Below are 57,671 nucleotides of genomic sequence, written 5' to 3' on the forward strand. Positions count from 1 at the left end.
GGATAGCTTATTTTTATTTTGCATTTTTTTATATATTTTTATTTATGTAGGTTTGAATATTCTGGAATCTAAGTATACCAATTGTTGGAACATTATAGAAATAAAATTTAAAAATAAATATAATGAACATACAAATTAAAAATTGGCATTGTTTTACATGGAAGGAAAGGTATTTAAGTGTTTTTATTGATAAGAAAATCAATGGTAATTTAAGTGGGCTACCAATTAACGTAAGTGAAGAATTCACATATGACATTAAAACGACACTACCAGGTGATATTCATACGTACAAGAAATACGTTGTAACAGATAAAGTTGATCCAAAATTAACGATTATCGGTACACCGGTTGTTACAATTGATGGTAAAGAAGTATCTTCGGATGTAGTAAAAGTAACATTAGGTGAAAAAACTGCTGAAGGTCAATTAGTGACAGTTACTGTAGAGAAATTTGAGGCTTTAAAAGATAAAAAAGAACTACACTTGCAAATTAAGGCGAAAGTAAATGCAGATATTAAAGGCGGAGAAAAAATAGAGAATATCGCGAATATTGATTATGAAACTGGTGATAAAGTACCACCAGAGCCAGAGGATAAAACAACAACGCCTCCTGTAACGGTTGTAGTAACTGCTGGTAAGGTTTCATTGAAAAAAATTGACGGTGAAAGTAAAGAAGCATTAAAAGGTGCAAAATTTAAACTTCAAGATAAAGATGGTAACGTTATAAAAGTAAATGGTGTGGAACAAGTGGGCGAATCTAATGCAGATGGTATGATTAATTGGGCAGAAATTCCTTATGGTGAATACGAAATCGTCGAAATTGAAGCACCGACTTATAAGAATGATAAAGGTGAAGTGAAATCTTATCAAAAATTAAGAGAGCCAATTAAAGTAACAATTAATAAAGATAACCAAACAGTAAATTTAACTGTAGAAAATAATAAGAGTGGCTGGATCCTTCCAGCAACAGGTGGAATCGGGACAATCTTATTTACAGTAGTTGGCCTTGTATTAATGGGGGCGGCGTTTATGTTCTTAAGAAGGAAAGCTCAATAAGCGCACTGACATAGGTTGAAAAGAGGAAGAAAGAATATCTTCCTCTTTTCTCTATTTCTACATAATAGAAGGGGTATATTATGAAACGTAATATTATTTTTGGGTGTATTTTTTTAGTGGGACTTAGTATCTTTTTATACCCGACAGTGAGTAATTGGTTAGCGACACGAGCGCATTATTCTGAAGTGAGTACATATGACGAAAAAGTGAAAGAGTTGCAAAGAGAAGAGATTGAACGTAGAGAAAAAGAAGCGAAAGCGTACAATGAAAAATTACAAAATGAGAAACGGACAGTTACAGATCCATTTAGTTCAGATGGCAGTGGAAATTCAAGTTCTTATGTAGATATGTTAAATGTCGGAGAGGTAATGGGATATGTAGAAATACCGAAAGTTAACGTGAAATTGCCTATATATCATGGAACTTCAGAAAGTGTTTTAAATAGAGGAGTAGGTCATATAGAAAATTCATCCTTACCAGTTGGTGGGGAAGGAACACATTCTATCTTGACTGGGCATAGAGGTTTGCCTTCTGCTGTACTATTTACAGACTTGGATAAATTAGAGAAATCAGATGTTTTTTATATTCATTCTTTAGATAAAGTACTGGCGTATAAGGTGGATCAAATTAAAGTGGTGCTACCAGAAGAGACAGATGATTTAGCAGTTGTTGAAAATCAAGATTATGTGACGTTAATTACGTGTACGCCATATGGTGTAAACACTCATAGGTTACTAGTTCGTGGTCATCGTGTTCCGTATGATCAAAAGGAAAAAGAGGAGATTAAGGAAGTTGTTGGAGTAGATAAACGGATGATCGGAGCAGGTGCAATTGTTGTCGGTGCAGTTCTATTCGCTTTATATAGAAGAAAGAAGCGTAAAACTATAGAGAAAATATAAAAAGAAGCCATTCCAAAAGGTATTTGGATGGCTTCTTTTTATTAAGTAAGTAGGTTATTATTTTCTCTCCATTACTGCAAAATAATTATTTTCATTATCAGCAAAGTTGAATGCTCTACCAGTAGGTAAATCTACAACTTGTCCAACTGTGACATTTTTCTCAGAAAGATCTTTATATAGACGGTCTAAGTCATTTGAGAAGAACATAAGTGAAGGTGTATTAAGATTTAGTTCAGGTTGCATCTTTGCGATTAACGCTTTATCGTGAAGGACGATGCTTGTTCCTGCTTCTTTCGCTGGTGCAATTTCAATCCAGCGGAATCCATTTCCGTTATTTTCTTCCGCAATGATTTGGAACCCTACTTTTTCTGTCCAAAATTGTACTGTTTCGTCTTGGTTATTTACATATAGCATAATTTGTCCAACTTGATTAATCATAGGTGTCTCTCGCTTTCTTTTTTATATGAGTATTATTATATCAAACATATGGTTTGAATAGTTTTTTATGATTTTTTCGAAATACAATCTTCGTCCATTTCATCTTTGTTGTAGGAGAAGGCCCTGTAATCCAAGTATGAAATGGTAGTGTGCTACAAATGACCATTGTTGAAATAGAGATGATGGCCGTTAATACAAAGAGTAATAGAGTATATAATATAGTATTTTCTTGCAGCGTGAATAAGGAAAGAAGTTTTGTGCATAGTTGCAAGAAGAATAAATGAGCTAAATAAGCACCATACGTGTAATTTCCAATGAAACGTAACGTTTTATATAAGAAACCACGACGCTGTACTATCGTAATAGACAACACATACAGTATGATAATTTCGCATACGATATATAAAAACATAGATGGTTTTAAATAGGTAGAAACAGTTAAATGAATAGAGTTTGCTCCGTAAAAACTAAACAACTCATAATTGATGAATAAAAATAAAATGAAAAATATTATTGTTATAAGCGGGATATGTTTCATGACGAATAGACGCCAAGTTTTTAGTGCTACAGCGGCAATGCCTCCCATAACGAAATAGAATGAGTAGAATAGAAATGAACGATCTGTATAATGTAAAATGGTCGAACTCGTTAATTTTTCTCCATTAAAAATATAGTGAGAAGAGAACCACATTAATAGGAAATATAGGCACGCGAAGAAGGTCATATATGTATATATGTCTTTTTTATTTTCTGTTCGTTTTTGAAACCAATAAAAAAGTGTACATAGTAAAGGGAACAATAAGTGAATTTGGAACATCATAATAACATACCAAAGATGAGGAGCGGCTGTTCCGAGTAATAAACTTTTTATTCCGCTTTGTAATGTAATAAGATCGTTTGTTGTTAATAGGTAAAGAATAGACCAAAAGAAATAAGGAATGAGTAAGTGTGTCGCTTTTTCAGAAATATATTCTTTATATACTAATTGCTTTGTATAGTGCCGAATTAAGTGAAATCCAACGATAAATATGAATGCTGGTGCTGAAAATTTTGCAAGATTAAATAGCATGCCCATAATGAGGGATTGCTCAAGTAAGACATTTCCTTGATTCATTGTATATAATAAGGAACTTTGCAAAACGACAGCGAGAAATGCAATGCTTTGCAAAACTTTAAATTCTGGTGCGCTTTGAGTCATCGTGTCCATCTCCTTTTCCATACATGATTATAGTACGGAGAATGGATGAGAGGTGTGGAATGTTTGTGAAGATTGTAACAAATTTGTGGCGGAATGGATTATTTCGAAATATATATTACAACAAAAAAGAGGATGCTCGTTTGGAGCATCCTCTTTCTATCTATTAAGCAAATTTGTTTTTGATCCAATTCTTACCTTCTACAAGGCGAGCTGTCATTACAGCACAAGCATTATCTGCTGTTACGTTTAACATTGTTGCAGGTGGATCAATGATTGTACTAATTGCAGCGATAATAGGCAGTGCTTCTGGTGGGAATCCGTATAGAGAAACGATTAACATTTCACCAATCATACCTCCACCCGGAATAGCACCCATTACTGTTCCTACTAATAAAGAAACGACAAGTGCAATTGCTAATGTTTTCGGTCCTTCGAATTCCATGTTGAAAATACCGAATAAGAAAGCAATTTTTAATACGCCGCCTAAAACAGAGCCGTCTTTATGAAGTGTAGAACCAAGAAGGACAACTGTTTCACGAACGTCTGAAGAAATACCCATTTTCTTCGTTGCTTCTAAGTTCGCTGGAATACTTGCGGCACTACTACAAGTTGCAAGTGATGTAACTGTAGGAGAGACCATGTTCTTCCAAAATACTTGTACACCTTGCTTGCGACCTGCAAGGTATGCATAGAACGTGAAGAATACAAAGAAATAAATTAGAGAAGCTGGATAGTATACCATTGCTGCTCGGAAGTAAGTTCCAAGAAGTTGTGGTCCAAATTCACCAACTAATGCTGCAAAGTAAGCAGCAAGTCCGATTGGAGCGTAGTACATAATGAAAGATACAACCTTCATTGAAATCTCTGCACCAGCTTGTAGGAATGTAGCGAATGGCTTTCCTTTTTCGCCAACTGCTGAAGTTGCAACCCCCATTAAAATAGAGAAGAAAATAAGAGCTAACATATTTTCACGAGATAGTAACTTCGAGAAGTCAGATACTGTTAAAATACCGACGATTTGATCTGCAACACTAACAGCTTTATCAGCTTTGTCAGGTTGTGTTAGTTCTAGTACAACACCTTGTGCTGGCGGGAATACTTTCACGACAATAATCATAAAAATAGCAGCTAAAATACTTGTAAATAAGAAAGTCCCAGCCATACTAGACATAATTTTACCGAAACGTTTTAATCCATCCATATTAGCAATAGACGATGCGATACTAAAGAACACTAAAGGTACAACAATCGTAAACATTAAGTTCAAGAAAATGTCACCAAGCGGCTTTAAAGCAACTGCATCGGCACCCATGAAATAACCAATGAAACCACCAATTAGGATAGAAGATAATAAAATAAGCGGAAAGCGATATGCCTTCATAAATATATCCTCCTATCAATTAAAAAAATCATACTGAATCATTATAGCGAGTTAGAGTCCTCTTTACTAGGAGAATACGGATAGATGGAATAGCGCGAAAACGAAGAAATTTTTGTTTTTAAGCTCGGCATACAGCAGGAAATCTAGACATATATATTTGTAACCTAGTGGTGGCAAGGGGTGCACCGTAAGTTAGGTTTAGAAAAAGGGGGAGGGAAGCGGGATGAATATTTTACTTTGCTGTGCAGCGGGAATGTCTTCCAGTTTGATTGTTACAAAGATGGAGAAAGCAGCAGAGGCAAGAGGGATAGAGGTAAAAATCTGGGCAGTATCAGGTTCTGAAGTAAATAGTCACATTGATAAAGCTGATGTCCTTTTCCTTGGACCGCAAGTACGTTATTTATTACCGAAAATGAAAGAATTATGTAAAGAGAAAGGGATACCTGTTGATGTCATTCAATCCGTTCATTACGGACTTTGTAATGGAGAAGCTATCTTGCAAGCAGCTTTGTCAATGAAACCATGAGGAGAGTGGGATAGATGATACGGTTTTTAGAGAAGTACGTGATGCCGGTAGCAGGGAAGGTTGCAGAACAGAGGCATTTGTTGGCAATTCGTGACGGACTTGTTCTGACGATGCCATTCTTAATTATCGGATCAATTTTTCTTATTATTAGTACATTACCAATCCCGGGCTACAATGAATTTATGGCGAGTTTATTTGGGGGAAAATGGAACGTAGCATTAGGGTATCCAGTTAGTGCAACTTTTAATATAATGGCTTTAATAGCTGTTTTTGGAATCGCTTACAGACTTGGGGAATATTATAAAGTTGATGCTTTAGCATCCGGAGCATTGTCACTTGTGACGTTTTTACTTGCAACTCCATTTCAAGTTGCATATATCATGCCGGGTACGAAAGAAAGTATACTGGTAGATGGAGTAATCCCAGCGGCATTAATGGGAAGCCAAGGTTTATTTGTAGCGATGATTATTGCAATTATATCTACTGAAATATACCGATATCTTGTGCAGAAAAAAATGATTATAAAGATGCCTGAGACAGTTCCGCCGGCAGTAACGCGTTCATTTGCAGCGCTTATTCCAGGATTTATTGTTGTGACAGTTGTTTGGATTATTAGATTAATTTTTGAACACACAACTTTCGGCAGCATTCATAATGTTGTAGGGAAGCTACTGCAAGAACCACTTAGTATACTTGGTGCGAGTCTTTGGGGAGCAGTCATAGCGGTTATTCTTGTTCATGTCCTTTGGGCATGTGGAATTCATGGGGCTACAATTGTGGGCGGCGTAATGAGTCCAATTTGGTTATCGTTAATGGATCAGAACCGGATTGCTTTTCAGGCTGGTCAAGATGTACCGAATACAATTACCGCACAGTTTTTTGATTTATGGATTTATATGGGTGGTTCCGGGGCAACACTAGCTTTAGTTGTCGGAATGTTATTGTTTGCAAGAAGTCAGCAATTAAAAAGTTTAGGACGATTGTCAATTGCACCCGGTATTTTTAATATTAACGAAATGGTGACTTTCGGTATGCCAATTGTCATGAACCCACTGTTACTGATTCCATTTATATTGGTTCCAGTTGTGTTAACGATTGTTTCTTATTTCGCAATGGAATGGGGATTGGTAGCTCGCCCAAGTGGTGCTGCTGTAACATGGACTACACCTATTCTATTTAGTGGATATTTAGGATCGGGCGGAAAAATTTCAGGTGTTATTTTGCAACTTGTGAACTTTGCGCTGGCATTCTTTATTTATTTACCATTCTTAAAAATATGGGATAAACAAAAATTAGCGGAAGAAAAGGGGGCGTAAAGAACTAAAATGGATACGATAGAAACGAAAGCTTTTCATTTAATCTTGCATGGAGGAAATGCGAGAAGTTGTTCAATGGAAGCAATTGATTGTGCGAAGCGTGGGGATTTTACAGAGGCAGAAGCTAAATTACAAGAAGCGCTAGATGAATTAAAAGAGGCGCACCGTGTACAAACCGACCTCATCCAGAAAGAAGCTGGTGGTGAAAAAACTGAAGTTACACTCTTGATGGTGCACGCGCAAGATCATTTAATGAATGCAATTACAGTAAAAGAATTAGCGAGTGAGTTCGTAGAGTTATATAGGAAGATGTCGGTGGATGAATGAACCTTGCGCATGCAAGGTTTTTTATTTCGCATTAACGGGCAGTAAGACCTCCACCTCAAAATTCAATGAAAGCAAAGAAGTTAGGTAGGGGATCAACTGCCCGTAAAAGCTCGATTGGTTTAACTAAATAGTGGGTTAAAATAATGAGTTATTTTTCACTGAAAAAGTTTTTTTCAGTGTTTTTTTATGTTAAACATAACTAGACAACTAAACACTAATCTATTTTCATACAGTTATGTGTTAAAAGCGTGTTGTTTTATAACACACTGTGTGTTTTTTGAGTGACACACTAATTGAAAGCGTTAACACACAAAGAAAATGCTCGAAAAAGCACTGATTTTAGTGGTTTTAAAAAGTTGGCACGCTAATTGCATTAATAAATAGCGTAAAGAAAAATAAATAAAACATAAATTTTTTATACTACACAAGGGGGATTTTCAAATGAATATTTTATTATGTTGCTCAGCAGGGATGTCTACAAGTTTACTAGTTACAAAAATGGAAGCGGCTGCAAAAGCTCGCGGTCTAGAAGGAAAGATTTGGGCTGTATCTGGGGATGCAGTAAAAACAAATATCGATCAAGCAGATGTATTATTACTAGGACCACAAGTTCGTTACATGCTTTCTTCAATGAAAACGCTCGCTGACGAGAGAAACGTTGGAATCGACGTTATCAATCCAATGCATTACGGCATGATGAATGGAGAAGCAGTTTTAGATCACGCATTAACACTTAAAAAATAATTAGGGGGGAAGCGAAATGCAAAAGTTTATTGCATTTATGGAGAAATATTTAGTTCCAGTCGCAGGAAGAATCGGATCGCAGCGTCATTTAGTTGCAATCCGTGATGGTTTTATCGCAGTTATGCCTCTTATTTTAGTTGGATCGTTTGCAGTACTTATAAATAATCTACCAGTTGATGCATTCCAAAAACTTATGAAGGGTGCATTTGGGGATGTTTGGAAAGATATCGGCGGTGGTATGTGGACAGGGTCCTTTGCAATATTAGCTCTCATAGCCGCAGTTGGGATAAGTTATAATTTAGCGAAATCTTACGGTGTAGACGCGTTGTCAGCAGCAATTATTACATTCGGTGCATTAATTATTATATCTCCGACAACGCCAAAAGAAGGCGGTATTGATTTAGCTTGGACAGGATCACAAGGTTTATTCGTTTCTATCATTGTAGCTCTTCTTGTAACCGAGGTATTCAGGTTCTTTGTTCAAAGGGATATTACAATTAAGATGCCAGATGGTGTTCCACCGGCAGTAATGAAATCATTCGCAGCATTAGTTCCAGCATTCGTTATTTTAATCGTAACAGCAAGTATTCAGTTAGCTGTGAAATTAGCGGGAACAAGTATTCATAAAATCGTATTTGAAACAATTCAATTACCATTACAAGGTTTAGCAGGTACGTTACCAAGTGCAATTATTATCGCATTACTTATTCACGTATTATGGTTCTTCGGATTACATGGTCCTAATATTATCGGTGGTATTATCGACCCAATTTATTTACCAGCACTAGAAAAGAACATTAAATTATTTAACGATGGTATGTCTGCATATGATGTACCGCACATTTTCACAAAGCCATTCTTTGATGTATACGTATACATCGGCGGATCAGGTGCAACATTAGCATTCTTAGTAGCGGTAATGCTTGTTGCAAAAAGTGCGCAACTTCGTGGTGTAGGTCGCGTATCTATCGGTCCTGGTTTCTTCAATATTAACGAACCAGTTATTTTCGGTACACCAATCGTATTAAATCCAGCGTTAATCATTCCATTCGTACTTACACCGGTTGTATTAGTAATTACTTCTTATACAGCGATTTCTTTAGGGTGGGTACCAAAAACAGTTGCTTTAGTTCCTTGGACAATGCCACCAATCTTTAGTGGTTATCTTGTAGCGGGCGGAAGCATCGCTGGTGCAGCACTACAAGTGGTAAACTTTGCAATCGCGGTAGTAATTTACTATCCATTCGTATTAATGTGTGATCGTACTTATGTGCAAGCTGCAAAAGCTGAAACAAAAGGAAGCGACAATACAGTATCACTTTAAAAATATTATTCTGACGAGTTCCTATAGCTCGTCAGAATAATTACCTTTATATCATGTTCAGAAAGATGAGACCCATCCTCAAGAACACCAAACTATCATTCATAAATTAATAATTTAATAGAAATGTTCAAACTGAAGGGGTATTTAAATCGGTTGAACCATAATAGAGAGGGCGGTAATTATGATGACTACAGCAGAACAAATTCCATTCCAATTAATTTTAAATAGTGGTAATGCACGAAGCTTTGCAATGGAGGCACTTCAATTTGCCAAACAGGGGAAAATGGCAGAGGCTGATGAAGCGATGGTAAAGGCGAAAGAAGCGATTAATGAAGCGCATCATTTCCAAACAGAGCTCATACAATCAGAAGCAAGAGGAGAAAAAACAGAAATTAGTGTTCTTTTAATTCACGCACAAGATCATTTAATGAATGCGATTACAGTAAAAGAATTAGCAGCAGAATTTATTGACCTTTATAAAAAGTTAGAAGCGAAAGGGGAATAAAGCATGACTGGAATTAAAATTGCTACAATCGGCGGTGGATCTAGTTATACACCAGAATTAATTGAAGGATTTATTAAGCGTTATGATGAGCTTCCTGTTCGTGAAATTTGGTTAGTAGATATTGAGGCAGGAAAAGAAAAGTTGGAAATTGTTGGTAACTTAGCGAAACGTATGGTGAAAAAATCTGGTTTACCAATCGAGGTACATTTAACACTCGATCGCCGCGAGGCATTAAAGGATGCTGATTTCGTAACAACGCAGCTTCGCGTAGGTTTATTAGAAGCACGTGCAAAAGATGAAGCAATCCCGTTAAAATATGATGTAATCGGTCAGGAAACAAATGGTCCTGGTGGTTTATTCAAAGCGTTGAGAACGATTCCTGTTATTTTAGATATTTGTAAAGATATGGAGGAGCTCTGTCCAAATGCATGGTTAATTAACTTTGCAAATCCAGCTGGTATGGTAACAGAAGCTGTCCTTCGTTATACAAATATTCAAAGAGTAGTTGGTCTATGTAACGTTCCAATCGGAATTCGTATGGGTCTGGCAAGATTACTTGAAGTAGATGCGAGTCGTGTCCACGTTGATTTCGCAGGTTTAAATCATATGGTATACGGACTAGATGTATACTTAGATGGCGTAAGTGTAATGGATCGTGTGTTAGAGCTTGTAACAGATCCAGAAAAGCAAATTACGATGGAAAATATCGCAGCGCTTAATTGGGAGCCAGACTTTATTCGTGGTCTTCGCGCGATTCCATGTCCATACCATCGTTACTACTACAAAACACGTGAAATGTTAGAAGAAGAGAAAGAAGCTTCTGTTGAAAAAGGTACACGTGCAGAAGTAGTAAAACAATTAGAAAATGATTTATTTGAGTTATATAAAGACCCGAATTTAGATATTAAGCCACCACAATTAGAAAAACGTGGAGGAGCTTATTATAGTGATGCAGCATGTAGCTTAATTACGTCTATTTACAATAATAAAGGTGATATCCAGCCTGTTAATACACGAAACAACGGAACAATTGCAAGCTTACCACATGATTCAGCTGTTGAAGTGAACTGTATTATTACGAAAGAAGGTCCAAAACCAATTGCGGTTGGAGATCTTCCAGTACCAGTTCGCGGTTTAGTACAACAAATTAAATCATTCGAGCGCACGACAATTGAAGCTGCTGTTACAGGGGATTATCATAAAGCGCTGCTTGCTATGACAATCAATCCACTTGTACCATCAGATAAAGTTGCAAAACAAATTTTAGATGAAATGTTGGAAGCACATAAAGAATATCTTCCGCAGTTCTTTAAAAAGGTAGAGAAGTAAAAGCGGCGCTATTTAGCCCGCTTTTTTTATTCTATTAGGAGGTATTACGATGATTCAGTTAATTGTAAATGCAGATGATTTCGGTCTTACAGAGGGTACAAATTACGGCATTATTGATGGACATATAAATGGACTTGTAAATTCAACGACGATGATGATGAATATGCCAGGAACAGAGCATGCGGTACGTTTAGCAAAGGAGCATAAAACATTAGGAGTAGGAGTGCATCTCGTATTAACGGCAGGAGAACCACTGTTAAAGGATGTACCATCACTCGTAGGGGCAAACGGATCGTTTCATAAGCAAAGTGTTGTAAGGGAAGGGAATATAAATCCAGAAGAAGTTGAGAGAGAATGGACTGCTCAAATTGAGAAGTTTTTATCTTACGGATTAACACTAACTCATTTAGATAGTCATCATCATGTGCATGGTTTACCGATTTTACATGATGTCCTTGAGAGATTAGCGGCTACATATAATGTTCCGATTCGTCGTTGTGAAGAAGATAGAGCGGTGCGCCCATTTTCTGATGTGTTTTACAGTGACTTTTATGCGGATGGTGTGACGGAAGATTACTTTGTGAAGTTAAAAGAAAGAGTACAAGGTGAACAAACGGTAGAAATTATGGTTCATCCAGCTTATATTGATCCAGAGCTTGTGAAGCGTTCTTCTTACGTAATGGATCGTGTGAAGGAATTGCGTATTTTAACAGAGAGCGAATTACCAGAAGGAATAGAGCTTGTGAAGTTTTAATAGAAAAACGACGGCTACATCATGCCGTCGTTTTTTATTTATAAAATGGATAGAGCATATCCGCCAAAGGCTCCCAGTATAACGATAACCCAAGGTGGTGTTTTCCAAAAAGCGAGCAAGCAAAATAGAAGAGATGCAAAAACAAAATCTACAGCGTTCATAATTGTGCTTGTCCAAATAGGATCATAAAAAGCTGCTAGTAAAATACCGACAACTGCTGCATTAACACCGAGTAGTGCGCCTTGTATGAATGATATTTTTCTCACGCTGTTCCAAAATGGTAAAACACCAATAACGAGTAAGAAAGCAGGGAAGAAAATCGCAATTGTTGCGAGTAATGCCCCAAGCGTCCCGTTTAACACTGCTCCTATATAAGAGGCGAATGTAAATAGTGGTCCTGGTACTGCTTGTGTTAATCCGTATCCAGCTAGGAACTGTTCTTTCGTCATCATGCCGTTTTGTACGAACTCACCTTCAAGAAGGGGCAGCACGACGTGTCCTCCTCCAAATACAAGTGCGCCAGAGCGATAGAAACTATCAAATAAAGCGATGTAATAAGAGAACGGTCTTAATATTGGTAGCAGTAGTAATAGTCCAAAGAATAAGACGAGACAAGAAACTGCTATCTTTTTTGAAATAGGTACTTTTATATTTTGAGATTGGCTAATTGGTTGGTTGCGATATAAAAACCAGCCGATAAAGCCAGATATTGTAATGAGAATGACTTGTGTCCAGCTACTTGGCCATAACAGGGCAATCGAAGCTGTTACGATAGCGATTGTTGCGCGGTTTCGATCTGGCGTTAATTTTTGCGCCATTCCCCATATTGCATGAGCGACAATTGCGACTGCTACAAGTTTGAGTCCATGAATCCATCCTGTACTTCCCATTTCAACTTGATTAAGGAATGAAGCAAAAAAGACTAAAACGAGAACAGATGGGAGGGTGAAACCAATCCAAGAGATAATTGCCCCTAATAATCCGCCCCTTAATAATCCAACACCCATACCGACTTGACTGCTAGCGGGTCCAGGAAGGAATTGACACAGTGCTACTAAGTCTCCGTAACTTTTGTCATCCATCCATTTTCGTTTTTGTACGTATTCGTGGTGGAAATAACCAAGATGAGCGACAGGACCGCCGAATGAAGTAAGTCCTAATTTAAATGAGACGAGAAAAATCTCTAATAATGTGTGAAAGGTGTGTTTGTTTTTTTTCAAAATAACCTCCTAGAATGTTTTTCTATGTGCATTATACAAGAGGTGGTAAAGCAAAAGGAACGATTCTAATGTAAAGATTGTGTGAATCTTTTCTTCGTAATTAAAATTGAAAAAGTCATAAATGATTATGTCTAAACCATAAAGTAGTAGAAGTAGTGCTGGGAAATTTATATAAGGAGAATGCCTTATGACAACACATTTCTTTGCCAGGTTAACAGGTAAGAGGGAAATGCCTCCTGTAAATACAGAAGCTTATGGGGTAGCAGAGTTTATTTTCAGTGATGATTTAACGAAATTGCATTACAGAGTCATACTAAAAAATATAGAAAAGGTCACGTCATGCCAAATTCATTTAGGGAAATCTACTCAAATTGGTCCTGTTGTTTTCTATTTGTATGGACCATTGGAGCAAGGGATTAGCTTGAATGAGGGGAGCGTTACTGGTGTAGTGAATGTGGAGGATTTTGAGGGACCTTTACAAGGGAAATCATTTGTACATTTGCTTCAAGAAATTATTCAAGCAAATGTATATGTTAATGTCCATACGAAATCACACAAAGGAGGGGAAATAAGAGGGCGAGTTAGAAAAGTAAAGAAGTAGAAGAAAAGGCTGTCCATATGTTGGAACAGCCTTTTCTTCTTAATATAAGGTGCTAGTTGTAACGAGTATTGTCAGTAAATCGATATATTTTGAAAATCGCTAATATAATTTTACTTCTCACGCACGATATCATATCGCCTAGTTTAATTTTTAACAGGCTGATTTTTAATAAAGAAATCCATAACGTAAAATACTTCGTCATCTGGTATTTGTATTTCAAATGTGTTTTCAATTGGTTGCAATGCTTTTTTCACTTTCATATACATCCAATACTCATCTTGTCTTCTTTTCTCTTTATCAGGATGAGGAAGAAGGCTTTCTCCTTTTTGAAGACGGTCAACCATACAGCTCATATGCAGAATAACACCCATTAAGCTATCAGGAGTTAGCTGTAAGGAAATTAATTCTTGAATTGTATTCAATGCGTAACGAATAGTTTTGATAAGTAGTGCCCCATCGTTACGCTGCATTTGTTGTTCAAGAATATCTGCCATTTTTGCATATGTTTCTTCATACGTAATTAATTCTTGAATGGGCTGAATCGCTGTGTAGTTTACGATGTCTTGGAAATGATATGTTAAGCATGGTACTTGCACATCAAAATTCGTAACGATACAAATGATGTTACGCTCTTTTTTTATGTTCTCGATCATTTTCGTTAAATCTTTTTCATGGACGATACTAATCGGAATAATTTCAATTAAGTCTTTATCAAATCGTAAATAGTTCTCTAACATTTTTTGAATAGCTAAAGCACTTCCTTCACCAGTTAAACAAGCTGTTAAAATAACAGATTTCATTGGAGAGAGAGGCTTTTTCTTTTCTTCTTGTACGTTTAAGTAAAATGGTGTTAAATTTTTTACTGTTTCATATAGTGCATCTAATGAATAACCGAGCTGAGCTTTTCGAGCTGCTTCTAGTGCATGTGGCGTGCTTGTCATAGAGAGAACACGTACAGGAATTTTGAACTCCGTTTCTAATATGTCACCGATATAAGAAAGTGACCCCATATCAACAAGTAAAAGAAGCCCATTTACATTTTGGAGTGTTTTCATATAAACTTTCACACGCTCTAAGAAATCTTTCGGTGATTCGTGTAACGGCATATCAATACCGGTTACTTCCTCAATGCCGAGAAGTTCGTTTGCAACGTTTGCCATTTCAGTTGCGATGCCATTACCGTGTGCTAATATTAATACTTTTACTTCTGTTTGTGAGGCAGGAATTGGATCAACAACGAAGAACATTGTTAAAAAGCCAGCTTCATCAATAGGCATTGTTATTTGTAATTCTTCCTCCAGAAGTTGAATGCACTGCATAGCTACGGAAAAGGCTTCTTTATATTTCGTACGAATTTGATTTAATTGTGGGTGATGTATTTGTTTTCCGCTTTGTAAACGTTGTAGAGTTGTCTGTACATGTAAGCTTAAAGCGAGAAATACTTTTTCATCAAACGTCTTAGATAAATGCTTTTCAGCAAGTTCCGCTATTTTTTCACATACAGAAACGATATTACGATCCACAATTTTAAAAACATTTTCATGGCTTGTTTTTTTTGATATTTGGTTAAAATATTGTACGAAAAAGCTTTGAACATCATTTTCTATTAGTAATTCTAATTCTTCCTCTTCAATACCGCGTGCTTGAAGTTCTTCGTATTTATAATCAATATAATCGTAAATAGAAGAACGTTTTTCATCTTCTGTTTTATGATTACTCCAACCCTCATCACCTGTAAATACAAATGTTTCATTTGGTATTTGGTATAAGTGACGGCTCTTTCTTTCAATGAACAGCCCTTCTTTCATATACCAAGGTAAATCTGTACTTGAAACATAGACAGAATCACGTTTCTTTGTCACCAAATCAGAATAGGCTTTCGCACAGGCGATTTGTACATCTGTTTTTAATTGACCAATGTTATTAGGACAATTATAAAAGACGAAAGCACGCATTGCATTCGGGCTAACATGAATTTCTTTCCTTAGACGAATTGCTTCATTTGTGAAAAATCGCTGTAGTAAAGCAAAACGCTCTTTATGTGTACGCTCACGAAGTGGTGGAAGCGTAACAGTCATCGGTATACGTCTTGTAAATGTTTTTAATAAAAATGAATTTGGTTCTTCTGTTGTTGCAGTAATGATTAATACTTGTGCTTTACGCTCGTTCTCTGTTTCTCCAAGGCGGCGGTATACTCCGCGGTCAATAAAGGTGAAAAGCATTTCTTGTCCCTCTGGAGGAAGACGATGTACTTCATCTAAGAAGAGAATTCCTTCATGAGCTTTTTCAATTAACCCTTTTTGATCACTCGCACCTGTGTAAGCACCTTTTTTAATCCCAAATAACTGTCCAAGTAGTAGTTGTGGATTGTTTGCGTAATCAGCACAGTTAAATACGATAAATGGTGCGTTTTTTGGAAGCTGTTCAACTTCAATTGCATATTCGTGCATTAAAGAAGCAAACATAGACTTCCCGACCCCTGTTTCTCCTAGTAGTAAAGTATGCATACCGTTTGGAGGGTAGAGAATAGAAGCTTTCGCTTTTTCAATTGCGATTTTAAGGCTCGTATTTTCAATTGCAAATGTATCTAATGAAGTTATGTCTTTTGAATGCGTTTCCAACGAAGTGTTCGTTTCTATGTAAAAACGAACAGGTCGCGTATTTGTTTTTAATAACCGTTTATCTTTTACAAGTTTGTTTAAGTCGCTACTTACATTGGCGCGATCTAGTTGTAGAAATGTAGCGAGTTCTGATGCGGTTACACCTTCTGTATAATTTCCTTCTTGTATTGCATTAAAAATGAGATCTATTCGTTTCATTTCCATTCACCTCGAAACTTCATCACTATTTAAAATTTTACACAAAAATGGGAAGGGTGGGAAGAGAAAAATAAAACAGCTTTAGTCTAGAAGTACTAAAGCTGTTACAATCTTGTGTCTTTCCAAAAATTTACCTCGAGATGAGAAGATGGATTATAGGGAAGAAGTTTGTATCCTTGTGACTGTAAATAATCAATTACTTTTGGCAGTATTTGTACGGTCACACTCGAATCATGCATTAAAATAACTTCGACTTGTTCATCACTTTGATTACGCACTCTTTCGAGTATGGCAGAAGGATTATCATAGCTTTTCCAGTCATAAGTATCGATCGTCCAATCCCACATTTTATACTGGGCTGATACAAGTGCGTCACGGTAATTCTTTTTTAAGTAAGGCATACTACCATATGGAACGCGAACGAGATGTGTATTTAATTTCGTAACTTGCTGGACAATGCTTTGTGTTTGTTCCATTTCTGAAATTAAAGTGGAAGGGTCACCAGTGTAAAGGCGTTTTACATCATGTGACATGCTATGGAGCCCGATATAATGTCCTTCTTTAATTAATCGTTGCATCGTTTTTCTGTAATGCGGCACTTTTCCGCCAATAACAAAGAAAGTTGCTTTTCCGTTCTTTTCTTTTAAGATGTTTAAAATTTGTGTAGTATATTTGTTTGGCCCGTCATCAAATGTTAAGTACGCAATTTTTTGTGTAGGAGAGGTCGTTTCAGTATTTGGATGATGTTCAGCAGGAATAACGGTTGTTGCTTCAGTATTAGATGATGCGTACATAGTAATTGTTAAGAATAAAATAATACATTGAAATATTCGCTTGATCATAACATTCACCCTCAGTTTGACAATCAAGATGTAAAAAAACTTGATACTTTTCTTATTATGTATATCTTTCTCCAATAGAGGAACTCTCAAACAATCTATATTTTGGAAATATAAAATAAGGAATAAAAATAGCATCCTAAAGGATGCTATTTGAATATTTCATAATTGAAAAGGCTATACTACAATTAGTCTTCGCGTTTTTTCACTTTTTTATAAAAGGAAATAAGTGGTTTGTAACGTTCGTGTACAAGCCCGATTATTTCGGCAATGATTTCTGTGAAGAAAATCAAAGCGAAAAGAAGAATAATGGATAACCATAATGTTGCACTAGTGAAAATAATGGCATTTACACTAAAGAAAATACCGAATGCGTATATAATTAGTACCGTTTTACGATGAGAGAATCCCATTGCAAGTAAGCGGTGATGTAAATGCGATTTATCTGGTGCTGAAATAGGTTTTTTATTTACGATACGACGGATGATTGCAAATATCGTATCAAATATAGGTACACCTAAAATGATAATTGGAACGATAAAACTGAATAACGTTACACTTTTGTATAATCCAAGTAACGATATAACAGAAATACAGTATCCTAAAAATAGTGCTCCTGTATCTCCCATGAAAATTTTTGCTGGATGGAAGTTGTAGAATAAAAATCCAATTGTACTTGCTAATATAATTAATGCGAGTGGCAAGATAATAGCTGTTCCAGTACCCCATGGGCTAGTGAAGGCCATATATGCTAGCGTTGCAAGTACGATAGATGATATCCCAGCAGATAATCCATCTAAGCCGTCAATTAAGTTGATTGCATTCGTAATACCTACAAGCCAAAATACTGTAATTGGATAAGCAAGCCATCCAAGTTCAGTATCCCCAAGGATTGGGATATATAATACTTGCACTAATAATCCACTTTTTACAATCATAATGGCAACTAACAGTTGTCCACCGAATTTTACTCTCGCAGATAACTCGTACATATCATCTAAAATTCCGATGATTACAATGATAATCGCACCTAGCGTTATCGATAACATTCTTTGTTCGTATAAGCCGCCGACAACAAATCCTACAGCTACACCGATAAAGATTGCTAACCCGCCAAGACGAGGCATAATCTTTTGGTGCACTTTACGTGCGTTTGGCTTATCTGTTGCTCCTATTTTAAAAGCTAATTTAATAACTAAAGGAGTAACGACGAGTACAGTGATGAAAGATGCCAAAATGGCATAAATCACTTGTGAGTCCATTAATACCCCACCCTTTATATTCTAACGTAATTTTTTAATGTATTTATCTGAAAATTATGATGTTTATTTACAGGCTCATAACATATGGTATCACAAAAAGATTAGAATTCAATCTTTTTTTCTCTTTACGGTTACTGGAAGCAGATAGAATATATGACAATCGTATAAAGAATGTTGAATCATTTGAGAAGGTTAATCGCATTAGACTTTTGAATGTGACATTTTCTCTTTTTCTTCGATAGTGAATACTTTTATTTCAGTATTATAAGTGTTGCACGTAGAAATGAGTAAGTACCGTGTTAAAATGTGGGAATTTATCTCGCGTGAACTAGCAGCCTGATTCTCACTGATTAAATTTCACCTTATCCGGCTATTTGCCGGGCAGTAAAACCCCCACTTCAAAATTCAGCGAAAGCAAAGAAGTTAGGTTGGGGTCGGGTTGCCCGTACAAGCCCGATTGGTGAGGGCTAATTAAAGTTTCACTTTATATTATAGTGCATTTAATTTTACAAAAACTTTAAAAAAAATGAGGAAAGTAATTCATATACTGAAGAAGGAAAGGGATTTTCTCATTTTTAATGTGAGAGGGGGGAAGCACAGGGAGAGTTCTATGTGTTCGTATCTTTTCTATTGTAAATTCCTGTGCGAAAGGGAAATGAAAATTACGATAATAGGTACTGGATATGTTGGATTGATTACAGGAGTAGGGTTGGCAAAATTGGGACATTCAGTTACATGTTTTGATATAGATGATGAAAAAATTGAACGGATAAAACAAGGGGATTTACCTATTTATGAGGCTAGATTACATGAATTAATAAATCATGCATATGAGAATAATGCTTTAACTTTTACATCAAATAAAAAAGAGGCATTTGATGATGTAGAGTTTATATTTATTGCAGTTGGAACACCACCTTTATTAGATGGGACGGCGGATTTAACGTATATTCAGAGTGCTTGTAATGATATTGGATTATATGCGACGAATGATATTATTGTTGTTACGAAAAGCACAGTTCCGGTAGGTACAAATGATGTAATGAAGGGATGGATTGAGGAGAAGTTACAAGGGAGGTATACATTACATATCGTATCTAATCCGGAGTTTTTGCGTGAAGGTTCAGGTATTTATGATTTCTTTCATGGAGATCGTATTGTAATTGGAGCGGATAGTGAGGAAGTAGCGAGAAGAGTAGAAAGTTTGTATAGCCAATTATGCTTAGAAACGTATGTTACAGATATTAAAAGTGCAGAGATGATTAAATACGCGTCGAACGCTTTTTTAGCTACAAAGATTAGTTTCATTAATGAAATTTCAAATATATGTGAGAAGGTAGGCGCAAATGTATTGGATGTTGCCAAAGGGATGGGAATGGATAAAAGAATTGGTGCATCTTTTTTAAATGCGGGCATTGGATACGGAGGTTCGTGTTTTCCAAAAGATATGAAAGCACTGGTGCAAATTGCAGGAAATGTTGCTCATGATTTTCGTTTGTTAAAAGCGGTTATTGAAGTAAATAATAAGCAACAATTGCTATTGATTGAAAAAGCGAAAAAAGTCATGAACATGAAGAAAAAGCGGATTGCAGTTCTTGGCGCATCATTTAAACCGAATACGGACGATATTAGAGAGGCATCATCTCTCATTATAATAGAAGAATTACTTAATATAGGTGCGGATGTCATTTTATATGACCCAAAAGCGATTCAACATGTGAAAAATATATTTGGAGAGGCTATACAATATAGTAGATGTATAGATGAATCGATTAGAGAGGCGAGTGCGGTTTTTATCGTAACAGAATGGGAAACTATTCGAGTTTATCCGTTAGAAAGGTACGTACAACTGATGAGGGAGCCTATTTTATTTGATGGGAGAAATTGTTATACTGATGAAGATGTTAAGAAACAAAAGATAGATTATTACTCGGTTGGAAGAAAAAGTATTTGTAATAGAAATGTTTCTGTTGTGCGTTAAAAAGGGATGTACTCATGCCTATTTTTATATGTCATAATAGAAGCTGTAACTAGTGAAAGAAAAGAGGCAATCACATGACTGAACGTTTAAAAGTAATGACAATTTTCGGGACACGTCCAGAAGCAATTAAAATGGCACCTCTTGTATTAGAGTTGCAAAAACATCCAGAAAAAATCGAATCGATTGTGACTGTAACAGCACAACATCGTCAAATGTTAGATCAAGTATTAAGTATCTTTGGAATTACGCCAGATTTCGATTTAAATATTATGAAAGACCGCCAAACTTTAATTGATGTTACAACGCGTGGTTTAGAAGGTTTGGATAAAGTAATGAAAGAAGCGAAGCCGGATATTGTACTTGTACATGGTGATACAACAACAACATTTATTGCAAGCTTAGCTGCTTTTTATAATCAAATTCCAGTAGGCCATGTTGAGGCAGGTCTTCGTACGTGGGATAAGTATTCTCCATATCCAGAAGAGATGAATCGTCAATTAACAGGCGTAATGGCGGATCTTCATTTCTCACCGACAGCAAAATCAGCAACGAACTTACAGAAGGAAAATAAAGATGAGTCACGTATTTTCATCACAGGAAATACAGCGATTGACGCACTACAAACGACTGTAAAAGAAACATATAGTCATCCTGTACTAGAGAAACTTGGAAATGACCGTCTTGTACTTATGACAGCTCACCGTCGTGAAAACTTAGGTGAACCGATGCGTAATATGTTCCGTGCAATTAAGCGTCTTGTTGATAAGCATGAAGATGTACAAGTTGTATACCCTGTTCATATGAACCCTGTTGTTCGTGAAATAGCAAATGAGATTTTAGGTGAACATAACCGTATTCATTTAATTGAGCCGCTAGATGTAATTGATTTCCATAATGTTGCAGCTCGTTCATACTTAATGTTAACGGATTCTGGTGGTGTACAAGAAGAAGCTCCATCACTTGGTGTACCAGTTCTTGTTCTTCGTGATACAACAGAACGCCCTGAAGGTATTGAAGCAGGTACGCTGAAATTAGCAGGAACAGACGAAGAGACAATCTTTGGTCTTGCTGATGAGTTGTTATCAAATAAAGAAGCTCATGATAAGATGGCGAAAGCATCTAACCCTTACGGTGATGGTCGTGCATCAGAGCGCATTGTAGAAGCGATCGTACAACACTTTAATAAGTAAAGAAAAAAGACCCAATCGGATAGATTGGGTCTTTTTGTTACTGCTGATTGCGCATAATCCACTCTGCATGAGCATTTGTAGAAGGTGGCGGCTCAGCAGGTGTTTTATTTTGGTTTATTTCTTTTTTTATTTTTTCGTTAGAGTTTGCATTAGGATTTGAGTCGTTTTTTGTAGTTGGATTTTTTGGAGCTTTTGCTTTTTCTCCTAATTCTTTTTCAATTTCGTTACGTACTGTCTCTACACTTATTGGATCCGGAAGGAAGTAATAAATACCGCCTATTTTTTTGTCCTCTCCTTCAAGCTTGATTGTTTGTATTGTAGAAGGGTCAAACCCAGAAAGTTTATTGTAAAGAGCAAGTCCGTCTGAAATAGGAATGTCGGTTTTTATATATTTTCCAACGACCGTCGTTAAATCTTTAATTTTAAATACAGTAGAGGTGGAATTTAGCTTTTGGGCAACAGCGGCTAGTAATTGTCTTTGTCTAGCAGCTCGACCATAATCGCCATTTGGATCCTGCTTTCGCATACGGACATAAGCGAGTGCGTCTTCACCGTTTAAGTTTTGTTGACCTTGCTTAAATTGGATTTTTTTGTAGTAATCCACGTCAGAACGTTCCCAAAAATCGAAGGGGACATCAACGGTAACACCGCCAACAGCATCAACGATACCTTTAAAGCCTTGGAAATCAATTTTAATATAATGGTCTACAGGAACTTTTAGAAAACCTTCTACAGTTTTGATTGCCATTTCCTCTCCACCGTAAGCGTGGGCAGCGTTAATTTTGTCTTCTTTTCCCTTTCCAACAATCGGAACGCGGCTATCACGAGGAATACTCATAAGTGAAACCTTTTTAGTTTTCGGATTGACTGTGGCAAACATTAATGAGTCTGTACGACCATTTTGACCGTCTGTCGCATAATCTTCTATACCCATAATGAGAATTGTAAAAGGTTCCTTTGTAATTTCTACATCTTCGTTTCTCAAATCCGATTTTTCACGAGTAAAACCACTATACATCCCCATAAGAGAAGAGTAGGAATTTAACATATAAACTCCTATACTGCCAAATAAAAATGCGAAAATAAGGAAGAAGAAAAGTTTCCTTCTTCGTTTCTTTTTTATTCTGCTATTTTGGAGATGATAATAACGTTCTTCCATATATAATCTCCTTAGTTCATTTGTAGGGAAGTAATTCACTACATTAATCTTTAAAGGTGATAAATGAGTTATGCTTAGATAACATCTTGTTCTAAGTACAACATATCTCCTTCTGTAATTTTACATTTCCCGTTTGTTAATTCAATCATCCAATCTGTGAATGCTTGTTTACCGTCTTCTTCTACATACGTATCGAATGTGACATTTTCGAGATAATGTATATCTTTAATGGCATATTTTGAATTGCGTAATTCGTTTTCAACTTTGCCAAGTAATGTGTAATCAATCTCGGTTTGCATCACACGCATTAGTCTTCGCTCGACAACACCGACATGATTAATGCCTTCGCTTGTACACTTTCCATATGCACGAATTAATCCACCTGCGCCGAGTTTAATGCCGCCAAAATAGCGTGTTACAACAACAACGGTATCTTTTAGTCCACGTTTTTTAAGTACCTCTAGCATTGGTACGCCAGCTGTACCGCTAGGCTCGCCGTCATCATTTGCTTTTTGGATATGATCTTGCTCGCCAATTAAATAAGCGGAACAATTATGTGTTGCATTCCAATTTTGTTTTTTTATTTTTTGTATAAATTCTTGAGCCTCTTCCTCAGTCGTTGCTCGGCTAATATAACAAATAAATCTTGATTTTTGAATGACGATTTCGTGTTCGCCGTAGTCTTTGATTGTTAAATATTGTAATAGCACTTGTATACGCCCCTATCTATCAAAATGACTAGTACTTTCCATTTTAAAAGCGAGTCTTTTTATATTCAAACATTTTTTATAAATACGCTGAATTTTTTGGTGAGTATTTTATCTTTTTGTTGTAATTTGTCGAGGTGGTGAGTATAATTTCAACCGGCATTTTCATGTATGGATGCACCATTTGTAGTTTTCGTGTAAAATTAGGAAATAAAACTTTTTATAAGGCAGGTACGAAAATGAAAATAGCTATTGTTACTGATAGTACAGCATACATACCGAAGCAAATTCGTGATGAACTCAATATATATATGATTCCATTAAACGTTGTGTTTGGAACAGAATCTTATCAAGAAGAAGCTGAAATTTCAGCAGATGATTTTTATGTGAAAGTACGTGAACAAGAGGAACTTCCGAAAACTTCTCAACCAGCAATTGGAAAGTTTGTTGAGCTATATGAAGAACTAGCTAAAGATTATGATGCAGTTATTAGTATTCACCTATCAAGTGGAATTAGTGGTACATATCAAACGGCAACGGCAGCTGGACAGATGGTAGAGGGGATTGATGTATACACGTATGACTCTGAAATTAGTTGTGAAGTACAAGGGTTTTATGTGCGTGAAGGTGCAAAGCTAGCAAGTGAAGGAAAGAATCCAAAAGAGATTATCGCTCGTTTTGATGAAATGAAAAAAACGATGGACGCCTATTTTGTAGTGGATGATTTACATCATTTACAACGTGGTGGTCGATTAAATAGTGCGCAAGCTTTCATCGGCAGTCTGTTACAAGTGAAGCCAGTTTTATATTTTAGAGATAAAATCATTATTCCGTTTGAAAAGATTCGTACACGTAAAAAAGCATTAAAACGTATCATTGAAATTTTTGATGAGCAAGCAAGTAAAGGTGTACCTATGGAAGCAGTTATCATTCATGCGCAACGTGAAGAGGAAGCGAATGAATGGAAGAAAGAATTAGAAGCAAAATATCCTCACGTCACAATTCGTACAGGTTATTTTGGAGCTGTAATTGGTACGCACTTAGGTGAAGGTGCATTAGGTCTTGGATGGTATACGAAGTAATAAAGATATACAAAGCTCTCTTTTAAAAGAGGGTTTTTTTACGGGTAGTTTACGTCCAGTTGACAAGTTAATATTTGGAAATGGTAAAATGTACGTAAAATAAAATAATGAGGAAAGTTTTATAACTTACTTTTTACAAGAAACTATATTATAATAGAAGAGAGGTGAAACATATGGAGCATAATTCTTGTTTATGTCCAAAGTTTGAGTCAGCCTTTACTTTGCTTAGTAAGAAATGGACTGGCTTAATTATTAAATCTTTGCTTGAAGAGTCGAAACGTTTTAGAGAAATCGCAGATATTATTCCAAATATGAGCGATCGTATGTTGTCAGAGCGTTTGAAGGAATTGGAAAGCGAAGGCATTGTAGTTCGTAATGTCTATCCAGAAGTGCCAGTTCGAATCGAATATGGTTTAACTGACAAGGGAAAAGCGCTAGAAAGTGTTATGGATGAAGTCCAAACTTGGGCTGAGAAATGGATGAAATAGTATTTCATTTGTATTCGTATATTTAATAAAACGTAAGGGATACCTTACGTTTTTTCTTTGTTTGTAGAAGTGAAAAAAGCTTATAAATTTCTACACATATATACAAAAATATACGCATTTTGCGCTAGGGCCACATATAATATTACATTTGTTTTACAAAAACGTAACATTAACAAAAAAAATCCCGAATTATGGTATAAATTTTAATAGGTTATATACGGAAAAAGAAAAAAAGAAAGCGGTGTAAAAAATAAAATGAAAAAGCTAAAAATGGCATCTTGCGCATTGGTTGCAGGGTTAATGTTTTCAGGACTAACACCAAATGTATTTGCAGAAGATAAAATTTCTGACGTGAAATCACAAATTAATACACAAAATGACACTTTACATAAACAACAACAAGAACGTGATGAATTACAAAAACAAATGAATGACTTAAACAAAACAATTCAAGGTTTAGATAAGTCTGTTCAAGAGAATGCTTCAAAACTTGATGAAACAACGAAAAAAGTTTCTGATACTGAGCAATTAATTGAAAAGAAAAATAAAGATATTGCAGAATTACAAACGAAGATTGCAAAACGTGAAGAATTATTAAGAAAGCGTTTAGTTGCACTTCAAGAACAACCAAATACGAACGTTGTAACAGAAGTTCTTGTAAACTCTAAAAACGTTGCAGATTTAGTTGATCGTTTAACTTCTGTTTCTAAAATTCTTGAGTCTGATGAAGATATCATGAAAACACAACAAGAAGATCAAGCTAGTGTGAAAAAAGATGTTGCAACGGTAAAAGAGAAACAAAAAGAATTAAAAGAAGCACAAGTTCAAATTGAAACTGCTAAGAAAGAACTTGACGCTGAAAAAGAGAAAAAAGCAACAGCAGTAAACGATTTAAGCGGTAAAATGGATACAGTTGTAACTACAATGACAAGTACGGAAGGTCAATTGAAAGAGCTTGAAAAACAAGCGTTACAATTACAACGCATTGCCGAAGAAGAAGCGCAAGCAAAAGCTGCACAAGAAGCTGCTGCTCAAAAACAGGCAGAGCAAGCTGCTAAAGCAGCACAAGCACCTGCAGAGCAAGCTGCACCAGCAAACAATGGTGGACAAGCTCAAAAAGAAGAGCCTAAAAAAGAAGAACCTAAAAAAGAGGAACCAAAAAAAGAAGAGCCTAAGAAAGAAGCGCCTAAACAAGAAGAGAAAAAGCCAGATTCAAATGTGGGTGGCGTAATTGGTAAAGCTCAAGGATACTTAGGTTTACCATATGTTTGGGGAAGTGCGTCTCCATCAAACGGTGGTTTTGACTGTAGTGGATTCATTTCTTACATCTTTGGTGTAGGTCGTCAAGACGTTAATGGTTACTGGAATTCAGTTTCAAAAGTAAGTAGCCCACAACCAGGAGACTTAGTATTCTTCCAAGGTACTTATAAAGCAGGTCCATCTCACATCGGTATTTACGTTGGTAATGGCCAAATGATTCATGCTAGTGATAAAGGGATTGCATACGGTGATATTAACAGTTCGTATAACCAAAAACATTTCTTAGGATACGGTCGATTCTAGGATTTATAAAAGAATAAAAAACGTGTATAAAGTCGATAGCTTACTATTTTATAAGTAGGTTATCGGCTTTTTTGAGTTTTTACGAGATGATAAGAAAGGTTTATAGTAGTGCTGGAGGTGATTGTTGATGCTAGCGGGAAAACAGTTACTCTTAGAGGAACTCCCTTCAGATTTAAGGAGGAATTTAAATGATTTGAAACAGAAGGGAGAAGTCGTATGTGTACAAGGCGTAAAAAAGAGGGATTCTAAATATATGTGTCAGCGCTGTGGAAATATAGAGAAGCGGCTATTTGCGTCATTTTTATGTAAAAGGTGTAGTAAGGTGTGCACATATTGCAGGAAGTGTATAACGATGGGAAGGGTAAGTGAATGTTCTGTACTTGTTCGCGGGATTGGTGAAAGAAAGAGAGAAAAGAATTTAAACTCGTTACTGTGGAACGGGACGTTGTCTACTGGCCAAGAGTTGGCGGCGCAAGGTGTTATGGAAGCTATGGAGCAGAAAGAATCGTTTTTTATATGGGCTGTATGCGGGGCTGGGAAAACAGAGATGTTGTTTTACGGTATTAACGAAGCGCTTCAAAAAGGAGAAAGAGTTTGTATCGCAACGCCGAGAACGGATGTTGTTCTGGAATTAGCACCGAGATTGCAAGAAGTATTTCCGTATATAAAGGTAGCGGCTTTATATGGAGGGAGTGTGGATAAAGAAAAAGATGCAGTACTAGTCGTTGCGACTACTCATCAATTATTACGTTATTATAGGGCGTTTCATGTCATGATTGTAGATGAGATAGATGCTTTTCCATATTGTGTAGATCAAATGTTACAGTACGCGATAAAACAAGCGATGAAAGAAAAAGCGGCGCGTATTTATTTAACCGCGACTCCAGATGAAACATGGAAGCGGAATTTGAGAAAAGGTAAACAAAGAGGAGTTATTGTTTCTGGACGATATCACCGTCATCCTTTGCCGGTTCCTTTATTTTGTTGGTGCGGAAATTGGAAAAAAAGCCTCATTCATAAAAGAATTCCTCGAGTTTTACTGCAGTGGTTACAAACATACTTAAATAAAAAACATCCTATTTTTTTATTCGTCCCCCATGTGCGATATGTAGAAGAAATAAGCCTACTGTTAAAATCATTAAACAATCGAATTGAAGGTGTACATGCAGAAGATCCGGAGAGAAAAGAGAAAGTAGCGGCTTTCAGAAAGGGAGAAATCCCATTATTAGTTACAACGACAATTTTAGAGCGAGGCGTAACGGTAAAGAATTTACAAGTCGCAGTTTTAGGAGCGGAGGAAGAAATATTCTCAGAAAGTGCGCTCGTGCAAATTGCAGGCCGAGCAGGTCGTAGTTTTGAAGAACCTTATGGTGAAGTTATTTATTTTCATTACGGTAAGACAGAATCGATGGTACGCGCGAAAAAACATATTCAAAGTATGAACAAAAATGCGAAAGAACAAGGATGGATCGATTAATGCATTGTCTACTTTGTGATGAGTATATTTTGGAAACAGTTAGTTGGTACACCTTTTTTGTGAAATTTCATAGAAAATATATATGTAATAAATGTGAGCAAAAACTTTCCTACATAATAGGTGAAATTTGCATGGAGTGTGGGCGGCCTCTAGAATTTGTTCCTGCCTCATTTCAAGAAGACGGTATTTGCATAGATTGTATAAGGTGGATGAATGAGGAGAAGTATCGTTCTTTTAAAAACCGTTCGTTATACATGTACGATAATGAGATGAAAGAAATAGTAGCGCAGTTTAAGTTTCGGGGTGATGCAGAGTTAGCTCGTATTTTTCATCGTCCTTTTCGAAGTTTATTTCAAAAGTATTTTGCCGATGTTTCAACCGTTATCGCTGTTCCGCTTAGTAAGGAAAGGGAAGTTGAACGTGGCTTTAATCAAGCTGAGTTATTAGCAACTTGTTTGCCTGTTCGTATTTCTGATTTTTCCTTAAGACGGCGAGAAACAGAAAAGCAAAGTAAGAAGACACGTAAAGAAAGGCTTTCGGGAAGCAATCCTTTTTATTTTCAGGGAGAAGAGATGTTTCATGGCCAACATATCTTACTCGTTGATGATGTATATACGACAGGAATTACAGTTAGACAAATTGGAAGTCTTTTATACGATAGAGGAGCAAGGGAAGTTTCTAGTTTGACGCTCTGTAGAAGTTGATCTGTAACTGTCGAAAGGGATAATAAAAAGACGATAAGTCTTCTTTGACTTCGTAAGTTGTCATTCGTTATAGTCAAATTATGGGGCGAATGCCCTGATTTTTAGAGTGAAGGGAATGGAATGAACATGCAAGGAAGAGTGAAATGGTTCAATGCAGAAAAGGGATTTGGGTTTATTGAGCGTGAAGATGGTGATGATGTGTTTGTTCATTTTTCTGCTATTCAACAAGATGGATATAAGTCATTAGAAGAAGGGCAACAAGTTGAGTTTGACATTGTAGATGGAGCACGTGGACCACAAGCAGCTAATGTTGTAAAACTGTAGGAATATTGTTTTTGGGAAGAGAAAGCTGCGTTTGTGGCAACGTTATATATATGGTAGAACCTCTTGTTTTTTACAAGGGGTTTTTGTTATGAATCAAGTTGTCAAAAAGTTGTTTCTTTTCTGTAACGAATTGTCCACAGGTACATTCGTTATTCACGATGTTAATAGGATAAAATAAAGATAGAAACGATGCATCTTTTCATTTCAACAAAAAACGATAAAAAAATCGCAATTCCACTAATTTTTTTAAAAAAGTTAGAAGGGATTTTTAAGCCAATGTCGAAATTATAGTACATAGGCTTGAAAGGAGGAATTCATCTATGAAATTCAACATTCGTGGTGAAAATATTGAAGTAACTCCAGCATTAAAGGAATATGTAGAGAAAAAACTAAGTAAATTAGAGCGTTATTTTGATACATTCCCAGAGATTAAAGTTAATTTAAAAGTATACTCTGACAAGCAACGTGTCGAGGTAACAATTCCATTTACTGATTTATTACTTCGTGCAGAAGAAACTAATAGCGATATGTACGCGGCTATCGATTTAGTAGTTGATAAACTTGAGCGACAAATTCGTAAACATAAAACAAAGGTAAATCGTAAGTTACGTGAGAAAGGTTCTGTGAAAACGAACTTTATCCTTCCAGAAGCAGTAGCTGTTCTGGATGCGGTAGAAGAGGATGAATTAGAACTTGTACGTACAAAACGATTTGATTTAAAACCGATGGACGTTGAAGAAGCAATCCTACAAATGGATATGCTAGGACATAATTTCTTCGTCTTCACAAATGCTGATACAAATGAAACTAATGTTGTATATGGCCGTAAAGATGGGAAATATGGTTTAATCGAAACTAAATAATAATTCAAAAGCGCAGCCGAATGAGGCTGCGCTTTTTTTGTATTTTTCGTAGCAAGGTTAAAAAAGTTTTATAAGTAGTCAATTTCATTAAGAATTGATTTTTAGGCGGTGTTTCCTCAAAAAAACAGGAGAAAATTCGAAACTTAGAGAGGTGAGTTATTCTTTATTATTTGGAACAAGCATAGGAATGTAGTTATCTCTACAAGTAATTCTTTGCTAGGAGTATATTATTGTTTTTAAAAATTTAACAAAATGTTCGCAAGTGTAAAAGTAATATTAAATGTTCTGAAATATATTTGAGGTGTATCGAGGGGGTGTTATTATAATATTGTGTTATATAGATTTTATATTGTTCCTTCAGTGAAAAAATAAAATCAATATAATGCTACAAATTATCGGAGGTGTTTGTATTGAGTATTAAGAAGAAAAGTCGTTTTATCTTTGGATCTATTTTATCTTTAGGTATTTTAGCTAGTACTTTTGCTTTAACCGAACCGGCTAAGGCAGATACGATGGCTAATACAAGGGATGAACATGTGAACTTTACCTTTAGACTTTGGAGTCCATATGATTATACTAATGCACGTCTGAAAGAGACGCCTACCTCTATGTATATGCGTGTGAAGAGCAGTGAGAAGGGAGGAGGTTCTTTTAACGTTTGGGCAGAAGCGGATAAAAATAAAGGTAAAGGTGATAGAGATTGGGTAAATGTTTCAGGTGAGTCAGGTAAGCATGAAGGAACAGTGGTACCAGGTAGAACGTATCTTTTCCAAAATTATGCATATGAAAACCATGGGAAAAATGTGCCTGTAAGATTTGGTGGTTATTCTAGAGAAAATAATGCTTATCCTACTGCTTGGAGTCCTGATAGTGTAAGACCTAGTGGATCTTACACTGAATATTGATTTAGAAATTATAAATTGAAATTATTTATTTTGTAGTGCTAGAAAAAGTCGTATAGTTCCGAATCTGGATTATACGACTTTTTCTGCTATTTCATTTTAAAAATAGGAGGAGCTGTAATGAAACTTATTTTAAAATATATTGTATTCTGTTGTTTTATATTGAGTATTAGTTTCTTAGTTTCTTGTCAAAAGAAAGTAGATGAACCTATTGTAAATATTGAAGATACTTTAACGGAAAAATATAATTTGAAAAGTATTCAGTTGCAAGAAATTAAGAAAAATACTATTTATGAACAAGTATTTTCGGGGAATAAAAATGGTAATGATTTCTTTCAAGGTCAAATAGATAGAAATGATATTGCAATAGAAGATAGGCTTTCAGATAAAAATTTAAAGTCAGGAGTTATACCAGAAAATTATTATGTGTTTTTATCGGGTGTTACGAATGAGAAAAAACCAACGTATCTTTTGGGGCGGATTGAACAAACTGATGGCAAAGTAATACAGTGGAAACAAGAAGTTAAGAGTGTACAAAGAAAAGATGCAAGTGATGTTTATCAGTATGAAGTTATGTTTCCTAAGTTTGAGGGGGAGAAAGCACATGTTTCTTTTCGTTACATCTGGTTAAATAAAGAAAAGAAATGTTATGGTGTTGCGGATCAATTATTCATATTAAAAAAGATTTAAATTTAATTAATGGTTTATGGAGGAGCTGTAGATGAGTTACTTTTTAGGAAGGATTTTAAAAGGTAGGATGTTTTGGTTGTCTTTATTTATTATGTTAGTAATTGTTACTGCTCAATATATTGCTATGTTTGTAACAACGAAAGGATTTAACGATGATGGGATTATAAAGGTATCTCCATATTTATCTAATATTTTACATTTTAATAGATTACCATTTTATAGTGAGTTTTATCTACTTATATTTCCTATGATCTCTGCAATGGCTGTAGCAGGGATTTATAGAATTGATAAAAATTATGGATTTATTTATCCTGTTATTTCTAAGATGGGAACAAAGCATTATTTTACGCTACTTTATTTTATGAATTTTATTGTATCTTTTTTTATTATAAGTTTCTCTTTGCTATTTAATTTTTATTTATATGCGATGACTTATCCGACAGTTGCTCCGCATCCAATATTAAATTATATGGCTGCTACTGTTTCGCCAACAGCTCAATTTAATACAGTTTATTATGAGTACCCTACTTTATATTTTCTTATGTATGTATTTTTAAATGGTTTATACGGTGCGGTTTTTTCGAGTTTGGCTTTATCAGTTTCGTTTTTTATAAAACGAGCGTATTTTATTTATTTAGTTCCATTTGTTTTACATATTTTTTGGCTTGGTATTGGAAAAGGGATTCTCAATCCTAAAGATTATTTAATTAAAGATTTGGGCTTTTTTGAATTACAAATTTTTCTTAGTGTCCTGTTATGTATTTGGTTTTGTTCTATAGTTCTTTATTTACGGGGGAGTAGGAAGCATGTTCTTTTATAATGTAATGAAAGAAACTATAAGGATGAAATATGTGTGGTTAAGTATTCTCTTTGTACTTAATGTTAGTATCATTGGTTGCTTGTTCAATTATTTTGAACACGGCATTGTAAAAGAGAAAATGAACGAATTGGAAGCTTTGTATAAGGTTATGTCGTTTTATAATTTGTCGACTATATTTATTCCTTTAACAATTGTTTTTTCTGTATATTCTATGTCGAACTTTTTTAGTATTTATGTTGTTTACAGAGTGAATAATGCATTGAAATTAGTTTCTATATATTATTTAAAATTATTCGTTTTTGTTTACTTTTTTGCTGGGATTATGATTTTCCAGTTATTTTTGATGTCAAATAGGATGGCTGTAACTAGTGTTGATGTAAATTATCCATTATTATTTTGTATTCAATTATTTGCGAATGTTTTTATATGTATGATAAGTGCTTTATTGCAATTATTTTTACCTAGTTTACTTGTAATAATATGTATGATTACTGCTGTTTTACTAGATAGATTTATATTACATGGATTTTTATTTGCAAATGCTTTTTATATAAATGTCTTTGAAGATGCTACTGGTTTATTTATACGTTTATTTGGATGTTTTTCTATCTTTTTTATAAGTGTATGGATTTTAGCTAAAAAAAGTTATATTGCTATGAATGATGAGACAGAGGTGATCTAGTTTACATTATGATTTTATATTATTTGTTAAAAAGAGATTTACATGTAAGGTTTAGAGATTCCATCAAGATAATGGCTTTTTTATTCTTAATTTACGCTATGATTGTAGTTACTTTTTTATGCAATCAACCTCTTAGTGATGGTAAAGTACCTGTATTGGTAGATGTTACCTTTTATCGGTTTTTTCATGGAGTAGACTTTGTGGATTTATCTTATTTTTATAAGGAGGGGCGATTCTCTATCCCTTTTTATTGGGTATTCTTTCAAATCACTCCTTTGTTGCTTGTAGGGAATTTTGCTTTTTCAGATATTCAACAGAATGGTGTTTATTTATTTTCTCGTGTTACGAAAAAGCATTTTCTTTGGTTAACGAAAATACTATCTTTGTTTTTTATATCATTAGTATTTGGATTGTTATGTATTTTCTTTGGTTTAGTGCTTACTATTTGCTTTCTTTAGGCGAGCATTCCTTTTTAAATTTATATAGTCAGTTTTCTTATAAGATAGTAGGTACTATGCTAGTTCAAATCATTATCAGCTTTTTATTAGCTTTGATTTTTGAGTTTTTAACGTTTTATATACCAATAACTATTGTTTTTATACTGATGTTGATGTACCTATTTTTTTCTATTTTCTTTCATAGTATTTATTTGTTAGGCTCTTTTGTTATGCCAAATCGTTGGTATTTTGTTGATCATAGTTCAATTCAATTGACTTTAGGTAATAATCAATCTATTCAATGGAATGATTTACTTTTAATAGGAGTAGTAATTGTTGTTGTAATGATTTTATTAGGTAGTTTTTGTTTTAAAAAACTAGATGTGATAGGTGAATAATTTATGGACAATTATATTAAATGTGAATGTATGACGAAAAGATTAAAAGGGAATATTGTGTTAGATAATATTAGTTTGTCAGTGAAAAAAGGCGAATTTTTAGTTTTGAAGGGGCATAATGGCTCTGGTAAAACGATGATTTTACGCGCTATATCAGGGTTGATGCGTTTGAATTCTGGAGTTGTTTATGTAGATAATGAAATGATTGGAAAACAAAAGCAATTTCCTGATTCTATGGGAATATTGATTGAATATCCAAGTTTTATTCCGGGGTATACTGGTTTTCAGAACTTGAAGTTTTTATCATCGATTAACAATAAAATCTCTGATGAGGAAATTTATAATATTATTCAAAGGGTTGGACTTGATAAAACAGATAAGAGAAAGTATAAAAGATACTCTTTAGGTATGAAGCAACGTTTAGGGATAGCGCAAGCTTTAATGGAACAACCAAAATTATTGTTATTAGACGAGCCAACGAATGCTTTAGATAGTGATGGAATAAAAGATGTTTTGGATATTTTGAAAGTAGAAAAATCTAAAGGAACGACTATTATAGTAGCTAGTCATGATGTGCATGTTCTAGATAATGAAATAGTAGATCGCATTGTACATGTTAATAATGGAAAGTTGGTAGATTAAGAGTGACAAGAAATCATGTCTTAATAATCATTGGATTGTGTCTGTTGCTATGTATATTTGCTAGTTTCTTTAGATTTAAAACATTAAATCAAAATAATGAATCTTATAAAGTGGTAAAAGATGAGTTTTTATCTAATAGAACTTTTGAAGATGGACAAGGAGTTACGTTTCATGCACTTGATTCTCTTGATCCTACAAAAGTTTATGATTCTTATGAAGACCGTGAAGTAGTGACGTATGTGTTACCTTTAGATATTACAAATACAACGAATCGGGATATTGACTTGTTTAGTAATGAGTCTATTTCCGATACATTGTTTTATTCTAAAATAGGCGAGTATTATAATTTAATTCCGTATGCAATGGAGTTACCTAAAAAATATCAGTTTGATCCTGTAATACCTGCTGGTAAAACAGTACGAGGATATATAGGGGCAAATTATTTTATAGGAGATGACCCTTATAAAAATTATAAAAACTTTTCAAATGAATCAACTAAAGTGAAATTCATTTCTTTTGTGAAGGATCAGAAAGGGAAATATCATGAATTAGAAATACCAATAAATTAAGAAGATTTATGATTGATACAGATGTACTTTAAGGGTGTTTTTTGTGCTGTGGTTGAGTAGATCTTGCAACATAATAGTATCTTTTAAAGTCGGAGATTTTGCACAGGTGTATCTATGGATGCTGCACCGGCAAAATCTTTGGCTTTTTGTAATTATCGATTTAGATTTAATACGAAATTTGTAACGTGAACTTGAAATAACGAGACAGAGAAAAGAAACGTAACAAATGAAATAAAAACTTTTTCTGAATATAAGGCCTGACATTCGGCCGATTGTTGTCATAGTTATAAGACAAGTGTTACAATTATCATTAGGTATATACATTTTAGTTTTTTAATTAGGAGAAAAATTGGCATAACATACATTTGATGTTTACAACGACTGATTGTAATAGAGAAAAAGAAAAACAATCGGAAGTTTTATTTTAATAAAAGAGGAGCGTATTTCCTATGATCGGTATTTTAAAAAAGGTGTTTGATGTAAACCAACGCCAAATTAAACGTATGCAGAAAACAGTTGAGCAAATTGATGCATTAGAGTCATCTATTAAGCCCCTAACTGATGAACAATTAAAAGGAAAGACGCTTGAATTTAAAGAACGTCTAACAAAAGGTGAAACAGTAGATGATCTATTACCTGAAGCTTTTGCGGTTGTTCGCGAAGCGGCAACTCGTGTTCTTGGAATGCGTCCATATGGCGTACAGTTAATGGGTGGTATTGCCTTACATGAAGGGAATATTTCTGAGATGAAAACGGGTGAAGGTAAAACGTTGACATCTACATTACCTGTATATTTAAATGCTTTAACAGGAAAAGGTGTTCACGTTGTTACAGTCAATGAATACTTAGCACAACGTGATGCTAGCGAAATGGGACAACTTCATGAGTTCCTAGGCTTAACGGTAGGAATTAACTTAAACAGTATGTCACGTGAAGAAAAACAAGAGGCTTATGCTGCTGATATTACGTATAGCACAAATAATGAGCTTGGATTCGATTACTTACGTGACAACATGGTTTTATATAAAGAGCAGTGCGTTCAACGTCCACTTCACTTTGCTATTATCGATGAAGTCGATTCTATTTTAGTCGATGAAGCACGTACGCCGCTTATTATTTCGGGACAAGCTCAAAAATCAACAGAGCTATACATGTTTGCAAATGCATTCGTTCGTACATTAGAAAATGAAAAAGAGTATTCATTTGATGTGAAAACGAAAAATGTAATGTTAACTGAAGATGGTATTACGAAAGCAGAGAAAGCTTTCCATATTGAAAACTTATTTGACTTGAAACATGTCGCACTTCTTCACCATATTAATCAGGCGCTTCGTGCACACGTTGTTATGCACCTTGATACAGATTATGTTGTACAAGAGGGCGAAATCGTAATTGTAGACCAATTCACTGGTCGTCTTATGAAAGGTCGTCGCTATAGCGAAGGTTTGCACCAAGCTATTGAAGCAAAAGAAGGCGTAGAAATTCAAAATGAAAGTATGACACTCGCAACAATTACGTTCCAGAACTATTTCCGTATGTATGAAAAGTTATCTGGTATGACTGGTACGGCGAAAACGGAAGAAGAAGAATTCCGTAGTATTTACAATATGAATGTTATCGTAATTCCAACGAACAAAGATATTATTCGTGATGACCGTGCTGATTTAATCTTCAAATCAATGGAAGGTAAATTCAATGCAGTTGTTGAGGATATTGTAAATCGTCATAAACAAGGGCAACCTATTCTTGTTGGTACAGTTGCAATTGAAACTTCAGAGCTTATTTCAAAAATGTTAACACGTAAAGGTGTACGTCATAACATTTTAAACGCGAAAAACCATGCGCGTGAAGCAGATATCATTGCAGAAGCTGGTATGAAAGGTGCTGTAACAATTGCGACGAATATGGCTGGTCGTGGTACGGATATTAAATTAGGCGATGATATTAAAAATATCGGTCTAGCGGTTATCGGTACAGAGCGTCACGAAAGCCGTCGTATTGATAATCAGTTACGTGGTCGTGCTGGTCGTCAAGGGGACCCTGGTGTAACGCAGTTCTACTTGTCTATGGAAGATGAACTAATGCGCCGCTTCGGTTCTGACAATATGAAAGCGATGATGGATCGTCTTGGTATGGATGATTCACAGCCGATCGAAAGTAAAATGGTTTCTCGCGCGGTAGAATCTGCACAAAAACGTGTAGAAGGAAATAACTATGATGCACGTAAGCAGTTACTGCAGTACGATGATGTACTTCGTCAGCAACGTGAAGTTATTTACAAACAGCGTCAAGAAGTAATGGATTCTGAGAACTTACGCAGTATTATTGAAGGTATGATGAAATCTACGGTAGAACGTGCTGTTGCGCTTCATACACAAGAGGAAATTGAAGAAGATTGGAACATTAAAGGTCTTGTTGACTACTTAAATACAAACCTTCTGCAAGAAGGCGATATAAAAGAAGAAGAGTTACGTCGTCTTGCTCCAGAGGAAATGAGCGAGCCAATTATCGCGAAATTAATAGAAGGTTACAACGACAAAGAAAAGCTTATGCCAGAAGAGCAAATGCGTGAGTTTGAAAAAGTTGTTGTATTCCGAGTAGTAGATACGAAATGGACAGAGCATATTGATGCGATGGATCACCTTCGTGAAGGTATTCATTTACGTGCTTACGGTCAAATCGATCCACTTCGTGAGTATCAAATGGAAGGATTCGCAATGTTCGAGTCAATGATTGCTTCTATTGAAGAGGAAATCTCTCGTTACATTATGAAAGCAGAAATTGAACAAAACTTAGAGCGTCAAGAAGTTGTTCAAGGTGAAGCTGTTCATCCATCTAGCGATGGCGAAGAAGCGAAGAAAAAGCCAGTTGTAAAAGGTGACCAAGTGGGCCGCAACGATTTATGTAAATGTGGTAGCGGTAAAAAATATAAAAACTGCTGTGGTATTGTTCAGTAATATAGGGCGTTAGCCTTTGGCTGCTTTACAAACTTTGATTTCAAAAATGTATAATTAAGAAGGATTAAACTCTCTCCGTAATAAGTGGAGAGAGTTTCCCTTGTTTTCATACGAAAGTAACAGCAATTACATAGAGGTGAAGGAAATGGAATTAGTAGAAATTAGACAGGAATTAGAGAAAATGGCTAAGCGATTAGCGGCTTTTAGGGGGTCTCTTTGACCTCCCTACTAAGGAGAAACAAATTGCAGAATTAGAAGAAAAAATGATGGGCGCAGGATTTTGGGATGACCAACAGGGCGCACAAACTGTAATTAACGAAGCAAATGCGTTAAAAGATATGGTTGGAAGTTTCCGTCAGTTAGATGAGACGTTCGAAAATTTAGAAGTAACGCATGAGCTTTTAAAAGAAGAGTACGATGAAGATTTACATGAGGAATTAGAATCAGAAGTAAAAGGCTTAATTCAAGAAATGAATGAGTATGAGCTTCAGTTACTATTAAGTGATCCTTATGATAAAAATAATGCGATTTTAGAATTACATCCAGGTGCAGGTGGAACTGAGTCACAAGACTGGGGTTCTATGTTATTACGTATGTATACACGTTGGGCTGAAAAACGTGGATTTAAAGTAGAAACGGTTGACTACTTACCAGGTGATGAAGCTGGTATTAAGAGCGTTACTTTATTAATTAAAGGTCATAACGCTTACGGCTACTTAAAAGCAGAGAAAGGTGTACATCGTCTTGTACGTATTTCACCATTCGATTCTTCAGGCCGTCGTCATACATCGTTCGTATCTTGTGAAGTTGTACCTGAGTTCAATGATGAAGTTGAAATTGAAGTGCGTACAGAAGATTTGAAAATTGATACGTATCGTGCAAGTGGAGCGGGTGGACAGCACGTTAATACGACAGATTCAGCAGTTCGTATTACGCATACACCGACAAATACAGTTGTAACGTGTCAGTCAGAGCGTTCACAAATTAAAAACCGTGAGCACGCGATGAAAATGTTAAAAGCGAAATTATATCAAAAGAAACTAGAAGAGCAACAGGCACAATTAGATGAAATCCGCGGGGAGCAAAAAGAAATCGGATGGGGTAGTCAGATCCGTTCTTACGTATTCCACCCGTATTCTCTTGTAAAAGATCACCGTACAAATACAGAGGTTGGTAACGTGCAAGCTGTTATGGATGGAGAAATTGATCCATTTATTGATGCTTACTTACGTTCTCGCATCTAATAAAGTGAAACTTTAATCAGTGGGGGGCATCCCCACTGATTATCAGCCCTCACCAATCGGGCTTTTACGGGCAGTTGATTCCGCACCTAACTTCTTTGCTTTCGCTGAATTTTGAGTTGGGGATCTTACTGCCCGTTAATGCGGGGTAAGCGAAAAAAAGCCAACAAAATTGTTGGCGCATGCTGAGGGTATAGAGGATATAAAGAACTTGATTTTATTTTTATAGATGAAGGAAAGAGGAAGAGAAGTTGGAAACGACAACTTCTCTTTTTGATGGGATTATATGTAGATTACAATGCTGTATATTGTTTTGTAAAAAGTAGAGAATAGTAAAATAGGGCGGTAATAGTGTAAGGTTTTATATAGAACTTTTCTAATTTTCTTTTTAAAAAGGATTCTTTATAGAAGTTTTTACGTTGTTCACAGAATTGAAACAACTTATGAAATCTTTATTTTATCAAGGTTCTCACTGTATTTTTGAAGAATATGAAATATACCTTAGTTTTTCTATATAAAGATAATGCTTATAATGAAAATGAGTGTGTTAGGAATAAAAAGAATATCAACAATGGGGAGCGATAGAAGTGAAAAAGAAATTGTTGGCTATTGCGCTAGGGACATCGGTTGTTTTTGCTTTAGGAGCATGCGGAAATAAAGAAGAGAGTAAGTCTTCGAACCAGTCTGCAAGTACAGACAGCGCAGAACAAATTTTCCAAAGAAGTTGTGCTGGATGTCACGCAACAGATCTATCAGGGGCAACTGGACCTGACTTAAGAAAAGTAGGCGGTAAGTACGATGCTGCAGATATCGAAGAAATTATTAAAAAAGGTCGCGGCTCAATGTCACCAGGACTTATTCAAGGTGAAGATGCGAAAAAAGTAGCTGAATGGTTAGCTGAACATAAATAAAAAGAGTAAAATGGACGAGTTGATAATATAGTCAACTCGTTTTTCTTTTTTTTTGGTGTAACATAACTGTAACAAAAATGTATCCAAACTGGAAACCGTTTGATGTTACAATGGGGTTTGTAGAATTTTGCTGAAATATATTACATAGAGTAGTATTGCTTATGAAAAAGCGTAAGTAAACTGCCTTCAACAAGAAAGACCAGGCGAAAATAAAGGGTGTCTTTTATTTTCAGATGTACAGAAAAGTATTTCGAAAAAAATCATTAAGTATTGGGTGATAAATAATGATAAAAATGACGAATGTTTATAAGGAGTACCCGAATGGTATGAAAGCCATTGCTGGTCTCACAGTTAACATTAAACAAGGTGAGTTCGTATATGTAGTTGGACCGAGTGGAGCCGGAAAATCTACATTTATTAAAATGATGTACCGTGAAGAGAAGCCATCTACAGGATCAATTAATGTAAATGGACTTGTTATTGAAACATTGGCAGAAAGAGATGTTCCATATTTCCGTCGTCAATTAGGCGTAATTTTCCAAGATTTTAAATTGCTACCTAAATTAACGGTATATGAGAATGTTGCGTTTGCTTTAGAAGTAATTGAAGAAGAACCAGATGCAATTCGTGAGCGTGTAACAGAAGTTTTAGGTCTTGTAGGTCTTGAAGATCGTGCAGATGCAATTCCAAGTGAACTTTCGGGCGGAGAGCAGCAACGTGTTGCGATTGCGAGAGCGATTGTAAATCGACCAAAGGTTGTAATTGCCGATGAGCCAACAGGTAACTTAGATATTGAAACAGCTCTTGATATTATGAAGATTTTTACTCGCATTAATGAGCGTGGTACAACAATTGTTATGGCGACGCATAATGCAGATATCGTAAATACAATCCGTCATCGTGTAATCGCGATTGAAGGCGGAAAAATTGTTCGAGACGAGATTGAGGGAGGATACGGATATGAAGGCTAAGACCCTTAGTCGACATTTGCGAGAAGGTGTAAAGAATCTATCACGTAACGGATGGATGACGTTTGCTTCTGTTAGTGCAGTAACAGTTACATTATTACTTGTAGGTGTCTTTTTAACAGCGATTATGAATATGAACCATTTTGCGACGAAAGTAGAGCAAGATGTAGAGATTCGTGTACACATTGATCCAGCTGCAAAAGAAGCTGATCAAAAGAAATTAGAAGAAGATATGAGTAAAATTGCAAAAGTAGATTCTATTAAATATTCTTCTAAAGAAGAAGAGTTAAAACGTTTAATTAAAAGCTTAGGTGATAGCGGAAAAACGTTTGAGTTATTTGAACAAGATAACCCACTTAAAAACGTATTCGTTGTAAAAGCAAAAGAACCAACAGATACAGCGACAATCGCGAAGAAGGTTGAAAAAATGCAGTTTGTCAGTAATGTTCAGTACGGAAAAGGGCAAGTTGAACGATTATTTGATACTGTAAAAACTGGTCGTAACATTGGGATTGCGTTAATTGCTGGTCTTTTATTTACAGCGATGTTCTTAATCTCTAACACAATTAAAATTACAATTTATGCTCGTAGTACAGAAATTGAAATTATGAAACTTGTTGGTGCAACAAACTGGTTCATTCGTTGGCCGTTCTTGCTAGAGGGATTATTCTTAGGAGTATTAGGATCAATTATTCCAATTGGCCTAATTCTAGTTACGTATAATTCACTACAAGGTGTGTTTAACGAAAAACTTGGTGGAACAATTTTCGAACTTCTACCATACAGTCCTTTCGTATTCCAATTAGCTGGTTTACTAGTGTTAATCGGTGCGTTAATCGGTATGTGGGGAAGTGTAATGTCAATTCGTCGCTTCTTAAAAGTATAAAAAGTTGCAAACATAATTCGTACAAGCTTATCATATAGTAGAAATAGGTAAAGGCATCACACACTGTGTGATGCCTTTTGCTACACCACCTGTGTGTTTTGGAAAGGGGAATTCCGCATTGAAACGTAGAGTTGCAATTATTGGAATGGTTATTGCATTTTTAATTGGTGCTGGCGGAATGTTTGCAGGCATGTCTGTATTTGGGGTTAACCCAGCAGAAGTAACGCAAACAATTTCGAGTGGGAACGCTAGCACTGCGCAAGGGAATTTGGCAAAAATTAATGAGGCGTATGCACTGATTGATTCACGTTATGTGGAAGACGTGAAAGATGAAAAGTTAGTCGAAGGTGCGATACAAGGTATGTTGTCTACGCTGAAGGACCCTTATTCCACGTATATGGATAAAGAAACAGCCAAACAGTTTAGTGAATCGCTTGATCCTGAATTAGAGGGGATTGGGGCTGAGGTGAACAAGACGGACGATAAGCTTATTATCGTATCGCCAATTAAAGGTTCACCAGCAGAAAAGATAGGAATTAAACCGAATGACCAAATTTTATCTGTAGATGGAAACAGTGTGAAAGACTTATCACGTGAAGAAGCAGTATTAAAAATTCGTGGTAAAAAGGGAACGACTGTCGCAATTGAAATTAAACGTGCGGGAGTAACTGATCCGATTGTATTTAAAATTAAGCGTGAAAAGATTCCGATCTTTACAGTGTTTAGTTCTGTGAAGCAAGAGAGCGGAAAAGATATCGGTTATATGCAAATTACTTCTTTTGCTGAAAATACAGCGAAAGAATTTAAGGATCAGTTAAAAGAGTTGGAGAAGAAAAATATAAAAGGCTTAGTTATTGACGTGCGTGGTAATCCTGGTGGCTATTTAAATAGTGTAGAAGATATACTAGGGGAAATTATGACGAATAAAAAGCCGATGCTGCAAGTAGAGCAACGAAATGGTGAGAAGAAGAAGTTCTCTACGGAACTGAAAGAGAGAAAACCATATCCAATTTCAGTATTAATTGATAATGGAAGTGCTTCTGCTTCAGAGATTTTAGCGGGTGCGCTGAAAGAAGGAGAAGGATACGATTTAATTGGTGAAAAAACATTTGGTAAAGGTACCGTCCAGCAAGCTGTTCCATTTAAAGATGGCAGCAACATTAAATTAACGATGTTTAAATGGTTAACACCGGATGGGAACTGGATTCATAAAAAAGGAATCGCGCCAACAGTAGAAGTGAAGCAACCAAATTATTATCATGCGACACCAATTCAAATTGAAAAGACACTTTCATATAATGCAAATGATGTACAAGTAAAACATGCTCAAGAAATGCTTAAGAGCTTAGGATATGTACCAGGCCGTGAAGATGGATACTTTAGTAAAGAGACGGAATCGGCACTGAAAGCATTCCAAAATGCGAATGAGATGGAAGCGACAGGACAGCTGGATAAAAAGACAGCTGAAGCGATTCAAACTAAAATTATCGAAAAAATCCGTTCTGGAGAAAATGATCTACAATTACAGTCAGCATTAAAAATAATGGCAAAATAAGACGAAATACAGGCAGTTTGCTGCCTGTATTTTTTTGTGTTAAACAAACGCTTGTTTAGTTATGATAATATAAAAAGAAAGAATGATATAAATGGTGGTGAATGAGTTCGTGGAGGCGTGGATTTTTGAAATAATGCGGGCAGTTGGACGTTTTTTCTTACACCCTGCTGTCTATATATTTGTAATAAGTAGTATCTTCGTTGGATACTTACGTATGTTACGAGAAAGAAAAGATTTTTCTTTTAAAGTTTATGATATTTGGTTTGAACTGCGAACCTCTCTATTTGCAGGGATTGGATACGGATTAGTAGTATCTATTATTACGATTGGGCTTGGACTTGTTGTTGCTAAAGCAAGCTTATGGGCTATTTTAATTTGGACGTTACTATTTGGGTTAACGGCTATGTATCGATATTTATCGGCAGCTTATACATTTAGCATTGCGATTGTATGTGTTCTATTATCTTCTAAGCTACCATTTTCCTTCTTACAGCTTCGAGAAGGTGAAGAGAGTACCATTGTATCCCTTGCTATTTTACTAGGCGTTATGCTTATTGTGGAAGGTTTATTGATTTCTAAAAACGCGGTAGGATATTCTACACCGAAGATTAGGAAAGGGAAGCGTGGGCTAAAGATTGGTTTACACGAATCAAAGCGTTTATGGATCGTTCCTATTTTTATTCTTGTACCTGGTGATGCGGTAACGCAGTTTATTTCATGGTGGCCTGTCGTTTCAATAGGTTCAAATACATATTCTCTATTCCTCGTTCCATTTTTAATTGGGTTTATGAGAAAGATTAGAAGTTATGAGCCGACGGAAGCTTTATTGTTTACAGGAAGACGTGTTTATGGATTAGCAGGACTTGTGCTTGTTTTAGGAATCGCAAGTTACTGGTGGCACGTACTTGCAATTATCGCAATGGGAGTCGCAATGCTTGGACGTTTCACAATTTCGATGCAAGAAAAAATTGCCGATGAAACAAGACCAGCATATTTTGCTGCACGCAATGATGGGCTCGTTGTATTGGATACAATTCCAAATACAATTGGAGCAGAGCTAAAACTACTGCCTGGAGAAATTATTACGAAAGTAAATGGAGTCATTCCAAAAAGCGCCGAGGAATTTTATGATGCGCTTCAAACGAAGACGACAGGAGCATTTTGTAAATTAGAAGTATTAGATACAAATGGTGAGATTCGTCTTGCGCAAACTGCATTATATGCTGGTGGACATCACGAATTAGGTATTGTATTCGTTGAGCAGGAGCATAAGTGGGATTCGGAAGCGATGTAATAGAAGTGAGGGTGTTACCAATAGGTGACACCCTTTTTGTTTGGGGAGATAGGAGAGGTAGTAAATGAAATTTATATCGACTTTCCAGTAAAAACGATAACTATCACAAACTTTATATTTAATTTCATAGGTGAATCACTTGAATAATTATTTGATAATGGTTATCATTTAGGGAGTCTTTTTAATTTTGGAAAATGGAGGTAAGATATGCTGCGTAAATTTTTCTCTTACTATAAACCGTATAGAGGTTTATTTATACTCGACTTTTCTTGTGCGGTTGTCGCAGGATTACTAGAACTTGGCTTCCCGCTTATCGTAAATCAATTTATTGATAAGTTATTGCCAGGACAAAACTGGACGCTTATTTTATGGGCTTGTTTCGGTCTGCTTGCAGTTTATATGTTAAACGCAGGCTTACAATATGTTGTTACATATTGGGGGCATATGCTTGGTGTTAACATTGAAACAGATATGAGGCAGAAATTATTTGATCATATTCAAAAGCTATCATTCAGATTTTTTGATAATAATAAAACAGGGCATTTAATTTCACGTCTTACGAACGATTTAATGGAAATTGGGGAAATTGCTCATCATGGACCAGAAGATTTATTTATCGCTATTATGACTTTAGTTGGGGCATTCTCATTTATGATGATGATTAACTGGAAGTTAGCGCTATTAACATTCTTTGTCATTCCATTCCTACTATGGTTGGCACTTTACTTCAACAAAAAAATGACAGGTACGTTCAGACGTTTATTCTCAGATGTTGCTGATTTTAATGCATGTATCGAGAACAATGTTGGTGGTATTCGTGTTGTACAAGCATTCGGGAATGAACAGTTTGAGAAAGAGCAATTTGCTGTTAACAACGCTCGTTTCCGTACAACAAAATTAATGGCGTATAAAATTATGGCGTTAAATTCGTCGATTAGTTATATGCTCATGCGTCTCGTAACGCTCTTCGTATTAATATGTGGTACATGGTTTGTTCTGCAAGGAGAATTAACGTACGGTGGATTTATCGGATTCGTTCTATTAACGAATATTTTCTTCCGCCCAATTGAAAAAATTAACGCGGTAATCGAAAGCTATCCGAAAGGGATCGCCGGTTTTAAAAGGTATGTAGAGCTTCTTGAAACAGAGCCAGATATTGTAGACTCTAAAGATGCAATGGAAGTGAAGCAGGTGCATGGTGATATTCAATATAGCAACATTACGTTCGGATATGAAAATAAAGAACCGATTTTAAATGATATTAGTTTGAAAATACATGCAGGTGAAACGGTTGCGTTCGTTGGACCATCAGGAGCTGGAAAAACAACGTTATGTAGCTTACTCCCACGTTTTTATGAACAATCGTCTGGTTCAATCCAAATTGATGGTATTGATACGAAAGATATGACGTTATCTTCACTTCGTAAGCAAATTGGGATTGTGCAGCAAGATGTGTTTTTATTCTCAGGAACGATTCGTGAAAATATTGCTTACGGAAATTTAAAGGCGTCAGAAGCTGAAATTTGGCAGGCAGTAAAACGTGCGCAGTTAGAAGACTTAATTTACTCACAACCAGAAGGTTTAGATACTGTTATCGGTGAGCGCGGCGTGAAACTTTCAGGAGGACAGAAGCAGCGTCTAGCGATTGCACGTATGTTCTTGAAAAATCCGCCAATTTTAATACTTGATGAAGCAACTTCCGCACTAGATACAGAGACGGAACTAGCGATTCAAAAATCACTTGCCGAACTATCTGTCGGCCGTACAACATTAGTTATTGCTCATAGACTTGCAACGATTAAAAATGCAGATCGTATCGTCGTTGTAAATAAAGATGGTATTGCAGAACAAGGGTCACATGATGAACTAATCGGACAAGGCGGAGGATATAGCAGATTATATGAAGCGCAGTTTAGTTCATAAATATAATTTCTGCCGAATTAGCACACCATATAAGTAGATGGAAATCTCATATGGGAGGCTATAAAGTATGATTGTAACAACAACATCTACAATTCAAGGAAAAGAAATTATTGAGTATATCGATATCGTGAATGGAGAAGCGATTATGGGCGCGAATATCGTTCGTGACCTCTTCGCATCTGTCCGTGACGTTGTCGGCGGTCGTGCTGGTGCTTATGAAAGTAAATTAAAAGAAGCGCGCGACATTGCAATGGAAGAGATGAAAACTTTCGCAAGACAAAAAAACGCGAATGCCATTGTTGGTATCGACGTGGACTACGAAGTAGTTCGCGAAGGAATGCTAATGGTTGCTGTGAGCGGGACTGCTGTCCGTATATAAAGTAAAAAGCCGTGCTGATGCATGGCTTTTTACTTTATATGTCGAAGTTCCAATATTTCTTGGGAAATGCGGAAGGTCCCGTCGATATATAGGGAAGACATTAGAGCGCTTCTTTACATTTCCGGATTTGAACTAATAATGTTTCGTATTCTCGTTCGAGTGATTTGATGTCATCGTGATGATTTGGAATGGAAATTCGGCCGATGATTTCTGTTAATTTTGTTTGTAATCGTAATAATTCTTGTTCAGTAACGTTTACAGAATCCCCAGTTGTTCTTTTTGTGTATTGCTCGTAATTACCATGGAATACTCTTGGTTCACTCTCATCTACTTGTAGAATATGGTCTGCAACAGAGCGAATAAAGGCACGGTCATGGCTAATGAAAAGTATAGTGCCAGGATATTCTTGTAACATGCTTTCTAATTCTTCTTGCGTCGCTAAGTCTAAATAGTTTGTCAAACTAATTTCTATTTACTATTTTTGAATTTATTATTATACAATTGTGCTTTTGCCAGCGCCTCAGCATCGTTTTTGATTTCATCTAATCCATTCGCATCCCCAATAACATAACCTTCAAATGATGAACCAACAAAATCAAAGATATATTGGAATTGAGCGATAAGCGGTAATGCTTTTAGCCTTGGATTGTCCCCGCCAACGATGACAATATACATTTTTTTGCCTTTCATTTTTTCTTTGAAATGAAGAGATGTATCGCGCAAGCTTTGTGACCAGCGATCAACAAAGTTTTTCATATGTCCACTCATTCCGTACCAATATAATGGTGTAGCAAAGATAATCGTGTCGTGCTCTAGCATGCGTTTGGTTAACTGCTTATAGTCATCATTTACAGGTTGGAATCCTTCTGCATCATGACGTTGGTCTGTAATAGGATGGACGGTATGGTCTCGCAAGTAAATTTGTTCTGTTTCCATTCCAGCGATCATCATATGTGTTAAAGCTTCTGTATTTCCGTTTTGTCTTGAACTGCCATGTATAACAAACATGTAATCATCCCTTTTCTTTTGTTTGTTTTAGGAGTGAAACGTGTTTTTGCAAATTCGTTTGAATGTTGGAAAGTAATGTGATTTGCTTTGTTACTTCATTGAGTTTATCTTCGTAAAGCGTAAGAATGCTGCTGCACGGATTGTCGTATAGATGCGGTTCAATTTCAAGGCAGCGCAGCATCCTTGCCGTCTCTTCTAAATTTAAGCCAATTTGTAAGTACATTTGAATAAGTTCTACTTTTTCAATAGCACTTTCATCAAAATCACGGTAGCCATTTGCGAGGCGCTTAGAAGGGAGTAGTCCCTTTTCTTCGTAATGTCTTAGTGATCTTTCACTAACGCCAGTTTCTTTTGATAATTCTCCAATTCGCAATGTGTTTCACTCCTTTTACATGTATTGTAAACCTTCACACTAATGTGAAGGTCAATGCTGTTTTTTCGCAAAAGAATTTACATGATTTAAGAACACTTGAATGGCTTTAGATGGAATGAAATATTTGCCGCGCACGATGGAGAATGGACGGATTAGTTGTTCATTTGGAATTTCAACGTGGAATAGTTCTTTTGCTAGTAGTTCCTTTCGAACAGTCCAATCTGAAAGGATAGCGATGCCAAGCCCAGCGGCGACGGCTTCTTTTACACTTTGAATGCTACTGAATGTAAAGAATCGCTTCAGTTTTAAATGATGTTGATGAATAAAGCGATCGCTATAGGCGCGTGTCCCAGAACCACTCTCTCTTAATACCCATACTTGTTCTTGAAGGGTAGATTCGTTTATATCCTTGGTGTGAAGTAATGGGTGATTTGGAGGAACGACAAGCTTCATTTCATCTTGCATAAACGTTTCAACATCTACGTCGGCGTATACGACTTGTCCTTCCACTAGGCCGATATCAATTTGATTAGAGCGAAGGCTTTGCAAAACTTCTTCTGTATTTGAGATAAAGGTATGAACTTCGACGTGTGGATTTTCGTTCGCATAGTTAGCAAGTATTTTTGGAAGTAAGTATTCGCCAATTGTAAAACTAGCACCGATGCGAAGTGTTCCTGTTACAACGTTATGTAGTTCGTTAATTTCTTGCTTGGCTTCTTCATAAAGAGAGAGCATTTGCTTTGCGTGTATGTACAAAATGTTTCCGGCTTCCGTAACTTGGACATGCTTCGGAGAGCGCTGAATAAGTGTAGTTCCAAATTCGTTTTCTAAGTTGCGTATATGCATACTTACACCGGGCTGTGAAAGGTTTAATAATTCTGCAGCACGAGAGAAATGTTTTTGTTCAACGACAGTAACAAAAATTTTTAAGATGTCTACGTTCATTTGCTAGACTCCTTTCAGTTTCTTTTATCTTATCATAAGTATTTATGATGATAGAGATTCATTATTGATATTAAACTTATTATAAAAACTCTCTTATAATGTAAGTAGAAAGAACATGCATGTTCCAATACGATTATTGGGGTGGTACAAAGTGGAACAAACACTTGTTATACAAAAGAAGAAGGGCTTTGGATTTTCGCAAGGAATTGGGATTACATTATTAATCGCAATTGCTGCGAAATATTTAGCAGAGCTTCCATTTTTAAATATTATGGGACAATTAGTAATTGCTATTCTAATTGGGATGGTTTGGCGAGCAGCTATCGGAGTTCCGCAAGAAGCGATAGCTGGAACGAATTTCGCGAGTAAGAAGTTGCTTCGCTTTGGAATCATCTTACTTGGAATGCGATTAAATCTTGTTGATATTGCGAAGGCAGGGCCGAAAGTATTGGTCATCGCAGCGGTTGTTATTACATTTACAATTTTCGTTGTATACGGACTAACCAAAGTATTTAAAGTAGAAAAGAAACTTGGGATTTTAACAGCGTGCGGGACGGCAATTTGCGGTGCAGCTGCGGTCGTGGCAATTGCACCGCAAGTGAAAGCAAAAGATGACGAAACAGCAGTTGGGGCAGCGATAATTGCTATTTTAGGTACAATATTTACGCTTATTTATACGTTATTATATCCAGTGCTTGGTTTATCTCCGTACGGTTACGGTGTATTCTCGGGAGCGACGCTGCATGAAATTGCCCATGTCATCGCAGCTGCGGCACCAGGAGGAAGCGCGTCAGTTGATATTGCAGTTATTGTGAAATTAACACGCGTAGCGATGCTTGTACCAGTAGCGATTTTAATCGGATTATGGTTTGGTAAGAGTGAGGGCAGCACAGAAAAAAGATCGTGGCGCGACCTTCCAATTCCTTGGTTCATCTTCGGATTTTTAGCGATGAGTGCAGTGCATTCACTTGGAATTATTCCAGAAGTTGTCGCGGGCTACATTGTGGTCATTGCTTATATGCTAATCGCAATGGCGATGGCAGGACTTGGTTTAAATGTAGAGTTTAAAACGTTCCGTAAATTAGGAAGTAAAGCGTTCGTGGCAGGGTTGATTGGCTCGGTTTGCTTATCGGTTCTTGGATACGTTCTTGTATGGGGATTAGGATTTATGTAGTAGGAAGGAGGCATCTTATTAGATGTCTCTTTTTTTACCTTTTTCTGTAAAGTTATCTTTACTTGCAACTGGAAAATATTTATAATTTAAGTAAAGATATCTTTACTTTTGAAGGTGGAGCCTATGGGTGTGAAAAATAAAATTAAAGAATTAAGAAAGCAACATCATATAACACAAGTGGAAATGGCAAAGGCGATGCAAGTGACGCGGCAGACGATTGTGGCGATTGAAAATCATCATTACAATCCGAGTCTAGAATTATCCCTAAAAATCGCCAAGTATTTTGGAGTGAAGGTGGAAGAAATATTTACGCTAGAGTAAGGGGAGAGAAAATGAACGATGCTAGAAAGTTATTTATCGGCACAACTTTGGGATTGTTTTTGGGAGACATTGTAGTTCGTATTATGAATCCATCTATACCAATCTTACCGCTCGTAGTGAGTAACGTTTTAGCAATTGTATTTTTGACAGTGTATGTGTATTACAAAAAGCGTAAGTACAGAGAAGAAGAACTTCCCGATATAGATGAGCGAGTAAATGAAAATATAAAAAGATATGTAAATGTCTCATTTGTATTCGCATTTCTATTGCTTATTGTTTATATTGTTGCGAGTAAAGCAATAGGCAGAGCTGTTATACCAGTGCAAGAAATATTTATGATATGTAGTTCCTTATTTGCGGGGAGTCTCATCATAGGAGTCATGATAGGGAAACGAGCATAAAGATAGGAGGAATGAAAAATGCAAGATGAGTTTGAGAGATTTCAGTCAGATAAAGCGTTTAAATATGTAGGGTTATTTTTTACGATTAGTTTAGCGATATGGAGTTTATATAATTTAATTGTTGACGGGAATGCTGGTATGCCGTTTGTTTTGTTTGTACTAGGGCAGTGGGTGTATTTTTTTGTGAACTATTGGCCGAAGTGGAGATATAGAAATAGTAAAGAGGCTGATCATGTATGAGTAAGCAAGATGTTATAAGGTTTATAGGAAGTTTGTTTTTAGCAGGTCTTATTTTAAATGTGAGTTTAATGATTTTAAGTATTTCGTGGGGAACTATTTTCATATCGAATGTAGCACTAGTCATTTTATATAGTATTTCGGAATATAGAGAACAGAAGTGTTTAAAAGAAGAGGGAGTACCGTCGATTGATGAGCGAGTTGTGAACAAGATGAAGTCATATTTTACGATTTGTATTACAAGCTTCGTTTTTTTGTTCATTATGTATCTTTGTGTAAATAAGTATTTAGATAGACAAGCAGTACATGTAAATGAGTTATTATATATTGCTATTTTTGGTTTATTAATTAGTATGGCATCAACGAGTGTGTTAGCAACAAGGAATAATAGATAGAAAAAGGGGAACTGGGATGGGATTACCGGTGTTATGTGTCGCTACAGCTATATTTGCGCTTCTTTGGGGAATACAAAACTTTTCTCGTAATCCAGTGCCAAGTATTTGTATTATGATTGGTACTGTAGGTTTATCGTATTATTTATTACTATCAGCCCATTATCATAAAACAGCAATGAGTGTTGTTGTTGGAGCGCTTATTTTATGTTGTGGGCGTGCCATACAAAAGGGGTTATTTCCATAAAAGCTGTTTATACACTGTGTATAAACAGCCTTTTGTATTTTTTTTACAAAACACTTGAAAGTTACGTAACGTCATCTTTTATAATGAGGGGGAAGAGGTGATGGTAGTGATTTCAATACAAGAATTGACGAGAGAAACAGGGGTTACAGTGCGTACACTACGTTATTATGATCAAATAGATTTATTAAAGCCGAGCGGAAAAACAGAGGGTGGTCATCGCTTATATAGTGAAACTGATGTTATTCGTTTGCAACAAATTTTATTTTTAAAAGAAATGGGTTTTTCATTAAAGGAAGCTGCGAATATGTTAGTAAAAGGTGAGCTGGATTTGAAAAAATCGCTTGAAAAACAGCTTCGGTTTGTACAGGAGGAACAAAAGAAATTTAATCAAATGGAGCGTGTTTTACAAGCAGTTGTTTATTCAGTAGATGTGGAGGGAGAACTCGATTGGAAAGTTATGTTTGAACTGATTCAGCTTTCGAAACAGTCGTCTCGTATACGTGAAATATTTCAAAATGAAGTATTTTCAAAGGAAGAACAAAAATTGCTTCATAACTTGCCAAATATGAGTGAAGAAGATCCAAATGTTTTAGAATGGGTAGATTTATTAAAGCAATTACGTACTTTTATGAAAGACGGCAAAGAAGCCGCGAGTGATGAGGTACAAGAGGCAACGAAGAAATTAATGCAGAAGTGTTTAGAAATGGCTAATGGTGACGAAGCGTTTTTAGATAAGTTATGGGAAGTTAGAAAATCGAAGGAAGATTCACAGAAAATGAGCATGTATCCAATTGAAGAAGAACTTTTAATATATATGGATGAAGCTTTTCGTATGTATGATGAAAGGGAGAAGGATAAATGAGTATACTCGCAGAATATCGTTGGTATTTTTTAATTGGGGCAGAAATTGTATTTTGGTTATCAGCTATCGGTTTCTTTTTACTTCGCTACGGATTTCGTTTGAAAAAGGCGAGTTTTATTATGGGGATTGTACTCCTCGTAAATGAAGTGTTTATTTTAACTTTAGGGGTAGTGGACTATTATCAAACAGGAAAGTTCTCTAACTTTCAGATCATTACTGTAATTATTTTATTGTATGCAGTCTTCTATGGGAAAAAGGATTTGAAGAAGCTTGATATATATGTACAAAAACTAATTGCGAAGTGGCGGAATGAACCAGCTCCTGTTATTGAAGAGCAGCTAGAATTAACAGGTATGGCTTATGCAAAGCAGGAAATAAAAAATTGGGTATTACATCTTGTTTTATTCGTTGGTGTGCACATATTCTTTTTCTTCGCGTATGGATTTATTCCATTTGAACAATGGGGCAATTGGTTAGAATCGGGAATCGTTTTAAATAAAGCTGCAAGTCGCGTGAGCCAAGTGTGGGCAATTATATTTTTAGTTGATACAGCAATTTCATTTTCATATGTTATTTTTCCGAAGAAGGAGAAAGGGAAAGAAAAGCTACTTTCATAGAGGAAAGTAGCTTTTGGGGTATACAAATACTTTTTATAGGAGAGGCTGACAATAGGAAAAAGAGCCGGTTTTATATGTCTATTTCTCTTTAGCTTAGCATCGTGCTCACCATCTAACACTACAATTGATAAGAAGAACGATGTCATTGTAAAGGGAGCAGGAACTTCCAATCTAGATAAATTCGAACAGTTCGTTATGAACGTTGATCAAGGGAAAGTTAATAAAATAAGAATTGTACAGTATACACATGAAGGTGACCCGATTTTTCAAACGTTAGAGCATAGTGAAGAAGGTATACTTTATGTGTTAGATAATAGACAAGATCAATTTGCTGGTGAGGATAAAGGGTTATATAAAGATAGTTGTAAAAGTATTGTTAAAGATCAGCGTGAATCAAAAATTACTTATAGGCTAATAGATTGTACGAATGAAGATGGAAGCAATGGATATGACTTATTATATGTAGCTAAAAAATAGAGTTAGTAGAGGAAGGAAGTATGTACTCCTTCCTTTTTCTATGTGTACATTGTCGAAAACTTTACCGAATATCTGTTCGTTTTTTTAGGTTTTTTATAGGCATTCGTGGTAAAATGATAATACAGATTTTTATGAGGAGGTCGGATTTTACTTGGAACATCAATTTGAAATTGTATCAGCGTATTCCCCGCAAGGTGATCAGCCGGTAGCTATAGAGAAGCTTGTAGAGGGAATTAATAGTGGAAAGAAAAAGCAAGTGTTGCTTGGAGCGACAGGAACGGGTAAGACATTTACGATTTCAAATGTCATTAAAGAAGTGCAAAAGCCAACGCTTGTGATGGCTCATAATAAAACGTTAGCGGGACAGTTATATAGTGAGCTGAAAGATTTTTTTCCGAATAATGCAGTTGAATATTTTGTTAGTTATTACGATTATTATCAGCCAGAAGCGTATGTGCCACAAACAGATACGTTTATTGAAAAAGACGCGCAGATTAATGATGAAATTGATAAATTACGTCACTCAGCAACGTCTGCATTATTTGAACGGGACGATGTAATTATCGTTGCGAGTGTTTCGTGTATATATGGTTTAGGTTCTCCGGAAGAATATCGTGAGTTAGTTGTTTCACTTCGAGTTGGTATGGAAAAGGACCGCAATCAATTGCTTCGTGAACTTGTTGATGTACAGTATGGACGTAATGATATTGATTTCAAGCGTGGTACATTCCGTGTGCGCGGAGATGTAGTTGAAATCTTCCCAGCATCACTTGACGAGCATTGTATTCGAATTGAATTTTTCGGTGATGAAATCGATCGTATTCGTGAAGTAAATGCGTTAACAGGTGAAGTATTAGCAGAACGTGATCATGTAGCAATCTTCCCGGCATCTCACTTCGTTACACGCGAAGAGAAAATGAAGGTTGCTATTGAAAATATCGAAAAAGAATTAGAAGAGCGTTTAAAGGAATTAAATGATAATGGTAAGTTGTTAGAAGCGCAGCGTATAGAACAGCGTACACGTTATGATTTAGAAATGATGCGAGAGATGGGCTTTTGTTCAGGCATTGAAAACTATTCCCGTCATTTAACACTTCGTCCAGCAGGTGCAACGCCGTATACGTTATTAGACTATTTCCCGAAAGATTTCTTAATTGTTATGGATGAGTCGCACGTATCGGTACCTCAAGTAAGAGCGATGTATAACGGTGACCAAGCACGTAAGCAAGTGCTTGTGGACCATGGATTCCGTCTGCCATCAGCTTTAGATAATAGACCGCTCATGTTTGATGAGTTTGAAGAGAAAACAAATCAAGTTATTTACGTTTCGGCAACGCCAGGACCGTACGAGTTAGAGCAGTCACCGGGGGTAATAGAACAAATTATTCGCCCAACAGGGCTACTAGATCCACCGATTGATATAAGACCAATTGAAGGTCAAATTGACGATTTATTAGGAGAAATTCAAGATCGCATTGCAAAAAATGAACGTGTATTAATTACAACTTTAACGAAAAAAATGTCAGAGGATTTAACGGATTACTTAAAAGATGTAGGAATTAAAGTGAACTATCTTCACTCTGAAATTAAAACATTAGAACGTATTGAAATTATCCGTGACCTTCGTCTTGGTAAGTTTGATGTACTTGTCGGTATTAACTTATTACGAGAAGGATTAGATATTCCAGAAGTATCACTTGTAGCTATTTTAGATGCTGATAAGGAAGGATTCTTGCGTTCAGAGCGTTCATTAATTCAAACAATTGGTCGTGCAGCACGTAATGAAAACGGACGCGTTATTATGTACGCAGATCGCATAACGAGATCGATGGGAATTGCAATTGAAGAAACACAGCGTCGTCGTAGTATACAAGAAGCTTACAATGAAGAGCATGGTATTACGCCGAAAACGATTCAAAAAGGTGTGCGTGATGTAATCCGTGCAACAACAGCTGCTGAAGAGCCAGAAACATATGAAGCAGCGCCAACTAAGAAAATGACGAAAAAAGAGCGCGAAAAGACAATTGCGAAGATGGAAGTAGAGATGAAAGAAGCAGCAAAAGCGTTAGATTTCGAGCGTGCAGCTGAATTAAGAGACTTACTATTAGAATTAAAAGCGGAAGGGTGAAAAGAGTGAGTAAGAGCAAGGATTTTATCGTTGTAAAAGGTGCTAGAGCACATAACTTAAAAAATATTGATGTAACCATTCCGAGAAATCAGCTTGTTGTTGTGACGGGATTGTCTGGTTCGGGGAAATCATCATTAGCGTTTGATACGATTTATGCAGAAGGACAGCGCAGATATGTAGAATCGTTATCTGCGTATGCACGTCAATTTTTAGGACAAATGGATAAACCAGATGTGGATACGATTGAAGGGTTGTCACCAGCAATTTCAATTGATCAAAAAACGACGAGCCGTAATCCACGTTCGACGGTCGGAACAGTGACGGAGATTTATGACTATTTACGTTTATTATTTGCGCGAATTGGTACGCCAATTTGTCCGAATCATGGTATTGAAATTACATCACAAACAGTAGAGCAGATGGTAGACCGTGTACTTGAATATCCTGAACGTACGAAATTACAAGTGTTAGCTCCTATCGTGTCTGGGCGTAAAGGTGCACATGTGAAAGTGCTTGAAGACATTAAGAAGCAAGGGTATGTTCGTGTACGTGTTGATGGTGAGATGCTTGATGTATCTGACGAGATTGCGTTAGATAAAAATAAGAAGCATTCTATTGAAGTTGTAATTGACCGTATTGTTGTAAAAGAAGGAATTGCGAGCCGTCTTGCTGATTCACTTGAAAGTGCATTAAAGCTTGGCGGGGGCCGAGTGTTAATCGATGTTATGGGAGAAGAGGAACTTCTATTTAGTGAACATCATGCTTGTCCGCATTGTGGTTTTTCAATCGGAGAATTAGAGCCGCGTATGTTCTCATTCAATAGTCCGTTCGGTGCATGTCCTTCTTGTGATGGACTTGGCTCAAAGCTAGAGGTAGATTTAGAGCTTGTTATCCCGAATTGGGATTTATCATTAAATGAACATGCGATTGCACCTTGGGAACCGACAAGTTCACAATACTATCCACAACTTTTACAATCTGTATGTAATCACTACGGCGTTGATATGGATATGCCTGTGAAAGATATACCGAAAGATTTATTTGATAAAGTGTTGTACGGAAGCGGTGAAGAGAAGGTTTATTTCCGCTATGTAAATGAATTCGGTCAAGTAAAGGAAAATGAGATTTTATTTGAAGGTGTTATTCCGAATATAGAGCGT

At 36.0% G+C, this 57,671-nt stretch carries 58 protein-coding genes and 2 pseudogenes (1 of these 60 running past the window's edge); 47 read left to right on the forward strand and 13 right to left on the reverse strand.

Annotation, left to right across the window (positions count from 1 at the left end):
* Nucleotides 1–122 precede the first annotated feature (122 nt).
* Both COK05_RS03925 and COK05_RS03930 read left to right on the forward strand, forming a co-directional pair.
* Entirely contained in the window at nucleotides 123–1,055 is a 933-nt protein-coding gene (locus tag COK05_RS03925; protein ID WP_255290300.1) for a SpaH/EbpB family LPXTG-anchored major pilin, read from the forward strand.
* An 80-nt stretch (nucleotides 1,056–1,135) separates the two neighbouring features.
* A complete protein-coding gene (locus tag COK05_RS03930) occupies nucleotides 1,136–1,954 on the forward strand; it encodes a class C sortase (RefSeq protein ID WP_098611547.1) in 819 nt (272 codons plus the stop codon).
* Between the two features lie 57 nt (nucleotides 1,955–2,011).
* Here the strand turns inward: COK05_RS03930 and COK05_RS03935 are convergent, their stop codons facing one another.
* The 3 genes from COK05_RS03935 to COK05_RS03945 all read right to left on the reverse strand — a co-directional run bounded on the left by COK05_RS03935 (nucleotide 2,012) and on the right by COK05_RS03945 (nucleotide 4,971).
* Nucleotides 2,012–2,392, reverse strand: coding sequence for a VOC family protein (locus tag COK05_RS03935; protein WP_000610162.1), 381 nt, complete (start codon nucleotides 2,390–2,392; stop codon nucleotides 2,012–2,014).
* A 40-nt stretch (nucleotides 2,393–2,432) separates the two neighbouring features.
* A complete protein-coding gene (locus COK05_RS03940) occupies nucleotides 2,433–3,590 on the reverse strand; it encodes an acyltransferase (RefSeq protein ID WP_098611548.1) in 1,158 nt (385 codons plus the stop codon).
* Nucleotides 3,591–3,753: 163 nt separating this feature from the next.
* Nucleotides 3,754–4,971: a dicarboxylate/amino acid:cation symporter gene (locus tag COK05_RS03945; RefSeq protein WP_029441009.1), complete on the reverse strand. Its 1,218-nt coding sequence runs from the start codon at nucleotides 4,969–4,971 to the stop codon at nucleotides 3,754–3,756.
* A 223-nt stretch (nucleotides 4,972–5,194) separates the two neighbouring features.
* Here COK05_RS03945 and COK05_RS03950 point away from each other — a divergent pair, with 223 nt between their 5' ends.
* The 8 genes from COK05_RS03950 to chbG all read left to right on the forward strand — a co-directional run bounded on the left by COK05_RS03950 (nucleotide 5,195) and on the right by chbG (nucleotide 11,796).
* Entirely contained in the window at nucleotides 5,195–5,497 is a 303-nt protein-coding gene (locus tag COK05_RS03950; protein ID WP_098611549.1) for a PTS sugar transporter subunit IIB, read from the forward strand.
* A gap of 14 nt (nucleotides 5,498–5,511) precedes the next feature.
* Entirely contained in the window at nucleotides 5,512–6,813 is a 1,302-nt protein-coding gene (celB, locus tag COK05_RS03955; protein ID WP_098611550.1) for a PTS cellobiose transporter subunit IIC, read from the forward strand.
* A gap of 9 nt (nucleotides 6,814–6,822) precedes the next feature.
* Nucleotides 6,823–7,140 carry a PTS lactose/cellobiose transporter subunit IIA gene (locus COK05_RS03960; protein ID WP_098611551.1) on the forward strand — a complete coding sequence of 106 codons (318 nt, stop codon included), beginning with the start codon at nucleotides 6,823–6,825 and terminating at the stop codon, nucleotides 7,138–7,140.
* Nucleotides 7,141–7,581: 441 nt separating this feature from the next.
* Complete coding sequence (locus tag COK05_RS03965; protein WP_001023569.1) at nucleotides 7,582–7,884, forward strand: PTS sugar transporter subunit IIB; 303 nt, start codon at nucleotides 7,582–7,584, stop codon at nucleotides 7,882–7,884.
* Nucleotides 7,885–7,900: 16 nt separating this feature from the next.
* Nucleotides 7,901–9,208, forward strand: a complete 1,308-nt coding sequence (gene celB / locus COK05_RS03970; RefSeq protein ID WP_098611552.1) for a PTS cellobiose transporter subunit IIC — start codon at nucleotides 7,901–7,903, stop codon at nucleotides 9,206–9,208.
* 181 nt (nucleotides 9,209–9,389) lie between these two features.
* Complete coding sequence (locus COK05_RS03975) at nucleotides 9,390–9,713, forward strand: PTS lactose/cellobiose transporter subunit IIA (protein ID WP_000989050.1); 324 nt, start codon at nucleotides 9,390–9,392, stop codon at nucleotides 9,711–9,713.
* Nucleotides 9,714–9,716: 3 nt separating this feature from the next.
* Nucleotides 9,717–11,042, forward strand: coding sequence for a 6-phospho-beta-glucosidase (gene celF, locus COK05_RS03980; RefSeq protein ID WP_000145762.1), 1,326 nt, complete (start codon nucleotides 9,717–9,719; stop codon nucleotides 11,040–11,042).
* 49 nt (nucleotides 11,043–11,091) lie between these two features.
* A complete protein-coding gene (gene chbG, locus COK05_RS03985; RefSeq protein ID WP_098611553.1) occupies nucleotides 11,092–11,796 on the forward strand; it encodes a chitin disaccharide deacetylase in 705 nt (234 codons plus the stop codon).
* Nucleotides 11,797–11,834: 38 nt separating this feature from the next.
* On the opposite strand, the gene COK05_RS03990 is transcribed toward chbG, so the two are convergent.
* Complete coding sequence (locus tag COK05_RS03990; RefSeq protein WP_098611554.1) at nucleotides 11,835–13,016, reverse strand: chromate transporter; 1,182 nt, start codon at nucleotides 13,014–13,016, stop codon at nucleotides 11,835–11,837.
* A 187-nt stretch (nucleotides 13,017–13,203) separates the two neighbouring features.
* Here COK05_RS03990 and exsM point away from each other — a divergent pair, with 187 nt between their 5' ends.
* On the forward strand, nucleotides 13,204–13,617 hold the full coding sequence (exsM, locus tag COK05_RS03995; protein ID WP_098611555.1) for an exosporium regulatory protein ExsM: 414 nt from the start codon (nucleotides 13,204–13,206) through the stop codon (nucleotides 13,615–13,617).
* 143 nt (nucleotides 13,618–13,760) lie between these two features.
* Here the strand turns inward: exsM and COK05_RS04000 are convergent, their stop codons facing one another.
* From COK05_RS04000 to COK05_RS04010, 3 genes are all read right to left on the reverse strand, one after another.
* Complete coding sequence (locus tag COK05_RS04000; RefSeq protein ID WP_098611556.1) at nucleotides 13,761–16,436, reverse strand: PRD domain-containing protein; 2,676 nt, start codon at nucleotides 16,434–16,436, stop codon at nucleotides 13,761–13,763.
* A gap of 104 nt (nucleotides 16,437–16,540) precedes the next feature.
* Nucleotides 16,541–17,278, reverse strand: coding sequence for a polysaccharide deacetylase family protein (locus COK05_RS04005; RefSeq protein ID WP_098611557.1), 738 nt, complete (start codon nucleotides 17,276–17,278; stop codon nucleotides 16,541–16,543).
* Between the two features lie 185 nt (nucleotides 17,279–17,463).
* Nucleotides 17,464–18,537, reverse strand: coding sequence for a glycosyltransferase family 4 protein (locus tag COK05_RS04010; RefSeq protein ID WP_098611558.1), 1,074 nt, complete (start codon nucleotides 18,535–18,537; stop codon nucleotides 17,464–17,466).
* A gap of 655 nt (nucleotides 18,538–19,192) precedes the next feature.
* Here COK05_RS04010 and COK05_RS04020 point away from each other — a divergent pair.
* Nucleotides 19,193–20,518, forward strand: coding sequence for a UDP-glucose dehydrogenase family protein (locus tag COK05_RS04020; protein ID WP_098611560.1), 1,326 nt, complete (start codon nucleotides 19,193–19,195; stop codon nucleotides 20,516–20,518).
* Nucleotides 20,519–20,592: 74 nt separating this feature from the next.
* On the forward strand, nucleotides 20,593–21,708 hold the full coding sequence (gene wecB / locus COK05_RS04025) for a non-hydrolyzing UDP-N-acetylglucosamine 2-epimerase (RefSeq protein ID WP_098611561.1): 1,116 nt from the start codon (nucleotides 20,593–20,595) through the stop codon (nucleotides 21,706–21,708).
* Nucleotides 21,709–21,745: 37 nt separating this feature from the next.
* Here the strand turns inward: wecB and COK05_RS04030 are convergent, their stop codons facing one another.
* Both COK05_RS04030 and COK05_RS04035 read right to left on the reverse strand, forming a co-directional pair.
* A complete protein-coding gene (locus COK05_RS04030; RefSeq protein ID WP_098611562.1) occupies nucleotides 21,746–22,867 on the reverse strand; it encodes an LCP family protein in 1,122 nt (373 codons plus the stop codon).
* A gap of 74 nt (nucleotides 22,868–22,941) precedes the next feature.
* The gene (locus COK05_RS04035) at nucleotides 22,942–23,577 is read right to left on the reverse strand and encodes a YigZ family protein (protein WP_098611563.1); all 636 of its coding nucleotides are present in this window, start codon (nucleotides 23,575–23,577) and stop codon (nucleotides 22,942–22,944) included.
* Between the two features lie 236 nt (nucleotides 23,578–23,813).
* On the opposite strand from COK05_RS04035, the gene COK05_RS04040 reads away from it, so the two are divergent.
* From COK05_RS04040 to COK05_RS04160, 23 genes and pseudogenes are all read left to right on the forward strand, one after another.
* The gene (locus COK05_RS04040) at nucleotides 23,814–24,656 is read left to right on the forward strand and encodes a DegV family protein (protein WP_098611672.1); all 843 of its coding nucleotides are present in this window, start codon (nucleotides 23,814–23,816) and stop codon (nucleotides 24,654–24,656) included.
* Between the two features lie 173 nt (nucleotides 24,657–24,829).
* Nucleotides 24,830–25,144, forward strand: coding sequence for a winged helix-turn-helix transcriptional regulator (locus tag COK05_RS04050; protein WP_098611565.1), 315 nt, complete (start codon nucleotides 24,830–24,832; stop codon nucleotides 25,142–25,144).
* Nucleotides 25,145–25,292: 148 nt separating this feature from the next.
* Nucleotides 25,293–26,707, forward strand: a pseudogene (locus COK05_RS04055) (C40 family peptidase).
* A 127-nt stretch (nucleotides 26,708–26,834) separates the two neighbouring features.
* Nucleotides 26,835–28,184 carry an ATP-dependent helicase ComFA gene (gene comFA, locus COK05_RS04060; RefSeq protein ID WP_098611567.1) on the forward strand — a complete coding sequence of 450 codons (1,350 nt, stop codon included), beginning with the start codon at nucleotides 26,835–26,837 and terminating at the stop codon, nucleotides 28,182–28,184.
* On the forward strand, nucleotides 28,184–28,888 hold the full coding sequence (locus COK05_RS04065; RefSeq protein ID WP_098611568.1) for a ComF family protein: 705 nt from the start codon (nucleotides 28,184–28,186) through the stop codon (nucleotides 28,886–28,888). The genes comFA and COK05_RS04065 overlap by 1 nt, the downstream gene beginning before the upstream one ends.
* A 126-nt stretch (nucleotides 28,889–29,014) precedes the next feature.
* On the forward strand, nucleotides 29,015–29,212 hold the full coding sequence (gene cspC, locus COK05_RS04070; RefSeq protein ID WP_001990088.1) for a cold shock protein CspC: 198 nt from the start codon (nucleotides 29,015–29,017) through the stop codon (nucleotides 29,210–29,212).
* A gap of 320 nt (nucleotides 29,213–29,532) precedes the next feature.
* On the forward strand, nucleotides 29,533–30,075 hold the full coding sequence (hpf, locus tag COK05_RS04075; protein ID WP_000671193.1) for a ribosome hibernation-promoting factor, HPF/YfiA family: 543 nt from the start codon (nucleotides 29,533–29,535) through the stop codon (nucleotides 30,073–30,075).
* Between the two features lie 410 nt (nucleotides 30,076–30,485).
* Nucleotides 30,486–30,980 (forward strand): hypothetical protein, encoded by a 495-nt coding sequence (locus tag COK05_RS04080; protein ID WP_098611569.1) that lies wholly within the window; start codon nucleotides 30,486–30,488, stop codon nucleotides 30,978–30,980.
* 117 nt (nucleotides 30,981–31,097) lie between these two features.
* Nucleotides 31,098–31,667, forward strand: a complete 570-nt coding sequence (locus tag COK05_RS04085; RefSeq protein WP_098611570.1) for a hypothetical protein — start codon at nucleotides 31,098–31,100, stop codon at nucleotides 31,665–31,667.
* A gap of 31 nt (nucleotides 31,668–31,698) precedes the next feature.
* The gene (locus tag COK05_RS04090) at nucleotides 31,699–32,487 is read left to right on the forward strand and encodes a hypothetical protein (protein WP_098611571.1); all 789 of its coding nucleotides are present in this window, start codon (nucleotides 31,699–31,701) and stop codon (nucleotides 32,485–32,487) included.
* The gene (locus tag COK05_RS04095; protein ID WP_098611572.1) at nucleotides 32,474–33,169 is read left to right on the forward strand and encodes a hypothetical protein; all 696 of its coding nucleotides are present in this window, start codon (nucleotides 32,474–32,476) and stop codon (nucleotides 33,167–33,169) included. Before COK05_RS04090 ends, COK05_RS04095 begins: the two co-directional genes overlap by 14 nt.
* Nucleotides 33,170–33,240: 71 nt before the next feature.
* Nucleotides 33,241–34,004: pseudogene (locus COK05_RS04100) on the forward strand (hypothetical protein).
* A 3-nt stretch (nucleotides 34,005–34,007) separates the two neighbouring features.
* On the forward strand, nucleotides 34,008–34,646 hold the full coding sequence (locus COK05_RS04105; RefSeq protein WP_000371031.1) for an ATP-binding cassette domain-containing protein: 639 nt from the start codon (nucleotides 34,008–34,010) through the stop codon (nucleotides 34,644–34,646).
* A 41-nt stretch (nucleotides 34,647–34,687) separates the two neighbouring features.
* The gene (locus COK05_RS04110) at nucleotides 34,688–35,215 is read left to right on the forward strand and encodes a hypothetical protein (protein ID WP_098611673.1); all 528 of its coding nucleotides are present in this window, start codon (nucleotides 34,688–34,690) and stop codon (nucleotides 35,213–35,215) included.
* A gap of 449 nt (nucleotides 35,216–35,664) precedes the next feature.
* Nucleotides 35,665–38,172, forward strand: a complete 2,508-nt coding sequence (gene secA, locus COK05_RS04115; RefSeq protein ID WP_098611573.1) for a preprotein translocase subunit SecA — start codon at nucleotides 35,665–35,667, stop codon at nucleotides 38,170–38,172.
* A 145-nt stretch (nucleotides 38,173–38,317) separates the two neighbouring features.
* Nucleotides 38,318–39,416 (forward strand): peptide chain release factor 2 gene (gene prfB / locus COK05_RS04120; protein WP_098611574.1). Its coding sequence is split into 2 segments (ribosomal slippage): nucleotides 38,318–38,389 and nucleotides 38,391–39,416, totalling 1,098 coding nucleotides; the frame shifts between segments, so codons are not numbered across the junction.
* Nucleotides 39,417–40,000: 584 nt separating this feature from the next.
* Nucleotides 40,001–40,324, forward strand: a complete 324-nt coding sequence (gene cccB / locus COK05_RS04130; RefSeq protein WP_000727972.1) for a cytochrome c551 — start codon at nucleotides 40,001–40,003, stop codon at nucleotides 40,322–40,324.
* Between the two features lie 284 nt (nucleotides 40,325–40,608).
* Entirely contained in the window at nucleotides 40,609–41,295 is a 687-nt protein-coding gene (ftsE, locus tag COK05_RS04135) for a cell division ATP-binding protein FtsE (RefSeq protein ID WP_000594326.1), read from the forward strand.
* Nucleotides 41,285–42,178: a permease-like cell division protein FtsX gene (gene ftsX, locus COK05_RS04140; RefSeq protein ID WP_000645028.1), complete on the forward strand. Its 894-nt coding sequence runs from the start codon at nucleotides 41,285–41,287 to the stop codon at nucleotides 42,176–42,178. Before ftsE ends, ftsX begins: the two co-directional genes overlap by 11 nt.
* Nucleotides 42,179–42,296: 118 nt before the next feature.
* Nucleotides 42,297–43,733 (forward strand): S41 family peptidase, encoded by a 1,437-nt coding sequence (locus tag COK05_RS04145; protein WP_098611575.1) that lies wholly within the window; start codon nucleotides 42,297–42,299, stop codon nucleotides 43,731–43,733.
* Between the two features lie 91 nt (nucleotides 43,734–43,824).
* The gene (locus COK05_RS04150; RefSeq protein WP_098611576.1) at nucleotides 43,825–45,027 is read left to right on the forward strand and encodes a PDZ domain-containing protein; all 1,203 of its coding nucleotides are present in this window, start codon (nucleotides 43,825–43,827) and stop codon (nucleotides 45,025–45,027) included.
* A gap of 207 nt (nucleotides 45,028–45,234) precedes the next feature.
* Complete coding sequence (locus tag COK05_RS04155) at nucleotides 45,235–46,950, forward strand: ABC transporter ATP-binding protein (RefSeq protein WP_098611577.1); 1,716 nt, start codon at nucleotides 45,235–45,237, stop codon at nucleotides 46,948–46,950.
* 67 nt (nucleotides 46,951–47,017) lie between these two features.
* A complete protein-coding gene (locus COK05_RS04160; protein WP_000637523.1) occupies nucleotides 47,018–47,329 on the forward strand; it encodes a heavy metal-binding domain-containing protein in 312 nt (103 codons plus the stop codon).
* Nucleotides 47,330–47,429: 100 nt separating this feature from the next.
* On the opposite strand, the gene COK05_RS04165 is transcribed toward COK05_RS04160, so the two are convergent.
* From COK05_RS04165 to COK05_RS04180, 4 genes are read right to left on the reverse strand one after another with little or no spacing between them, the layout of a single operon-like run.
* Entirely contained in the window at nucleotides 47,430–47,789 is a 360-nt protein-coding gene (locus COK05_RS04165; RefSeq protein WP_098611578.1) for a macrolide transporter, read from the reverse strand.
* Nucleotides 47,790–47,797: 8 nt separating this feature from the next.
* Nucleotides 47,798–48,337 (reverse strand): flavodoxin family protein, encoded by a 540-nt coding sequence (locus COK05_RS04170; RefSeq protein ID WP_098611579.1) that lies wholly within the window; start codon nucleotides 48,335–48,337, stop codon nucleotides 47,798–47,800.
* 4 nt (nucleotides 48,338–48,341) lie between these two features.
* Complete coding sequence (locus tag COK05_RS04175) at nucleotides 48,342–48,710, reverse strand: MerR family transcriptional regulator (RefSeq protein WP_043935811.1); 369 nt, start codon at nucleotides 48,708–48,710, stop codon at nucleotides 48,342–48,344.
* Nucleotides 48,711–48,761: 51 nt separating this feature from the next.
* Nucleotides 48,762–49,655 (reverse strand): LysR family transcriptional regulator, encoded by an 894-nt coding sequence (locus tag COK05_RS04180; RefSeq protein WP_098611580.1) that lies wholly within the window; start codon nucleotides 49,653–49,655, stop codon nucleotides 48,762–48,764.
* A 151-nt stretch (nucleotides 49,656–49,806) separates the two neighbouring features.
* On the opposite strand from COK05_RS04180, the gene COK05_RS04185 reads away from it, so the two are divergent.
* From COK05_RS04185 to uvrA, 11 genes are all read left to right on the forward strand, one after another.
* Nucleotides 49,807–50,829 (forward strand): YeiH family protein, encoded by a 1,023-nt coding sequence (locus tag COK05_RS04185; protein WP_141538891.1) that lies wholly within the window; start codon nucleotides 49,807–49,809, stop codon nucleotides 50,827–50,829.
* 123 nt (nucleotides 50,830–50,952) lie between these two features.
* Nucleotides 50,953–51,150, forward strand: a complete 198-nt coding sequence (locus tag COK05_RS04190) for a helix-turn-helix transcriptional regulator (RefSeq protein ID WP_000538359.1) — start codon at nucleotides 50,953–50,955, stop codon at nucleotides 51,148–51,150.
* An 11-nt stretch (nucleotides 51,151–51,161) separates the two neighbouring features.
* The gene (locus COK05_RS04195; RefSeq protein ID WP_098611582.1) at nucleotides 51,162–51,551 is read left to right on the forward strand and encodes a hypothetical protein; all 390 of its coding nucleotides are present in this window, start codon (nucleotides 51,162–51,164) and stop codon (nucleotides 51,549–51,551) included.
* An 18-nt stretch (nucleotides 51,552–51,569) separates the two neighbouring features.
* Nucleotides 51,570–51,791 carry a hypothetical protein gene (locus tag COK05_RS04200; RefSeq protein WP_098611583.1) on the forward strand — a complete coding sequence of 74 codons (222 nt, stop codon included), beginning with the start codon at nucleotides 51,570–51,572 and terminating at the stop codon, nucleotides 51,789–51,791.
* On the forward strand, nucleotides 51,788–52,183 hold the full coding sequence (locus COK05_RS04205; RefSeq protein WP_098611584.1) for an ATPase: 396 nt from the start codon (nucleotides 51,788–51,790) through the stop codon (nucleotides 52,181–52,183). Before COK05_RS04200 ends, COK05_RS04205 begins: the two co-directional genes overlap by 4 nt.
* A 16-nt stretch (nucleotides 52,184–52,199) precedes the next feature.
* Nucleotides 52,200–52,427 (forward strand): hypothetical protein, encoded by a 228-nt coding sequence (locus COK05_RS04210; protein ID WP_098611585.1) that lies wholly within the window; start codon nucleotides 52,200–52,202, stop codon nucleotides 52,425–52,427.
* Between the two features lie 100 nt (nucleotides 52,428–52,527).
* Complete coding sequence (locus tag COK05_RS04215) at nucleotides 52,528–53,289, forward strand: MerR family transcriptional regulator (protein ID WP_141538892.1); 762 nt, start codon at nucleotides 52,528–52,530, stop codon at nucleotides 53,287–53,289.
* A complete protein-coding gene (locus tag COK05_RS04220; RefSeq protein ID WP_098611587.1) occupies nucleotides 53,286–53,906 on the forward strand; it encodes a hypothetical protein in 621 nt (206 codons plus the stop codon). The genes COK05_RS04215 and COK05_RS04220 overlap by 4 nt, the downstream gene beginning before the upstream one ends.
* Before the next feature lie 45 nt (nucleotides 53,907–53,951).
* Entirely contained in the window at nucleotides 53,952–54,383 is a 432-nt protein-coding gene (locus tag COK05_RS04225) for a DUF4362 domain-containing protein (RefSeq protein WP_098611588.1), read from the forward strand.
* Nucleotides 54,384–54,534: 151 nt separating this feature from the next.
* On the forward strand, nucleotides 54,535–56,511 hold the full coding sequence (uvrB, locus tag COK05_RS04230) for an excinuclease ABC subunit B (protein WP_098611589.1): 1,977 nt from the start codon (nucleotides 54,535–54,537) through the stop codon (nucleotides 56,509–56,511).
* Nucleotides 56,512–56,516: 5 nt separating this feature from the next.
* On the forward strand, nucleotides 56,517–57,671 hold the beginning of the coding sequence (gene uvrA / locus COK05_RS04235) for an excinuclease ABC subunit UvrA (protein ID WP_098611590.1). Its footprint extends 1,722 nt past the window's final position; the window shows 1,155 of its 2,877 coding nt (coding positions 1–1,155); its start codon is at nucleotides 56,517–56,519; its stop codon lies beyond the right edge, outside the window.

Source organism: Bacillus cereus (assembly GCF_002567495.1).
GTDB classification, from domain to species: domain Bacteria; phylum Bacillota; class Bacilli; order Bacillales; family Bacillaceae_G; genus Bacillus_A; species Bacillus_A cereus_AQ.

Bases quoted from the DNA above. Each gene is read 5' to 3' on its own strand.
- hpf (WP_000671193.1), top strand. From the start codon at position 29,533: ATGAAATTCAACATTCGTGGTGAAAATATTGAAGTAACTCCAGCATTA.
- COK05_RS03950 (WP_098611549.1), top strand. From the start codon at position 5,195: ATGAATATTTTACTTTGCTGTGCAGCGGGAATGTCTTCCAGTTTGATT.
- celF (WP_000145762.1), top strand. From the start codon at position 9,717: ATGACTGGAATTAAAATTGCTACAATCGGCGGTGGATCTAGTTATACA.
- COK05_RS04205 (WP_098611584.1), top strand. From the start codon at position 51,788: ATGAGTAAGCAAGATGTTATAAGGTTTATAGGAAGTTTGTTTTTAGCA.
- secA (WP_098611573.1), top strand. From the start codon at position 35,665: ATGATCGGTATTTTAAAAAAGGTGTTTGATGTAAACCAACGCCAAATT.
- ftsX (WP_000645028.1), top strand. From the start codon at position 41,285: ATGAAGGCTAAGACCCTTAGTCGACATTTGCGAGAAGGTGTAAAGAAT.
- COK05_RS04155 (WP_098611577.1), top strand. From the start codon at position 45,235: ATGCTGCGTAAATTTTTCTCTTACTATAAACCGTATAGAGGTTTATTT.
- COK05_RS04040 (WP_098611672.1), top strand. From the start codon at position 23,814: ATGAAAATAGCTATTGTTACTGATAGTACAGCATACATACCGAAGCAA.
- COK05_RS04215 (WP_141538892.1), top strand. From the start codon at position 52,528: ATGGTAGTGATTTCAATACAAGAATTGACGAGAGAAACAGGGGTTACA.
- COK05_RS04105 (WP_000371031.1), top strand. From the start codon at position 34,008: ATGGACAATTATATTAAATGTGAATGTATGACGAAAAGATTAAAAGGG.
- COK05_RS04210 (WP_098611585.1), top strand. From the start codon at position 52,200: ATGGGATTACCGGTGTTATGTGTCGCTACAGCTATATTTGCGCTTCTT.
- COK05_RS04065 (WP_098611568.1), top strand. From the start codon at position 28,184: ATGCATTGTCTACTTTGTGATGAGTATATTTTGGAAACAGTTAGTTGG.
- COK05_RS03945 (WP_029441009.1), bottom strand. From the start codon at position 4,971: ATGAAGGCATATCGCTTTCCGCTTATTTTATTATCTTCTATCCTAATT.
- COK05_RS04180 (WP_098611580.1), bottom strand. From the start codon at position 49,655: ATGAACGTAGACATCTTAAAAATTTTTGTTACTGTCGTTGAACAAAAA.
- COK05_RS04160 (WP_000637523.1), top strand. From the start codon at position 47,018: ATGATTGTAACAACAACATCTACAATTCAAGGAAAAGAAATTATTGAG.
- cspC (WP_001990088.1), top strand. From the start codon at position 29,015: ATGCAAGGAAGAGTGAAATGGTTCAATGCAGAAAAGGGATTTGGGTTT.
- exsM (WP_098611555.1), top strand. From the start codon at position 13,204: ATGACAACACATTTCTTTGCCAGGTTAACAGGTAAGAGGGAAATGCCT.
- COK05_RS03975 (WP_000989050.1), top strand. From the start codon at position 9,390: ATGATGACTACAGCAGAACAAATTCCATTCCAATTAATTTTAAATAGT.
- COK05_RS04190 (WP_000538359.1), top strand. From the start codon at position 50,953: ATGGGTGTGAAAAATAAAATTAAAGAATTAAGAAAGCAACATCATATA.
- COK05_RS03930 (WP_098611547.1), top strand. From the start codon at position 1,136: ATGAAACGTAATATTATTTTTGGGTGTATTTTTTTAGTGGGACTTAGT.
- COK05_RS04020 (WP_098611560.1), top strand. From the start codon at position 19,193: ATGAAAATTACGATAATAGGTACTGGATATGTTGGATTGATTACAGGA.
- COK05_RS04000 (WP_098611556.1), bottom strand. From the start codon at position 16,436: ATGAAACGAATAGATCTCATTTTTAATGCAATACAAGAAGGAAATTAT.
- COK05_RS04220 (WP_098611587.1), top strand. From the start codon at position 53,286: ATGAGTATACTCGCAGAATATCGTTGGTATTTTTTAATTGGGGCAGAA.
- COK05_RS04200 (WP_098611583.1), top strand. From the start codon at position 51,570: ATGCAAGATGAGTTTGAGAGATTTCAGTCAGATAAAGCGTTTAAATAT.
- COK05_RS04005 (WP_098611557.1), bottom strand. From the start codon at position 17,278: ATGATCAAGCGAATATTTCAATGTATTATTTTATTCTTAACAATTACT.
- COK05_RS04090 (WP_098611571.1), top strand. From the start codon at position 31,699: ATGAGTTACTTTTTAGGAAGGATTTTAAAAGGTAGGATGTTTTGGTTG.
- COK05_RS04010 (WP_098611558.1), bottom strand. From the start codon at position 18,537: ATGGACTCACAAGTGATTTATGCCATTTTGGCATCTTTCATCACTGTA.
- ftsE (WP_000594326.1), top strand. From the start codon at position 40,609: ATGATAAAAATGACGAATGTTTATAAGGAGTACCCGAATGGTATGAAA.
- COK05_RS04085 (WP_098611570.1), top strand. From the start codon at position 31,098: ATGAAACTTATTTTAAAATATATTGTATTCTGTTGTTTTATATTGAGT.
- comFA (WP_098611567.1), top strand. From the start codon at position 26,835: ATGCTAGCGGGAAAACAGTTACTCTTAGAGGAACTCCCTTCAGATTTA.
- COK05_RS03925 (WP_255290300.1), top strand. From the start codon at position 123: ATGAACATACAAATTAAAAATTGGCATTGTTTTACATGGAAGGAAAGG.
- COK05_RS03935 (WP_000610162.1), bottom strand. From the start codon at position 2,392: ATGATTAATCAAGTTGGACAAATTATGCTATATGTAAATAACCAAGAC.
- COK05_RS03965 (WP_001023569.1), top strand. From the start codon at position 7,582: ATGAATATTTTATTATGTTGCTCAGCAGGGATGTCTACAAGTTTACTA.
- chbG (WP_098611553.1), top strand. From the start codon at position 11,092: ATGATTCAGTTAATTGTAAATGCAGATGATTTCGGTCTTACAGAGGGT.
- COK05_RS04170 (WP_098611579.1), bottom strand. From the start codon at position 48,337: ATGTTTGTTATACATGGCAGTTCAAGACAAAACGGAAATACAGAAGCT.
- COK05_RS04195 (WP_098611582.1), top strand. From the start codon at position 51,162: ATGAACGATGCTAGAAAGTTATTTATCGGCACAACTTTGGGATTGTTT.
- COK05_RS04050 (WP_098611565.1), top strand. From the start codon at position 24,830: ATGGAGCATAATTCTTGTTTATGTCCAAAGTTTGAGTCAGCCTTTACT.
- COK05_RS04030 (WP_098611562.1), bottom strand. From the start codon at position 22,867: ATGGAAGAACGTTATTATCATCTCCAAAATAGCAGAATAAAAAAGAAA.
- celB (WP_098611552.1), top strand. From the start codon at position 7,901: ATGCAAAAGTTTATTGCATTTATGGAGAAATATTTAGTTCCAGTCGCA.
- COK05_RS04150 (WP_098611576.1), top strand. From the start codon at position 43,825: ATGGTGGTGAATGAGTTCGTGGAGGCGTGGATTTTTGAAATAATGCGG.
- COK05_RS03960 (WP_098611551.1), top strand. From the start codon at position 6,823: ATGGATACGATAGAAACGAAAGCTTTTCATTTAATCTTGCATGGAGGA.
- COK05_RS03940 (WP_098611548.1), bottom strand. From the start codon at position 3,590: ATGACTCAAAGCGCACCAGAATTTAAAGTTTTGCAAAGCATTGCATTT.
- celB (WP_098611550.1), top strand. From the start codon at position 5,512: ATGATACGGTTTTTAGAGAAGTACGTGATGCCGGTAGCAGGGAAGGTT.
- wecB (WP_098611561.1), top strand. From the start codon at position 20,593: ATGACTGAACGTTTAAAAGTAATGACAATTTTCGGGACACGTCCAGAA.
- COK05_RS04095 (WP_098611572.1), top strand. From the start codon at position 32,474: ATGTTCTTTTATAATGTAATGAAAGAAACTATAAGGATGAAATATGTG.